Consider the following 55,203-nt stretch of genomic DNA (forward strand, 5'->3'; position numbering starts at 1 on the left):
ACTCCATTGCAAACTGCGCATCAAATACTCCGTCGTGAACCAGCTTCATGTACACGGCGGAAGAATAGACCACGCCGCCCTGGTTGTTTCGCATTGACCCATCATCACTGATGTTGAAAATAACTTGCGCAAAGCTCTGCCCGGAATCTCCGACGCGGAAGAGCGCCAATAGCGAAAGAACCAGGAACCCGGCCCCAAAAATGAGTGCCACTTGTCTGATATTCCTAGGCCGGAGATACAATAGCAGAATCGCAAAAGCCACCATTGAAGCGGGCAAACGCTTACCAAAGTACAAAGGCGTGATGACAAACATCGCGGCAGCGAGAATCAGAACACGCCGCCTGATCACCCCCTCCCCGGAGTAGCAGTAGGCGACCAGAATAAGAATTAGTACATACTCAAACAGAATTGATGAGCCACTTAATTCATAATCATATGATTGCTCAAAGATACTTCCTTGAATGGAACTTGCTGCAATAATCAGGCATATCAACATTGCAATGATGGCTGACCAGAAGACCACAGCACTATTCTTTCGACGGTAGTCCACCACAGTGAATGGTCGCGAACTGCCGAGCGCGAAGAACAGGCAGGCCAGAAACAGACCCTGGACTGAGAAAGCCTGGGCAATGTAGCCAGAGTTGACATTCCAGTAGAGGTAGTGAATGTCCACCCCGAGAAGAACGGAAAAAAGCCAGAATATAGGATATGTGACAGAAAAAAGGAGCAGGAAGGATAGTTCGATCGAGCTCGAAAGATCCCGCAACTTGAATATGTGATAGGCAATCAAGCCGGCTGGCACGACCACACTCACCACCGGACTTTGACTTAGAAAAAGCCCAACAATGAAGAACAGAGCGAAGCCAAGATCGATTAATCTGCGAGCACTCATCCCTGCCCTCCGATAATCCAAGCTCCGACTGCTCCGTAGAGTCCGATAGATATGACGAGCATGTAAGGATTCGTGAGTAGCACGCGATCGTTGAAGAAAATATAGGCAGCAAGCGACAGGCGAAGAATGAAGTAGAAAAGCCCACCAAGGAATGCAAACATCACAAGACTGTCTGCAGTCGCGGCAAGCCACTTCATCCAGACGAACAAACCCATCAGCGACATGGCCAGGATTAATGCCACCCTGGCCCTCCCGTTGATCTGCATGTACTCAAGCACTGGGCCGCATACACTGGAAAGTGCCAGTCCCGCAGACAGAATCAGCACCGCAGCCGGAAAATCCGGTCCGGCCACACCCAGAACCATCGGAATAAAGGGCGAGATGACCGCGATCCCGATCAACGCAGCGCATGACAACAACAGTGTCCGATTCTGCAGCGACCTGATGCGGCCCTGACGGCCCACGTCAGCGGTCAGAGAGAGCAGCAATGGTTCCGACGTCTTGGACATCGCCATCGCCGGGAACATGGCGGTAAGGGCCAGCATGTAGACCAGATCGTACTCGCCGGCAGTCTCCACACCCATTACGGCGTTGATGATCAGGACGTCAACGCGATCGACTGCTGCCAGAAGCGCCACCGGCAATCCGATTACCAGCATCTCAGCGATCACGGATCTACTGCGGGCACGAGGCTTCGCTGGATCAGAGCCACCCTTCAGCGCCAGCCGCACGTGCTTCCACAACTGCAGCAGTGACGTCCCCTGCGCGACGAACATCGCGGCAGATGCAGAGACCGCAGTCGGATGCAGCCAAGCGAACACAATCAGAAGCGGTGCCCGCAGAAGACGTTGATGGAAGTTCAGGTGGATCTGGGCCCTGGCAGGGGATCCCACATGCCTCCAGATCGTGTTGGCGAGGTTGTAACAGATGGTCAGTGGAACAAGCAGTACCCCTAGTGCGAAAACAGGGAATCCCACAGTGCCTGCGAATGCGTAGCGAGCGAGCAGTGGGTAGGCCAGAAGCAGGATGGCGGCACCGACTAAGGAGATCGTCATGACCATCCGCACCGTCCTGGCCACGCCCGCTGAGTCGCCCTTCTGGATCAATCGGCTGATCAGCCGTTCGCCCCCCAAAGCCAGGAAGGGGATCATCAGTGTGGAAAAATTGGCACCTACTCGGAACTCACCGAACTCCGCCGGGCTGATCAATCGCGTCAACCATAGCGTCGCACCCAGCATCAGTGCGTTGCCAAGCAGATTGGATGCCACCCCCCAGTAGATTCCCTTGGCGGTCATTCCGTTGCCACCAGGCCAGCAGGAGCCCGCGCCGTATCACACAGCAATCCTTCGGGCTCAACAACCCGCTCTGCGATGACTGCCGGTGCGACGAGATCAGCGTCAAGCCAATGCCCTTCGATCAGATACCGCATCTTTGCCTCGGCAAAGATCGCCTTGGGATCACACCCATTAACAAGCTCGCGGACCGACCTCCCCTTAACCGAATCTATGGCCCCGATGAGCTCCTCCTCTCGATCCACTCGCACGATGCCTGGAAGATGATCGTAGAACGCGCGCCCCAGCAGAATTGAGGGCACATCGGACATGTAAGCGTCGAAACCGGTCATTGAATTGACCGTGATCACCAGCGACGCACCCGACAGATCGTCCTTCAGTTCAGCACTGGAAAGCGCAACACCCGGGGTCTCCGAGATGAACCTATACATTTCTGCACTGTATTTGCGGCGATACAGCGGGTGCTCGCGAACAAGGACATGCCCGCCAGACTGGCGGACAGCGCGCGTCGCCAGTTCGACGAACTGCGCATCACCAAGACCGAGAGGGTTATGGTGAATATTGTTCGCATCATCCGGGACCTGCAGCGCCACCAGCACATGCGGCGCGCTGTTGGTACCAGCGATCGCCTCTTGCTGCAAACAGGCAGCGTAGCGTCGCTCTGGATATCGGGGCATGGGCAGTGTTTCCCACTCTACCGGCAGACGCGCTACCGCCTTCAACGCACGGGACAGCAGGTGATCCATGGCTCTAAACACCGGATTGCGCTTGAAGCGGGAACGCTTCTGCGGCGCCTCGGCGGAATAGCCCTCCCCCGTCAACGCCGCTACGTCATGACGGAAAGAACAGTTCGCATTGACGCCTTTGCGATCAAGAATCGTCGTGCCGCCCGGCCCCTGCTCGAAGTGGAACTTCGGCACATCAGGCCAGTCGCGGGCCAGGCAGAAGGACAACGCTTCGCAGGCGATCCGTGTGTCGCCCGACATGATGACGCGGTCCGGACGGAACTCGCGCAGGATCTCCGACACGGCGTTGACATACTTCGCCGCTCGTTCGCGGACACGCAGATCGGGCCGCCCTCCCGCTCCGGAAAGGATGTACGAGTGATATGCGCCAATACGATCCAGTTCCGCCTCTTCGACGGCCTCAACTTCCGACGAGGCCTTGGTGGCCTCCCAAGGAAGCAGTCGAACTGCCTTCCGCTCAATGGCCAGGTAAAGATAGGCGCTTGGAAACAGCGCAAGGTGAAGGAACTCCGCCTCGCCGTCCCGCAGCCGGACTTCATCTTCGATAGCAGAGAAGAAGCGGGCAAAAGTATCGTAGTAGACGACGGTGAGGTACTTCATGCTAGGTAGCTTGTATTGGAGGAGCGTTCGAACGGAGGGGCGGCGTGACGCGTCACTGGGCCGCCCCGGCTATTTTCCAAGAACGCGCAGTACCCAATTCCTGGCAGAAAGTCCAACACGAACTGATTCATCGTGGGGGACGCCCTCACGCAGAATGAACTCGCGAGTCACTTTCGGCGCACGTCGGTCGATCAGGTACATGCCTTTCTGCGAGTAGACCTCGTAGTTGACGATGTCTTCGTTCGTGGTCACCAGCAACCGCTGTGCCCCGATCGCCTCGATCGTCCGCATCGTCAGACCCAGCTGACCAGGCCTGTTCACGTCGATCACGGAGCGACTCTCCGCGATGCGATCAACCACTTCGGACAGCGGCATTCCCTTGAAATCGATGTACTTCCTGGCGAAGCGACGGAAGCCGCCATCGAACAGCGCGCGCAAGCGGAAGAGCATGCGGGATGGGTAATAGCAGTAGACGAACACCTTCATCCCGTCCTTCTCAAGCTGATCGATGATCTGTTCGAGAACCTTGTAGCGGTCGGTATGGATGGTTCCGATGAAGCACGCGTCGTACTTGAACTCTCCTCTCCAGTTGGCGGCGCGCTCAAACTCCCTGCCATAGAACAATGGCAGGAACTGCATCTGAGGATTGGCATCAACATCGGCACGATCAAAGGAGAGAACGGCGTCGAACTTGCCCAACACCTTGCGTGCATTCGGGTTGTAATGCATCGAATCCCAGAGGTACAGCACGAACTTCGCGCGCGAATGCATGCTGCGCAGCCGATCAAGAATGCTGCCGGACACAGCCTCGGCACGGATGATCAGCACGAGATCGTAGTCGCGATCGCGGGTCTGTTCGATGATGTCCCCGTAGTAGCGCTCGATCTTCCTTGCGAGGAAGCGCCGGTCCACCCGGATGAGGGCCTTGGTCAGGAAGTCCGCTCCCGGCCTGTCGCTGAAGTAATCGACGACCGCTCCCAGCTGTTCAAGCTCACCCTTGATCAACTTCTCATAGCCGAAGAACATCGGCGCGATGAAAAGCACGCGCTTGCCGGCGAGTGACTCGCTCATACTGCACGCCCCGGCTGTACTGCGGAATTCACTTCAGCAGTCCCTTCGCGCGCATTTCGTCCACCGACCGCTGGTAACCGGAGTCTTCGATCTGTTGTGTCAGAACCCATGCGGCAAAGCGCTTCACGCCCTCTGCGAAAGTGACACGCGGACGGTAGCCCAAGGCCGCCTCAGCGCGGCTGAGATCGGCGAAGTTATGCCGGATATCCCCGATACGGTAGTTGCCGGAGATCCTGATCTCTCCGCCCTTGCCGTACGCATTCTTCAACGCGCTGGCAACGGTGATGACGTCGGTTGCCTCGCCGGTGCCGACATTGAACGCCTGACCGCTGGCATCCGCATCGATTGCCGCAACGGTGGCCGCGACCACATCGTCGATGAAAACGAAATCACGGGTTTCCTTGCCGTCTTCGAAGATGTTCACATCCTTGCCCTGCAGCAGCAGAGTGGAAAAGATCGAGAGGATGCCCGTGTACGGATTCTTCAAGGACTGGCCTGGCCCATAGACGTTCTGGTAACGCAGGGCGATACCCTGGATGCCGATGGCGGACGCGCCAACCAGGACCAGCTGTTCCTGAACCTGCTTGGTGATGCCATAGATCGAGCTGGGGTGGATGCGCGAGTCCTCGTCCGTGGGCAGCGGCGCCACCAGATCACCCGTCTGTGGATCACGGCATTCGAACACGCCATCACGCAGATCGGCATCGACACGTGCCCCGGGGAAGACCGGGCCGTTGGCTCCCTGGTAGCGGCCTTCGCCGTAGATCGAGCGGGAGGATGCCACCACCACGCGCTTGACCGACTCGCAGCCCTGCACCTTGTTGCCGATCAGATCGAGGAACAGCGAGGTACCACGAACGTTGACGTCGACATAGCGGTCGATCTCGTACATGGACTGCCCGGTACCCGTTTCGGCGGCCAGATGAACCACTACGTCCTGGCCCGGCAGGACCTGCAGCCAGTCCTCGCGCCTGCGCACATCTCCCCTGACCACCGTGACTTCGGCAGGCAGAGAGGCCAGCAGTGCAGAGTCCTGCGGATTCTCGCCGTGGATCTGTGGCGAAAGATTGTCCAGGACCGTGACCTGGTCTCCCCGCGCAACCAGCGCGCGCGCCAATGCACTGCCGATGAATCCTGCGCCACCCGTGATCAGTACTTTCATGCCTATCTCCGCTGTATCTCGATTGCGTCGCGGGCCTGCAGGTCGCAGTTGCCGTGACTTCCCTGTCGGCGAGGATGCGTGGTCGCACCCTGCCCGCCTCCCGTTTATCGGGTCGACTTGTATTCGTAGTAGCCGTAGCTGTAGTAGCCGGTTGCACGGCGCTCGACCGCGTTGAAGATGGCGCCCTTCAGCTGAACGTTGTTCTGCTCGAAGCGCTTGCGGGCAAGTGCCAACTCCTTGGGCTGGTTCAGGCCGAAACGCGCGACCAGCAGGCAGGTGCCGGCGTGATGAGCGATGATCGCCGCATCAGTGACCGCCAGGATCGGCGGCGTATCGATGATCACCAGATCAAAACGCTTTTCGACCTGCTCGAGCAACTCCGTGAAGTTGCGGTGCATCAGCAGTTCCGACGGATTCGGCGGTACGTCGCCGCGGGAAATGAAGCTCAGGTTGTCCAGGCCCTGGACCGTACGGATGGCGGTATCCAGCGGTGCTTTGCCGACGAGTACGTCCGACAGGCCCGGCGTCTGGGAGGCACCCAATGCCTTGTGCAGCGTGCCCTTACGCATGTCAGCGTCGATGATCAGCACGCGCTGGCCGGCTTGGGCAATCACCGCAGCCAGGTTGGAGGAAACGAACGTCTTGCCTGCATTCGGGCTCGAACCCGAGATCAGGACGATATTGTTCTTTGCCTCCAGCCGCGCGAAGTGCAGGCTGGTACGCAGGCTGCGCACCGCCTCCACCGCGAGGTCGGCCGGATCCTTTACCGCCAGCAGGTGCAGCTTGCCGTCGGCGCGGAACTTGCCACGCACCGAGTCGGACTGCTGGCCAGGACTGACCGGAATCGACGCGTAGACCGGCAGGCCGATCTCCTCGATCTGGGAGGGGTCTTCAACACCACGGTTGAGCAGCTGCCTCAGCAGTACCAGACCGATGGAAAGGAACGCACCCAGCAGGGTGCCCACCAGTACGACCAGTCCCTTGCGCGGCTTGACCGGCTCGGTAGCGTCGACTTCGGCAGCATCGACGATGCGCACGTTGCCGACCGTGCCGGCACGCGCCACGTCCAACTGCTGAGCCTGGTTCAGCATCGCGGTGTACATCTCGTTGCTGACCTGCAGATCACGGGTCAAACGCAGCAGTTCCTGCTGGGCTTCCGGAAGCTGCTTCACCTGCCCCTGGAACCCACTCTTGCGGGACTCCAGGTCCCCGATCTGACGCATCAACGCCTGGTAGGCCGGGTGATCGCGGGTGAACTTGCGGTCCATCTCAGCCTGCTGCAGGCGCAGCTGCTGGATGCTGGTCTCGACAGCGACCTCCTGATCCAGCAGGCCCTTGGTCTGGAGCGTCAGGTCGACCGAATTGGCACGCATCTGGTAGGCGCTCAGAGACTTCTGTGCTGCGTCAACCTGGTTGCGCACGTTCGGCAGCTGTTCCTTGACGAACGTCAGCTGCGCCGAGGCCTCGGCCGAGTTGCGCTCAACGTTCTGCCTCACGTACGCCTGCGCGACCTGCTGCAGGAAGTTCTGCGCCAGATCGGGATCTGCGCTCTGGTAGGCCAGCGTCAGGATGCCGGAATCCTTGCCCGACTCGCTGACGGACACCTCCTTCTGGAGCTCGTTGACGACCGTCAGGTGACGCTGGCGGGTCACTTCGAAACGCATCCCCGGGTGCGCGCGCATTTCGGCGACCTGCAGGGTGACGCCATTCCCGGCCGCAACCTTGCCGACACTCCCCTTTACCAGCAGGTCGTCATCTTCATCGAACAGCTCGTAGCTGCTGTTCTCACCAACGACCAGCGTCAACGGGCGCGCCAGCAGGTGGCGCGGCACGTCAAGCTGGAAGATGTCCAGCCTTTCGCCGCCCCAGCCGAAACGGGCCAGGCCGAAACGAACATCCGCCAAGGTATCCGGCGCGCTCCGCTCGGCACGGCGCGCAAAGTACCCACCCAGCACCGGAAAGCGATTCGGCTCGACATCGATGTCAAGCTTCAGCGCGTTGACCGCACTACCCACGACTGCGCGAGAGGTGATCAACGCGATCTCGGTCGTCGCCTCGGGGGACCCCGCGCTCATTCCCAGCGACTGACTGATGTCAGCCAGGCCCGGCAGGCTGGGCACCTTCGATTCGACCTGTACGATCGCATCGGCGCGATAGATCGGCGTCGCCAACAGAGCGTATGCCACTGATGCGATGAAGAAGGCTCCGGTGATTCCCGCAATCCACCATTTGTGGTCAATCAGCGTGCCAAGCAGCTGACGCAGATCGATTTCATCATTTTCGTCCTGCGCCGGATTACGGGTATTGGTTGTCATCTGTGAGAGCTCTTCAAATCAGGTATGCGGGATGTCGGAGGGTGGATGCGGCGGGCACTACATGTGCCGCGCCCAGCTCTCGACACCCTCGGCCATCAATGTATAGACATGCTCGAATGCCGGTCGTTGCTGGCGGTACGGGTCAGGGATTTCCCGGTCCTGTTGCCACTTGCCCAGCAGGAAGGTTTTTCCGGAGGCCTGCGGCGCGATCTCGGCGATCCGGCGCACATGCTTGCGCTCCATCGTGAGCACGAGATCAGCCGTCGCCAGAATGGCGTCGTCAATCTGACGGGCGCGATGCGAGTCGCCGGTGAGGCCATGTTCGATCAACAGTTCCTGCGCCGTGGCATCGATGCCATGGCCTACAAGTGCCCCCAGGCCGGCGGAGGACACCTGGATATCTTTGCCCTGCAGCGCCTGACGAAGCATGACTTCGGCGGACGGACTGCGGCAGATGTTGCCAACGCAAACAAAAAGAACGTTCTTGAACACTGACTCGAATCCTGTGGCATTCCGTGCGGCACCAGCCCATCAAGGGTGGTGACAGCCTTACAGGATACCTTACACGGCGATGACGAGGGATGAAAACGTCAGGAAATTCATCACATTACGGCAGATGTCTACAGCAGAAGGCGTCAATAAGCCGACTTCTGCCCGAGAACCTTCAGCGCCGTCAAGGCAATGATCCGAACATCCAGGGTCGGGCTCCAGCGACGGATGTAGTCGATGTCGTACTGCACGCGCTTCTTCATCGACCGCAGTTCCGGCGTCTCGCCCCGCAGCCCGTGCACCTGCGCCCAGCCGGTGATGCCCGGCTTGACGTAATGGCGGTGCATGTAGCGTTCGATCACCCGTTCATAGTGATTGTTGTGCTGGATCGCATGCGGACGGGGGCCCACCACCGACATGCTGCCGCCCAGCACGTTGAAGAACTGGGGCAGCTCATCCAGGCTGCTGCGCCGCAGAAAGGCACCGAACCGGGTCACCCGCGGGTCGCCCCGGGTCGCCTGCGTGATCTGCCCCGTCCCTTCCTCATGCACGCGCATGGAGCGGAACTTCAGCATCCAGAACTCCTTCCCGCCCAGGCCGTGGCGGCGCTGGCGGAACAGGATCGGGCCAGGTGAACTGAGCTTCACGCCGATCGCCAGCACCACGAACAGCGGCGCCAGCAGGATGACCGCCACGCCGGCCACGAGGATGTCCTCGATGCGCTTGAACAGGCGGAAATTGTGGTCCACCAGGCCCTGGCGCACGCCGATCATCGGCACATCGCCCACCTGGTGCACGCCCGGGTTCAGTGCTCCCAGGCCCGTGGTATCGGGAATCAGGCGGATCGGCACCGGGAACCGCTCGATCTGCTTGAGCATGTCACGGATGGGTGCGGTATCTCCCAGCGGCAGGGACACCCAGACCTGGTCGAACTCCCCCCGGTGCGCATCCAGGTAGCGCGGCACATCATCCAGTGCGCCCAGGCGCTGCGGGGCATCGCCGCCACGCCGGGTGGCAATGTCGCCCTTGCTGGTGAAGTAGCCGATCACTTCCTTGCCCATCTCCGGCTTGCCGCGCAGCAGGCGATGCAGCCTGAGCGCCGGCGCCCGGAGGCCGACCAGCAGGATCCGCTCGTGATCCAGTCCACGCGAACGCAACCGATGCAGCTGGACACGCAGCAGTACGCGCAGGCCGACCATCGAGGCCAGACCGCCGATGTACCAGCCCACCAGCCAGCGCGACGGAACGGCATCGGCCAGCCCCACCAGCACGGCATACAGGGAGAACAGGGCGAAGCTTCCGGACCAGGCCAACAGCAGCAGCCAGAGGTCGGCCAGCAGGCCACGCAGGCGCCAGTTGCGGTAGACCGGTGCGATGGAGAAGCAGACGATGGCGCTGAGAATCACCGCACCGAAGACGATGCGCTGGGACTGGTTGGGCGCCGCCGTCCCGTAGCACACGACGTGGGCCAAGGCAGCCATGCCGGGCAGGAGCAACAGGTCTCCGAGGCGAAGCCCCAGTTCCAGGGCCGCCCGGGCTTCGACCCGGCGGCGGCCGGCATCGGCACGCTCTGCGGGGAGGTCATCTACCGATCCATGTAGCACTGCACTTCTCCAAGCTGTGTTCCGATCCAGCACTACAATGTGATGGCTGTCGCATACCAGGCCTCCCCAAGCCGGTGCGAACAGACGGAATTGCGTCAATAAGTCGAACGTGATTGTGAATGATGTGAAAGGCAATTGGTAGGAAGCGGCAGCCCGTCGGGCGCCCATTCACCCGCCCGACCCACCCTAAGTCATTAGAACTATTCCTATTTTTTAATATTTCAAAATGCGTCAAAATGATTCGTACTACGTCCAGTAGCGTCCAGAAATTGACGTTTGTTGCACGGAATCATCCCATCACGCTCCGAAGGATCAACCCGATTGGCGCCGCCGGGACGTCCCGTCCCAGCACGTCCGCCAGGCCTGGCACCCTGCACTGCACCAAGGCCGCTCATCGCCCTCTGCTACCATCGGCGGTTCTGTTCATCGCCCCCCACCCGCCCGCGATGACGCCAAACAACGTAACGAAACACAGGAGTCTGCATGTCTTCCGAGCTGCTCAAGTCCCTTGGCCTGGACGCGATCAACGCTGGCACGTACCTGGGCAACGGGGAGTGGTCGAGCGCTGCCAGCGGTGAGCTGATCACCCCGGTCAACCCGACCACGGGCGAGCCGATCGCACAGGTGCGTGCGACCACCGAGACTGAATACGAAACGGTGATCACCCGCGCCCAGGAAGCGTTCAAGCAGTGGCGCACCACCCCTGCCCCGCGCCGTGGCGAAGCCGTGCGCCTGTGCGGCGAGGCGCTGCGCAGGCACAAGGACGCGCTGGGCTCGCTGGTTGCCCTGGAGATGGGCAAGAGCAAGCCGGAAGGCGATGGCGAGGTGCAGGAGATGATCGACATCGCCGACTTCGCCGTCGGCCAGAGCCGCATGCTGTATGGCTACACGATGCACTCGGAGCGCCCCGGCCACCGCATGTACGAGCAGTACCACCCGCTGGGCCTGGTCGGCATCATTTCGGCCTTCAACTTCCCGGTCGCGGTGTGGAGCTGGAATGCATTCCTGGCGGCGATCTGCGGCGACGTGTGCATCTGGAAGCCGTCCAACAAGACGCCGCTGACCGCCATCGCCTCGATGAAGATCTGCAACGACGCGCTGCGCGAAGCCGGCTTCCCGGACATCTTCTACCTGGTCAACGATGCCGGCACCGCACTGTCGGAAAAGCTGGTTGATGATCGTCGCGTGCCGCTGATCAGCTTCACCGGCTCCACCCAGGTCGGCCGCACCGTCAATGAAAAGGTGGCGCGCCGCCTGGGCCGCTGCCTGCTGGAACTGGGTGGCAACAATGCCATCATCCTCGACGAGACCGCCGACCTGAAGCTGGCTGTGCCGGGGATCGTGTTCGGCGCCGTCGGTACGGCCGGCCAGCGCTGCACCACCACCCGCCGCCTGATCGTGCACCGCTCGATCTACGCCGACGTGCTGGCCACGCTGGTCAAGGCGTACAAGCAGGTGGAAGGCAAGATCGGCGATCCGACCGATGCCGCCAACCTGATGGGTCCGCTGAACAGCGAGGGTGCCGTGCAGCAGTTCCTCGATGCAATTGCCCAGGCCAAGGCCGCCGGCGGCACCATCGAGACCGGTGGCACCCGCATCGACCGCGCCGGCAACTTCGTGCTGCCGGCCATTGTCAGCGGCCTGAAGAACAGCGATGCCGTGGTCCAGCACGAGACCTTCGCGCCGATCCTGTACGTGATGCCCTACGACAGCATCGACGAAGCCATCGACATGCAGAACGGGGTACCGCAGGGCCTGTCCTCGTCGATCTTCACCCAGAATCTGAAGACCGCCGAACGCTTCCTGTCGGCTGCGGGCTCGGATTGCGGCATCGCCAACATCAACATCGGCACCTCCGGTGCGGAGATCGGTGGCGCGTTCGGTGGCGAGAAGGACACCGGTGGTGGCCGCGAGTCGGGCTCGGACGCATGGAAGGTCTACATGCGCCGGCAGACCAACACCATCAACTACTCCGATTCGCTGCCGCTGGCCCAGGGCATCAAGTTCGACCTGTGATGCATCCCGGCACGGACGGCGCCGAGGGTGGGGCCCCCGCGGGGGCTCCAATCCTCGACTTCAGCGGCCGCCGGGTGCTGGTTGCCGGTGGCAGCAAGGGCATCGGCCGTGAGATGGCCCTGGCCTTCGCTGCGGCCGGCGCCCATGTCTCGGTCTGCGCACGAGGACAGGCGGGGCTCGACGCCCTGCTGGCCGACGCAGCGGCCCAGGGGGCATCACTGCACGCCTTTGCCGCCGACCTGGCCGACCCCGGCCAGATCGACGCCTGGCTGCATGCGGCCGCAGCGTCCCTGGGCGGCATCGACGTGCTGGTCAACAATGCCACGGGATACGGCATGGCCGACGATGAAGACGGCTGGGCCGCCAGCCTGCAGGTCGACCTGATGGCCGCGGTGCGGGCCTCGCGGCTCGCCCTGCCCTGGCTGCGCGAATCGAGCGACGCCTGCATCCTCAATCTCTCCTCGATCGCCGCGCAGCAACCCCGGCCGGGGGGCGCTCCCTATGCGGCTGCCAAGGCCGCTCTTTCGCACTACACCACGTCGCAGGCGCTGGCACTGGCGCCGGACCGGATCCGGGTCAACGCCATCGCCCCGGGCTCCATCGAGTTTGCCGACGGTCTGTGGGACCGGCGCAAAACCAGCGACCCGGCGCTGTATCACGGCACCCTGGCAAGAATTCCGTTCGGCCGCTTCGGCCAGCCACGCGAGATTGCCGATGCCGCGCTGTTCCTGTGCTCGCCGCTGGCGCGCTGGATCACCGGTCACGTGCTGAACGTCGATGGTGGCCAGGTACTGATGGGCTGAACCGCTCGGGCCGGGCACTGCCCATGGGATTGCCCGGACGGAGGCACTATCATGTGCGTACTGCAAGGAGGACCCGATGAGCGTGGCACCCCGACAGACAAGCGCCCTGGCCGTGGTCAGCCTGGTCATGGGCATTGCCGCCTGGACTGTCCTGCCCTTCGTGGCCAGCATCGTCGCCATCGTCACCGGCCACATGGCCCGCGCCGAGATCCGCCGCCGCCCGCATGAACTTGAGGGCGATGGCCTGGCCGTCACCGGGCTGGTGCTGGGCTGGGTGATGGTGGCAGCCGCCCTGGCGGCAGTCCTGGCCTTCATCCTCTTCTTCGGTGGCCTGGCTTGGCTCGCCGCACTGTCGAACTGACCGCCATGACCTCCTCCGACAGCACCGAACGCTTCAGCAGCCGCGTCGCCGATTATGTCCGTTATCGGCCTGACTACCCGCCGGCGTTGATGGAATGGCTGCATGGACCGATGGGCGTCGACCACGATGCACGGGTGGCCGACATCGGCGCCGGTACCGGCATTTCCAGCCGTCTGTTCCTCGACACCGGCCATCCTGTGGTCGCGGTCGAACCCAACGCCGCCATGCGCGCCGCCGCCGAAGGCTGGCTGGCTGCATATCCGTTGTTCCAGGCCGTCGATGGGCGTGCCGAGGCCACCGGCCTGTCAGAGCACAGCGTCGATCTGGTCAGTGCCGCGCAGGCCTTCCACTGGTTCGACACCGACGCCGTCCGTGTTGAATGGCAGCGCATCCTGCGCCCCGGCGGACTGGCGCTGATCTACTGGAACTCACGCCTGCTCGATGCCAGCCCGTTCCTGGTCGGCTATGAGCAGCTGCTGCTCGATTACGGCACGGACTATTCCGCCGTGGCCGAACGCTACCAGGATGACGCCACGATGCAGGCATGGTTTGGTGCCGGGTTGCGCGGCCAGGTGGAACTGCCGAACGTGCAGCATCTGGATCTGGACGCCCTGCGCGGCCGCCTGCTGTCGTCCTCCTATGCGCCACAGCCCGGGCATCCGCGCCATGCGCCGATGCTGGCGGCACTGCAGGATCTGTTCGCGGCCCACGCGGTCAACGGCCAGGTCGCCTTTGAATATCGAACCCGAGCCTTCCTCGGCACGCTGGACTGAACCGACGCATGTATTCGCTTGCCCGCCCCTTCCTGTTCTCGCTCGACGCCGAGCGCGCCCACGGCCTCGGCCTGTCCGCATTGGACGTGGCCTACCGCACCGGCACCACGCCGCTGCTGGCCGCACGCATCGCGCCGCTGCCGAGCACCGTGTTCGGGCTGACATTCCCCAATCCGGTCGGCCTGGCGGCCGGCCTGGACAAGAATGGCGAGCACATCGATGCGCTGTTCGCGCTGGGTTTCGGCTTCGTCGAGATCGGCACGATCACGCCGCGGCCACAGGCGGGCAACCCGACGCCGCGGCTGTTCCGGCTGCCGGCGCACAACGCCATCATCAATCGCATGGGCTTCAACAACTCCGGCGTGGATGCACTGGTGCGCAATGTCGAGCGCGCGCGCAACCGTCGCGGCCTGCTCGGCATCAACATCGGCAAGAACAAGGACACCCCCAACGAGCAGGCCGTCGACGACTATGTGGCCTGCCTCGACAAGGTGTACCCGCTGGCTGACTACATCACCGTCAACATCTCCTCGCCCAACACCGCCGGCCTGCGCGAGCTGCAGGAGGAAACCGCACTGCGCCAGCTGGTCAGCCAGCTGCGTGACCGCCAGGAAGACCTGGCCGCGCGGCACGGCCGGCGCGTACCGATGCTGGTGAAGGTGGCGCCTGACCTCAGCGAGCGCGACATCGACGCTGCTGCGCGCGTGCTCGGCGAGCTGCAGGTGGACGGCGTGATCGCGACCAACACCACGATCGACCACAGCAAGGTGGCCGGCGATCCGCTGGCGAACGAAGCCGGCGGTCTGTCCGGTGCCCCGGTCCTGGAACAGTCCACCCTGGTCCTGCGGCGGCTGCGCTCGCGCCTGCCCGAGTCGGTGCCGCTGGTCGGTGTCGGCGGCATCCTGTCCGGCGCCGACGCAGTGGCCAAGATGGCGGCGGGCGCCTCGCTGGTGCAGTGCTACAGCGGCCTGATCTTCCGCGGGCCGGCGCTGGTATCGGAATGCGTGGAGGCGATCCGCCGCCGCCGCGAAGCGCCAAGCCGTGGCGCGGTGGCGCCGCTGTGAGCGCCCCCATGGATGGACTCGACACCGCCGCGCCGCTGCGCTGGACATTGACCCGGAACGCGCCGCTGCAGGCGCTGAACACCTTCCACGTGCGTGCCAATGCCGCGCAGCTGCTGGAGCTGCATGACGCATCGCTGCTGCCGGAAGTGCTGGCGCTACCGGAGGTTTCCGCCGGACCGCTGCTGGTACTGGGCAGCGGCAGCAATGTGCTGATCGCCGACGATCTGCCTGGCACCGTGCTGGTGTTCGGCAACCGCGACATCAGTTTCCTGGAGCATCGCGCCGATCATGCGGTGATCCGCGCCGGTGCCGGCGTGCCCTGGCACGGCCTGGTGATGTGGTCGCTGCAGGAAGGCCTGTCCGGGTTGGAGAACCTGGCCCTGATTCCAGGCACGGCCGGTGCAGCGCCGATCCAGAACATCGGCGCCTATGGCGCACAGGTCGGCGAGTTCATCCAGGCAGTGGAAGCCTGGGACTGCCACGAGCAGGCCTGGGTGCGGCTGGACAATGAACAGTGTGGCTTCGCCTACCGCGACAGCGTGTTCAAGCAGCAGGCAGACCGCTACCTGATCACCGCCATCGAGCTGAAGCTGCCCTTGCTGCACGACCTGCGCATGGACTATGCCGGCATCCGCGAAGAACTCCAGGCGCAGGGCGTGGAGCTGCCCAGTGCCGTAGACGTGGCCAACGCAGTCATCGCGATCCGCCGCCGCAAGCTGCCCGATCCGGAGGTGCTGGGCAATGCCGGCAGCTTCTTCAAGAACCCGGTCCTGCCCCTGGAGCAGGTCGACGTGCTGCTGCAGCATTTCCCGGACCTGCCGGTGTTCCCGGCCGATCGTGAGGACCGGCGCAAGGTCTCCGCAGCGTGGATGATCGAGGCCTGCGGCTGGAAGGGCTTCCGTGAGGGCGATGCAGGCGTTGCTGCCAGCCATGCGCTGGTCCTGGTCAACCATGGCAACGCCACCGGGGCCGAGCTGCTTGCGCTGGCGCGGCGCATTTCCGCGTCAGTGCTGGAGAAATTCGGCGTACCGATCGAACCGGAGCCGCGCCTGCTCGGCGCACAGTGGTGAACACCCCCGCCCTTTCCACCGGCGCCACCCCGCTGCGGGCGGCGCTGCTGATGCTCGGCAGCACCCTGGCGTTCGGCATGATGGCGGTGGCGATCCGTTACGCCACCCGTTACGTACCGACCCAGGAGGTCGCCTTCTTCCGCAACGCGTTCGGCCTGCTGGCACTGCTGCCGATGCTGCTGCGGCCGGGCCATGCGCCGCTGAAGACCCAGCAGCTGCCACGCTACTTCGTGCGTAGTGCGATCGGCCTGGGTTCGATGCTGTGCGCGTTCTGGGCGTTGGGCCATCTGCCACTGGCGCAGGCGGTATCGCTCTCGTACTCCACACCATTGTTCGTCACCATCGCCGCCGTGCTGTGGTTGGGCGAAACCGTGCGTGTGCGCCGCTGGGCCGCAGTGGTGGTCGGTTTCATCGGTGTGCTGGTGATCGTGCGGCCGGGCACCACCGGCTTCACCGCTGGCAGCCTGGTCGCCGTCGCCGCTGCGGTGCTGAGTTCACTGGTGGCCATCCAGATCAAGCAGCTCACCCGCGTGGACAGCGCCGATACCGTGGTGCTCTATACCTACGTCTTCTGGGTGCCGCTTTCGCTGGTTCCGGCAGTGTTTGTCTGGGTCTGGCCCAGTGGCGTGGCCTGGCTGTGGCTGCTGCTCACCGGCGTGATGGGCACGGTCGGCCAGCTGCTGTGGACGCGTGCGCTGCGCCTGGGAGAAGTGTCGGCGCTGACGCCGATCAGCTTCCTGCAGCTGCCGCTGGTGACCCTGTGCGGGTGGCTGCTGTTCAACGAGACCGTGGACCGCTGGACCATCATCGGTGCGGGCATCATTCTGGCCGCCAACGCTTACATCGCCCACCGCGAGGCCGTGCTGTCGCGGCGGGCGGCGACGGCGGCGGCGTCAGCGGCGGCCAAGCCCGCCGAATGATCCACCGTCAACGCTGCAGCGGCGACGCATCCAGCGCGCGATACGCGCGTTCGGCTGCGTCGAACACATTGCCCGGCGCGAACTGTTCGCCCAGGTAGTGCAGCGACTGACGGCGCAGCTGCGGCGAGCGCTCCAGCGCGTCGCCCCCCAGCAGCACCTGTTCGAACTCGATCAGGTCCTGCAGGATCCGCCAGTGCCGGTACCAGGCGATCCAGCGTGGGTCCCCCAGGTCCGGGCCATACCCTTCCACGAAACCGAGCGGACGTTCGCGCCCCCAGCGTCCACCCACCGCCGCGCCGGGGAACATCAGATCCCGCTCGCGCGGCGCCAGGGACAGGCCATCCCAATCAATCAGGTGCAGGTTGCCCTCGTTACCCATCAGCAGGTTTCCCGCATGCAGGTCGGTATGGCACAACCGCAGCGGCGGCCGTTCGTCGCGCAGTTCATCGTGCAGTTCCGACGCGCGGCGGTGGACCTCGGCAATGCGTTCGCGGCGCAGCTCCCAGACGGCCAGGAACGCGCTGCCCAACCGATCCTGCGCGACCGGCAAGGCATCGCCCGGCTGCAGCCAGCGCCCAACGGTGGTCAACGCATCCGCTTCAAGGCGCAGGGTCGGCAGCGCGCGTTGCAGCGATTCGGGCACCTCAGCGTCATGCAGCCGGCGCAGCACGTTGCCCAGGCGCAGCCACTGCGCATGGCTGAGCGGCGCCTCGAAACCGGACTGGCCCTCGATGTAGGGAAACAGCGTGAACTGCAGGCCCCAGCGCTGGACCGACGCGCCGCCGGTCAATGCCGGCCAGGGCGCCACGATCTCCTCGATGCCCAGGGTGCCCCGCAGCCAATGCAGCGTGTCCCAGACCGCCGGTTGCACCTGGTAGGTGCGGCATTTCAACCACCACTGACCGCGTCGCGCGTCGATGCGGTAAACGCTGGCATTGGCGTCTGCGCCAACCGGGCGAGGCACCACGGCGGCGGTGGTGATGCCATAGGACTGTTGCAGGACTTCGCCGATATGGCGCGCCGAAGCGGATGACATGGAAGCAATCGTGCATTGATACCCGACGTCACTATCGCAGATGGCGCATCGACGGCACAGACATGTCCGTCACAGCACTGTGCTTGCGGGCCGGGCGAGCCATGCCGACGCGGTTGCCACGGCATCAGCGCGCGTAGTGGCCCAGGAACATGGCGACCGCCGATGCCGCCACCCGCGCGCGCTCGTCGGCCCCCAGCGGCGCCTGCCCCATCGTTACCTGCGGCCAGAAGGCGAAACTCTTCACCAGTCCATGCAGCTGATGGGCGGCGAATTCGGGATCGACCGCACGCAGCCGGCCATCGGCGATCGCCGCACGGATCCAGGCGCTTTCCCCGCTCTCCTTCTCGCCCATGCGGCAGACGATTGCCTGCGCACGTTCGGGTGAATGGATGATCTCCGCCATGGCAACGCGGGCCAGGTCGATGAAATTGGCATCACCCAGCAGTTCCAGCTTCTGCTCCAGCAACGCGAGCAGTTGCGGCTCCAGCGGCTGCTCCGCACGGTAGGGCAGCTCGACGCCGGCCATGCTGCGTTCCCAGAGTTCCTCCAGAATCAGCGAGAACAGTTCTTCCTTGCTGGGGAAGTGGTTGTAGACCGTGCGTTTGGATACACCGGCCGCTGCCGCGATCCGGTCCATGCTGGTGGCCTCATAGCCGGCCGTGCGGAATTCCTCCACCGCCGCGCGCACGATGGCCTCGCGTTTGCGGTCGGTCAGGCGCTGCGGCGGACGGGACATGGCGACACCAGATAGCTGAACGGATACCCCCATTTTACACCGATCAGTGTACTTTTCCGCAGCAGGAAACTACACTGTGCAGTGTACCCTGCGGACGTCACCCATGAAGCGCCTGCTCCTTGTCCTCCTGCTTGGAATCCTCGCCGTGACCGCCTACACCTTCTGCAAGTCCTGGTCCCTCCCCGACTTCCCCGACTCCCCGCAATACCGCGAGGGCAAGTTCCACAACGTACTGCCGCGGCCGGCGATGGGCCTGCGCAACGGGCTGGAGATCTGGTGGACCTTCCTGTTCAACAAGCCGAAGGGGACCGTACCCGCGGGCGCCATACCGGTGCAGGCGCTGGATCGTGCCGCGCTGGAAGCCGCGCCGGATCGCAGCCTGTTCCGGCTGGGGCATTCGACGATCCTGCTGAAGCTGCGCGGCCAGTATTGGCTGACCGACCCGGTCTTCTCCGAACGGGCGTCACCGGTGCAGTGGATGGGCCCTGCGCGCTTCCACGCCCCGCCGATCAGCATCGAACAGCTGCCGCCGATCGCCGGCGTGATCCTCTCGCACAACCATTACGACCATCTGGATCACGCTGCGGTGATGCAGCTGGCGGGCAAGACCACGCGCTTCATCGCGCCGCTGGGTGTGGGTGATCAGTTGATCGCCTGGGGCGTGGACGCGGACAAGGTCGAACAGCTGGACTGGTGGCAATCGACCGAAGCCGATGGCCTGCGCCTGACCGCCACACCCGGCCAGCACTTCTCCGGCCGCGGCCTGGGCGACAGCGACCGCAGCCTGTGGGCCTCGTGGGTCATCCAGGACGGCGACTTCCGCATCTTCTTCAGTGGTGACACCGGCTACTTCGATGGCTTCAAGGCCATCGGCGAGAAGTACGGCCCGTTCGATCTGACCATGATCGAAACCGGCGCATACGATCCGCGCTGGGCATTCGTGCACATGCAGCCGGAGCAGACGCTGCAGGCCCACCTGGACCTGCGCGGCAAGTGGCTGCTGCCGATCCACAACGGCACCTTTGACCTGGCCCTGCATGACTGGCAACAGCCCTTCGAGCGCATCACCGCGCTGGCAGCCGCGCACGATGTGCCGATCGCCACGCCGATGATGGGCGAGGCGCTGGACATGCAGGCGCCGCAGGCAGGCACGCGCTGGTGGGAACAGGTGGCGCTGCGCTGAGCTTGCCTGGGCGCTGCTGTCACGGGGCGCCGGTTCGTGCAGGCAGTGACCTTGCGGACGATGGCTGTCGCGACGCCGTGCAGGGCGTCGCGCCACGCGTCCGCCCTCTGCCCTATTGCAGCGCGTCATGTAAACGATTACACCCCCTGCTAGCGTAGCGCCTGCCCGATCCTGGCCGAACCTCCAAGGCTGTCGACATGACGCTGCGTGCTGATCGCTTCCGCCCTTCCTGGGCCTGCCTGCGCTACGTCGCGCGCGCTCTGCTGCCGCTGGCCGTGATGGCCTCCGCCGCTCAAGCGCAGACACTGCCACCGCGCAGCCAGTGGCAGGCCAGCAGCTCATCACAGCAGGTCCCGGCGATGGCCATCGGCCATCTGATCGACAACGACCCGAAGACGGTCACCGGCGGCGCCTTCAGCCCCGGACACTGGTTCCAGATCGATCTGGGCGCGCCTGCCCTGCTCGGGGGCGCGCGCCTGACCTGGGATGTCTCCAATCCCGAGGGCTACACGCTGCAGACCTCGATGGACGGCCGGCAGTGGCAGACCGCATACACCATGGCCGACTCGCTGGGCGATGTGGAGACGCTGTACTTCGAACCGCGCCAGGCGCGCTATCTGAGGCTGGCCAGTCCCCAGCGCACGTCGGACTGGGGGGTCTCCATCTTCGAGATGGAACCCTTGGACGCCACGCTCAGTGCACGCGTGCACGGACTCGACAGCGCACAGGCAGCCGCGTTGTGGCAAGGCGGTAGCGGCGTCGCCCTCCCTACCGATGGCAAGGGCAGCCATGTGCTTGAAATCACCCTGCCGCGCGCTCAGCCGGGCACCGGCCTGGCGGTGGAGTGGGCGGGCCAGCGTGGCGCCGCACGCCTGCAGGCCCAGGATGCGCAGGGGCGCTGGCAGCCGCTGGCGCAGGACACGCAGGCCGCCAGCCATGCCCAGAGTTGGTTGGCCAGCGATACGGTGCACGATGTGCGTGCCCTGCGGCTCATCGTCGACGGGCCCTCGCCACAGGTCACGCGCCTGCGCCTGCTCGGCCCGAAGGCCGTGATGACGCCGATGAAGCAGTACCAGATCGCCGCCAGCGGCGCGCAGCGTGGCTTGTTCCCGGCGTCGTTGCAGATGCAGCAGACGTACTGGACGGCCGTGGGCGTGCATGCCGGACGGCAGAAGTCGATCTTCGACGAATACGGCAACATCGAGGCATTCAAGGGCGCACCGCTGGTGCAGCCGATCTGGCGCAATGCCGATGGGCGTGCCGCCGGTGCCGCGGAACAGGCCGTGCAGCATGCCCTGCGCGACGGCTGGAAGCCGATGCCCTCGGCCGCCTGGTCGCCGCAACCCGGTCTGGAACTGCGCAGCGAAGCGTTCGCGATCGAGCGCGACGGCCAGCCCGTCACCTTCCTCCGGCATCGACTGCGCAATACCGGTACCACGCCGGTCGAGGGCACGCTGAGCCTGGTGGTGCGGCCGATGCAGATGAACCCGCCGTGGCAGAACGGTGGCCTGTCGCCGATCCGCGACGTGGCCATCGACGGCCAGAGCGTGCGCGTCAATGGTCGTACCCTGCTGTACTCGCTGTCGGCGGTCAGCGCCTCCGGCGCGGCACCGTTCGGCCCGAACGGCGAAACCGAGATCACCTCCGCCATCGCTTCGGGCCGGTTGCCCGGCGCACGCCAGGCCACCGATGCGCGTGGGCTGGCGGCGGCGGCGCTGGCCTACCGGATCACACTGGCGCCCGGCGCCAGCCAATCCGTGGTCGTCGCCTTCCCGCTGGGTACGGCGGCGGCCGACGCCAAGGGTGTACTTCCGGAGCCACCGGCACTGGACCTCGCGCGCCTGCCAGGCGATGCCGATGCCGGCTTCGAGACGCTGGCCGCCGAAGCCTCTGCGGACTGGCAGGCACGATTGGGCCAGGTCGGCCTGCGCCTGCCCGATCCGTCGCTGGTCGACATGCTGCGTGCCCAGGCCGCGTACATGCTGATCAACCAGACCGGCCCGGCCATGCAACCCGGCCCACGCAACTACAACCGCTCCTTCATCCGCGACGGCATGGCCACCTCGGCGGTACTGCTGCGGATGGGCGAAGCCAAGGTCGCGCGCGACTACCTTGCGTGGTACAGCGAACACGGGGTACATGCCAACGGCCTGGTGTCGCCGATCCTCAATGACGATGGCAGCGTCAACACCGGCTTCGGATCGGACATCGAGTACGACAGCCAGGGGCAGTACGTCGCGTTGGTGGCCGATGTCGCGCGCCTCGACGGTGGCCCTGAGTCCGTGCGTGCGTACCTGCCGAAAGTGAAGGCCGCGCTGCGCTTCCTGCAGGAACTGCGTGAGCGCACGCTGGTACCCGGTTACAAGGCCGATCAACCGGCGCCGGAACGCTTTGCCGGCATCCTGGCACCGTCGATCAGCCACGAGGGCTATCCCTCTCCCACCCACAGCTACTGGGACGACTACTGGGGCCTGAAGGGCTGGCATGACGGCGCATGGCTGGCTGAATCACTCGGCGACCACGCCACCGCCACCTGGGCACGCGGGCAGTACAAGGCGCTGTATGACGCACTGCACGCTTCGATCCGCGCGACGATGGCGTGGAAGGGCATCGATTTCATTCCCTCCTCCGCCGATCTTGGCGATGGAGACCCGACCGGCGTCTCCATCGCGCTGGATCCCACCGGCGCGCAGAGCGTGCTGCCGGCTGATGCGCTGCGCACCACCTTTGCCCGCTATCTTGACGACGTCCGCAAGCGCAACCAGCCCGGTGCGCTGTATGCGTACACCCCTTATGAAATCCGCAACGTCCTGAGCTATGTGCATCTGGGCCAGCCCGCAGCGGCCGACGAGCTGCTGCAGGGCCTGCTGCGCGACCGTCGCCCGCTGCAATGGCAGGTGCTGGCCGAAGTCGTGCACTCACGGCTGCGTTTTCCGCGCTACCTGGGCGACATGCCGCATACCTGGATCGGTGCCGAATACGGCCGCACCCTGTTCGGGATGCTGATGCGCGAGGACGACGATGCCCTGTCACTGCTGCCGGGCACGCCGCCCTCCTGGCTGGCCGGCGATGGCCTTGCGGTGGAGCGCCTGCCGACGGCGTACGGCACGCTGCGGATGCAGGCACAGCAACGCGACGGTACGCTGACCGTGACGCTCGGCGAAGGGCTGCGCAGCGCCACGGCCGTCAAGGTCTGGTGGCCCGCGCGCACGGCACCGAAGCAGGTGCGCGTGGACGGCCATAGCGTTTCCGACTTCGATGCCGAGGGTGTGCGGTTGGCGAAGCCGTTCAGGACGCTGGAGGCGCGTTGGTAGAGCAGCCGAGCATGGCTCGGCTCTACAGAAGCAGCCTTGGTGCCGGGGCATGCCCGGCGTCAGAGATCCGGCAAGCCCGGCGGGTTGGTCTGCGACTGCGGCACGGCTTCCTCGGTCACGTTCCAGCGCGCCAGTGCCTGTGCGTAGGTGCCGCTGCCGATCTGGGTATTGAGCGCCTGGGTCACCGCATCGGCCAGGCCGCTGCCCTTGCGCGTGGTGACCGAGATCGCAGCAGCGTTCGGCCAACCGCCCGGAAACAGGCCAACGCGCCGCACCTTGCCATCGCGCGCGGAGTACGCGCCGGTGGCGTTGGGTTCGAACGACACATCGGCCCGGCCGGTGATCACGGCCAGGCGGCCGACCACCGAATCATCGAAGTACTGGTATTGCACCGGCTCCAGCCCGGCCGCGATGTTCTGTGCATCCCACTGCCGCAGGATCTGGTCCTGGTTGGTGCTGGCACCGACCACCACCTTCAGGCCAGCGACATCGGCCGGCTTCTCGATCTTCTGGATGGGCCCGTCGGTGCGCGTATAGATGCCGAGCAGGTCATAACGGTAGCTGGAGAAGTCGAACTTCTTCTTGCGCTCTTCGGTCACGGTTACGTTGGACAGCACTGCGTCGTACTTGCCCGACTCCAGTCCCAGCGGCCAGTCGGCCCAGGCGACCGGCACCACCACCAACTTCAGGCCCAGCGCATCGGCCACCAGCCGTGCGATATCCGGCTCGATGCCGATCACTTCCTTGCTGTCGGCGCCATAGTCGGCCAGCGGCAACTGACCGGGATGCGTCGCGACCGTCAACGCGCCCGGCGTCACGAAGCGGAAGTCCGCCGGAACCAGCGCCTGCGCTTTCGGATCCACGGTCCCCCGCAGCGCTGGCGCGCCGGCACCGGCCAGGCTGCTGGTCGCTGCGGGCACGGCCTCCGGGGCCTGCCGTGCCCGTGAATAGACGATGCCGGCAATGCCGATGACCAGCACAGCGATGACCAGCAGGGTGCTGCGCGAGGGGCGACGAGACGTTGCAGGGCTCATGGGGGTCACATCCGGATCAGAGGGTCTTGGCGAGAAAATCGGCGGTGCGCTGCTGGCGCGGGTGTTCGAATACGGCCTCGGGCGTGCCCTGCTCGATCACCCGGCCCTGGTCCATCATCACCACGTGGTCGGCAACGCGGCGGGCGAAGCCGAGTTCGTGGGTGACGATCACCAGCGTGGTGCCGGAACGGGCGAGCTCTTCGATCACGCTGAGCACTTCGGCCACCAGTTCCGGGTCCAGCGCCGACGTCGGCTCATCGAACAGCAGCACCTTCGGCTGCAGGGCCAGTGCACGGGCGATGGCGATGCGCTGCTGCTGGCCACCTGACAGCTGGCGCGGGAACGCATCGGCCCTGTCCGCCAGACCGACGCGCTCCAGCAGCACGCGCGCCTGCTGTTCGGCCTGCGTACGCGGCACACCGCGCACCGCCATCGGCGCCTCGATGATGTTCTCCAGCGCGGTCAGGTGCGGGAACAGGTTGAAGCCCTGGAACACCATGCCCACCTCGGCACGACGGCGGCGGATCTCGCGCTCCGGCAGCTCGTACAGGGTGTCGCCGTCACGGCGATAGCCGATCAGCTGGCCACCGACGCTGACGAAGCCGGTGTCGGCGCGCTCCAGGTGGTTGATCAGCCGCAGCAGGGTCGACTTGCCGGCACCGGACGGGCCGATCAGCACCGTTACGCTGCCGCCGCGCAGTTCCAGGGTGATGTCCTCCAGTACCGGCTGCCCGTCGAACGCCTTGCCGACACCGTGCAGCGATATCGGCGCTCCCTGTCCGGCCTCGGCCGCGCTCGCGATGCGCGGCCGCACGGCAACCGGCGATGCCGCACGCGGCGCGGGCGAGGATACCCGCGACACGCTGCGCTCACGCTGCAGCTGGCCACGTGCGAAGCGCTGCTCCACGCGCCGCTGCAGCAGCGACAGCACGGTCAGGATCACCAGGTACCAGACCGTGGCCACCATCAGCAGTGGCACCACCTCCAGGTTGCGGCGGTAGATCACCTGCACGGTGTAGAACAGCTCCGGCAACGCCAGCACGTAGACCACCGACGTGCTCTTGGCCAGGCCGATCACATCGTTGAAGGCGGCCGGCAGGATCGAACGCATCGCCTGCGGCAGGATGATGCGCCGCACCTGGCGGCCGCGCGGCAGGCCCAGCGCGGCCGCTGCTTCATACTGGCCGTGATCGACCGAGAGGATGCCACCGCGGATCACCTCGGCCGAGAACGCCGCCTGGTTCAGTGTCAGGCCCAGCACCGCAGCCGTGAACACACCGATCAGCTGGGTGGTGGGATACGAGAACAGGCTGATGCCGGTGAACGGAATGCCCAGTTCGATCGTGCTGTACAGATAACCCAGATTGTTCAGCAGCAGCAACAGCACCAGCAGTGGAATCGAACGGAACAACCAGACGTAGCCCCACGATACCGCCGACAACAACGGCGAGCCGGATACCCGTGCCAGCGCCAGCAGCGTGCCCAGCGCGAAGCCCAGGCCGGTGCCGAGCGCGGTCAGCAACAGCGTGCGACCCAGCCCTTCCAGCACCGGGCGGGCGAAGAACCACTCGGCGAAGGTGCCCCAGCCCCAACGTGGATTGCCGAGTACCGACTGCAGCCCGATCAGGATCAATGCCAGCGCCAGGACCGTGCCGAACACCTGCAGCGGATGCCGCGCCGGCACGATCTTCAATGCCGGTGCCGGACGCGCGGCCAGACCCTCGATCGCGGTGGACGGCGTACTCATGCGTGGACTCCCTGCACGGCGGCAGTGCTTGATGCCGGCGGACGCGCCGGTGCCCGCAGCTGCTTCTCGAACGGCAGATGGGCGATCGATTCCGGGTCGGCAGACAGATCGAACAGTGCGGTGTAGCCATGGCTCAGGTACAGGCCGACCGCCTCAGGCTGGCGGAAGCCGGTGGTCAGGTACACGCGGCGATAGCCCTGGCGTGCGGCCTGGTCTTCAAGCTCCTGCAGCACCCGCCGGGCGATGCCCTGGCGGCGCAGGCCAGGCAGTGTCCAGATGCGCTTGAACTCGGCCGTATCCGGGTCGCGGTGCGGCATGAACGCGCCGCCGGAAATGGCCACACCCTCACGCAGCAGCAGCACGAACGCTCCCACCGGCGCAGCGAATGCCTGCGCCGGGTAGCGTTGCAACTCCTCGCGCGCACTGCCACCGATGCGTCGCCGCACATCGGCGTAACGACTGTCGTACTCCTGTTCGAGCCCATCGAACAGTGGCCGCGCCAGTGGATCGTCCACCGAGGTGTAGAGGAAGCGCTCCTCGAACGGTGCCGTACTCATGCTGCGTCCTCCACCAGATAGTGTTCGGCCAGCCGCGCCCAGAGGCTGGCGGCAGGGGAGATGGCCGCATCGTTGAACACGTAGCGCGGGCTGTGCAGCGGCGCACTGTCACCGTTGCCGACGAACACGAAGCTTCCGGGCCGGGCCTGCAGCAGGAAGGCGAAGTCCTCGCTGGCGGTGCGCGGCGCGAAGGCATCCAGCACCTGCCCTGCGCCGAATCCCTGCAGAGCCACCTCACGGATATAGGCGGTCTGCTGCGGATGGTTGATCACGCTCGGGAAGCCACGCGGGAACTCGATCTCGGCGCGCGCCCCGAACGCGGCGGCGGTCTGCTCGGCAAGCTCGGTCACGCGACGGCGCAGCGTGTCGCGAACGTCGGGCAGATAGGCGCGTACGGTCAGGGTCAGCTCCACCACATCGGGAATCACGTTGGCCGCCTGCCCACCGTGGATCGAACCGACCGTCACCACGCCCATCTGCCGCGGGTCCACATTGCGCGACACCACACTCTGCAGTGCGGTGACGATGTGCGCGGCGGCGAGGATGGGATCCACGCTTCCCTGTGGTTCCGCACCATGCCCGCCCTTGCCGATCACCCTCAACCGTGCCCAGTCCACCGATGCCATCGCCGGTCCGTCGACGAAGCCGAAGTGCCCCACCGGCACACCCGGCCAGTTGTGCAGTCCGTAGATCGCATCCACCGGAAAGCGCTCGAACAGACCGTCGGCGAGCATCCTTGACGCACCGGAGCCGGTTTCTTCCGCCGGCTGGAACACCAGTTGCAGGGTGCCATCGATGCGCCCGTGCCGGGCCAGGTAATGCGCCGCCGACAGCAGGATCGCAGTGTGGCCATCATGACCGCAGGCATGCATCCGTCCTTCGTTCTGGCTGGCATAAGGCAGCCCGGACGCCTCCTGGATCGGCAGCGCATCGATGTCGGCGCGCAGCCCGAGCCGGCGGCTGCCCTGCCCCCGCTGCAGCGTTCCGACCACGCCGGTTCCGCCGACGCCCGTGGTCACCGTATAGCCCCACTGCAGCAGCAGTTCGGCTACGTGTGCGCTGGTGCGATGCTCCTCGAAGGCGAGCTCCGGGTGTCGATGCAGGTCGCGGCGGATGGCGATAGCCTCATCGGCGCGTGCGGCTATTTCAGGCAGCACGCCCGTCGGCCCGGTGGGCGCCACAGTCAACGATGCCCGGCGCAGTACATTCATCGCCTCACCCCACCTTCCGCGCCGGTTCGGCGGCCGTCGAATGACGGCTGGCCTTGTACGGCAGGCCCAGGTGGTCGCGCAGCGTCTTCCCTTCCAGCTCGCGCTGGTGATACCCGCGCGCTTGGAGGATCGGCAGCACCAGGGTCACGAAATCGTCCAGTCCCTCGCGCTGCGCCGCGAACCCCAGAATGAAGCCATCGCTGGCGCCCGCCTCGAACCAGCGGATCAGCTCGTCGGCCACGTGCTCGGGTGTACCGATGAAGTTGGGCCGCGGGCTCACCGCCTGCAACGCGACCTGGCGCAGGCTCAAGCCCTGCTCGCGGGCATCCTGCTTGATGCGATCGGTGGTGGAGCGGAACGAATTGCTGCCGATCTCGCCCAGCTCGGGGAACGGCGCGTCGGGATCGTACTGGGTGAAATCGTGATGGTCGAAGAAGCGCCCGAGGTAGGCCAGCGCATCGTCCAGGCCCGCGAGTGCGGCAATCGCCTGGTACTTGGCTTCGGCCTCCTCGGCGGTGTGGCCGACAATCGGCCCGATGCCCGGAAAGATCTTCACGTCATTGCCGCTGCGCCCGTGGGCGATGGCCGAATTCTTCACCTTCTGGGTGAAGGCACGGGTTTCTTCCAGCGAGGGCGAGTGGGTGAATACCGCATCGGCATACTTGCCGGCCAGCGCGATGCCGTCGTCGGACGAGCCCGCCTGGAAGATCACCGGCTGGCCCTGCGCCGAGCGCTGGATGTTCAGTGGGCCTTCGACCTGGAAGAAGCGGCCCTTGTGGTCGAGGCGGCGGAACTTGTCGGCGGCGAAGAAGGTGCCCTGTTCGCGGTCGCGGATGAAGGCATCGTCGTCCCATGAATCCCACAGGCCCTGCACCACCTCCAGGTATTCGTCGGCGATCTGGTAGCGCAGCGCATGTTCCGGATGCGGGCGGCCGTAATTGCGGCCCGATCCTTCCAGCGGCGAGGTCACCACGTTCCAGCCGGCGCGCCCACCGCTGATCAGGTCCAGCGAGGCGAACTGCCGGGCCACGGTGAACGGATCGCTGTAGGAGGTGGACAGCGTGCCGGCCAGGCCGATCTTCTTCGTCGCCGTGGCCAGCGCGGACAACAGCGAGATCGGCTCGAAGCGGTTGAGGAAGTGCGGGATCGATTTCTCGTTGATGTACAGCCCATCGGCAACGAAGCCGAACGCGATGCCGTTGTCTTCGGCCGTGCGCGCGATGTCGATGTAGAAGTCCAGGTTCACGCTGGCATCGGCCGGGTTGGACGGATGCTTCCACGCATGCATGTGGCTGCCCGGTCCCTGCAGCATGATGCCGAACGGGATGGGGCGCGGTGTCTTGCTCATGGGTATCGCTCCTGCAGGTCAGGCCACCGCCGCGCGTGGCGCGGGCGACAGCAGTTCAAGGGATGCCAGGCGTGCGTCGAGGTCGGCCACCGGCGCATCGAGGATGAATTCGCCCACGCCGAAGCGGCGGTGCAGTGCGTCCAGTTCCCCGCGCACCTGCTGCGCGTCGCCCGACAGCACGCTGGGCCGCGTCTCTTCGATACGGAAGTCGGTCACGCCGACCTGGCGGGCATACTCGGCCGCGGCGTCCGGGCTGGGCAGGTTCACCGTCTGCCCCGGGCCGAGGTGCAGCTTGTAGACACGCAATGCGCCGACATGGCGCGCCGCCGCTTCGCTGGTGGGCGCCGCGAAAGCGACGGTGGCCAGCAACGGCGGCTGCGTGGATACGGCGCGATAGGCCTCGAACGCCGCTTCGATGTGCTTCGGGTCGCCGTCGAAATGGGCGGCATAGACGAAGCGCCAGCCCAGCTCCGCCGCCTGCCGTGCGCTCTGCGGGCTGGCGCCCAACAGGAAACGCTCGGCCGCCACCTGCGGCACCGGCCGCGCCTGCGCATTGGCATGCGCATGATCTTCGGCCAGCGAGCCGGACAGGAATCCTTCCAGATCGCGCAGCTGCTGATCGAAATCGGCGAAGGCCGGCCGCCCCGCGGCCAGCGCTGCGGTGGACGCCGGCAGGCCACCGGGTGCCTTGCCCACCCCCAGGTCGACGCGTCCGGGCGCCAGCGCCGCCAGCAGGTTGAAGTTCTCGGCCACCTTGTACGGCGCATAGTGGCGCAGCATCACGCCACCGCTGCCGATGCGGATGCGCCGGGTCTGTGCCAGCACCCATGCCGCCAGCACCTCCGGCGCCGGACTGGCCAGGGTCGGTGCCGCGTGATGCTCGGCAAACCAGTAGCGGTGGTAGCCCAGCTGTTCGGCACGCTGGGCCAGCTGCAGGCTGTTGCGCAGCGCCTGCTCGGCGCCTGCGCCTTCGGCCACCGGGCTCTTGTCCAGCACGCTGATGAGGTAGCTCATGTCCGCGTCCTCGCTCAGGGGTGGGCCACAGGAATGCCAAGCAGGCCATTGAGTGCGGCCAGGATCGGCTCGGCACCGGTCACGTACTGCCGGTCCTGGTAGGCACCGTTGGCGTGTTCGCTGCGCACGCCCTGCGGCAGCACCAGCTTCGGCAGCGACTGGTCCTGCTCGCCCACCGCCGCGATCACCTCGCGGCGTGGCCGCGCGAAGCCGATGCGGCGCACGTCCAGCTGTGCATCCAGGCCGTCGATGCTGGACAGCGCGCCTTCCAGCAGCAGGCTGTGCCGGCAGAAGAAGCGCTGGCCCGGCAACTGGCCGTCGACGAACTCGCGATCAAGCAGGAACAGAATGGGTTTGGGGGAGGCAGCTGCAGCCACGGATTCGTCCTCGTCTGGGCCGGCAATGAAGTGCCGTTTCGCTATCGATGCTAGAGAAGCTGTGCGCCGCGCCCGTACCTGCTGGCGACAATCGCCGGTCGGATCCGGCCACGCAGATGCAGGTTGGCAATAAGCAGACTGCTGGCCGTTATGGGCAGCTCAGGCGATGCGGCGCAGGGGCGCCGGCCCGCTGGCGGCATGCGGCAGCAGATGCCCGGCAGCGCGCTCGGCAGCCAACTGGATGCGCGCCTGCAACGCCGCGCTGTTGATCTGCTCGCCATCGAAATCGGCTGGTGTGGCGTACACGCCGATGGGCAACGTATGCGCCTGCAGGAAGCTGAACAAAGGTCGCAGCTGATGGTCGATCACCAGCGCATGCCGCTCGCTGCCCCCGGTGGCCGCCAGCAGCACAGGGGTGTCCACCAGCGCCTCGAGGTCGATGAAGTCCACCAGGTGCTTGAACAATCCCGGGTACGAGCCACGATGGACCGGTGCGGCCACCACCAGCAGCTCGGCATCCTCGAGGGTGGCCAGCGCCTCTTCCACCGCGGGCTCGGCCTCGCTGCGCGACAGCGTCTGCCCCAGCGCGCGTGCAATCGGCGCCAGCTCCACCAGTGTCACGCTGGCATGCAGGCGCTGCTGCAGCGCCTCCAGCAGGTGCCGTACCAGCAACAGCGTGCGCGAATTCGCCGATGCCGTTGGCGAACCGATCAACGCAACAATCTTCAACCCAGATGACATGCCACTCTCCTCGGTAACGCCGGACGCTGCCCGACGACGCCATGCCTGAACCTCAGAACCGGTAATTGACCCGCCCGTACCAGAACGCGCCGATCCTGCTGAGCACGTCACCGCTGTCCCAGGTGGTCTCGATGCTGGCCACGTCGGTGGCGCTGCGCGCGTACTCCGGCACCTTGCGGGTGCGCTTGTCGAACACGTTGTTGATGCCCAGCGCCGCACTCCAGCCCGCGCCCAGCTCCACACCGCCGGACAGGTTGGTCACCAGCACCGGTGGCTGCCTGTACTCCACGCCGTTGTTGAGGCGCTTGATCGACCCGTAGTAGGTAACGTCCACATTCGAGCGCCAGCGTCCGTTCTGCCAGCCCAGTCCGGCCACCTGGGTGTAGCTGGGCGTACGGAAGCGCAACGCGTACTCGCCGGACTTCGTCAGCAGGTTGATGTTGGGCAGCCCCTGCAGCGCCGCAGGAATGGCGCTGACGCTGCGGATCGTGGTGCGTCCGACGTTGGCGGCGTAGCTCCAGCGCAGCTTGCCCCACGATGTGTCCTGGTTCGCCTCCAGCGTCAGCTCCACGCCGCGCGTGCGGGTGTCGCCCACGTTGGTGAAGTAGCTGGCATAGAACGCGTCGCCCGGCAGGATGCTGATGCCGGCCGAACCCAGCAGCGCATCGATCGTGTTCTTCTGCGCGGAGGTCAATACGGTGCCGCTGTTGTCGGTGATGCGCGCCGGATCCTGCGCGTTGTAGCCGATCTGGCTGGACTGGCCGAGCTGGCCGCGGATGTCGATCTGGTAGGCATCCACGGCCAGGTGGAAGGCCGGGCTCGGGTCCCAGGTCACGCCGATGCTGTAGTTGGTGGCCTTCTCCGGTTTCAGCGGGGTGGCACCCAGTGCCACCGCAGCGGGCGAGGACACCTGCGCCACCAGCGTCGTACCGCACGGGCAGCTGCCCGTGGCCTGGTAGAACTGCGCGCCCAGGCTTGGCGCGTGGAAGCCGTTGCTGACCGTCGCACGCACGCCCAGTGCGTCGGTGATGTCGAAGCGGCTGGTCAAGCGTCCGGTCGAGACGCTGCCGAAGTCCGAATGGTCTTCCCAGCGCGCGGCCGCATCCAGGTACCAGCGCGAGGTGACGTTGGTCGCCGCCCCCACGTACACCGCCTTGCTGTTGCGCGTGGCCTTCACCGCGTCGGCGGTGGAGTAGCCGACAAACGCAGCGGCACCGAATCCGGTGTACGACTCCCACTGCCCTGCCCCGCGCTCGTAGCGCTCGTGCTGGTACTCGGCACCGGCACTCACTTCCAGGGGTGAGGCAAAGGCCGCCACCTCAAAGCCCCGGCGCAGGTCCAGGTTGGCAATGCCCTGCTGGTAATCCAGCTTGCCGTCATAGAAGTCGGTGGGCGAGCCCGGGTACGGCAGCGAGTAGTTCACCGAGTTGCGGGTATAGGTGCGCACCGTGCTGCGGTTGCCGGTCAGGCTGGCGTCGTAGTCCCAGCCGGCCAGCTGCCCCTTCACGCCGGCGGTGCCGGTGTACTGCTTCTCCTTGGTCTCCAGCACCGGCAGGAAGCCGTCGGGAAACACGCTCAGCACCCCCGGTGTCCGGTACGTGGTGAAGATCGTGGCCGGCAGGCGGAAGTTCTGGATCGCCTGCGCGGTGCGGTCACTGGCAGTGGCGTTGGCGTAGAACTGCGCGCTCTCACCCAGGCCATGGCCCACGTTCACCGCAAACGCCTTCAGCGCATACGACGGTGAGCTGAGGATGGTGTTGGCTTCGGCATCGCGCGTGGCCTCGGCAGGGTCCGGCGTCGCACCGGCCGGCAGGCGGTTGTTCGGCCGCAGCGCGACCCGGTTGCCATTGGCATCGATCGCCGGATAGCTCAGATAGCCATCGATGTAGCGTCGCGTCCGGATCGCGTGGTGCTGGCGCGTGGTCTCGCCCGAGAGATTGACGAAGCCGTCCTCGCCCCAGGGCAGGCCGACGTTGGCGCGCACGCTGGTACGCGTACCGTCGCCATCGATGCTCTGCCCGCTCTCCACCGACACCTCACCGCCCTGTGCCTGCGATTTCAGGATGACGTTGACCACACCGGTGATCGCGTCCGAGCCGTAGATGGCGGAGGCACCGTCGCGCAGCACTTCCACGTGGTCGATGGCCGACACCGGAATCAGCGCCAGATCCGCCCAGGCGTGGCCAGGAAAGCCGCCGCCATTGGCACCGCTCACATACGCACTGGCGTTGCGGCGCTTGCCGTTGACCAGCACCAGCGTGTAGCCCGGTGAAAGATTGCGCAGCTGATAGCCGCGGATCAGGCTCTCCTGGTCGCTCTGGTAGCCACCGATCTGGCTCAGCGACGGCAGGCTGCGCTGCAGCGCTTCGAGCAGGTTGGCCTGCCCGGTCGCAGCAAGATCCTCGGCGGAGATCACGTCGATGGGCGTGGAGCTGTTCTTGACCGTGCGCGTGCTGGTGCGCGAGCCGGTCACCACCACTGCGTCCAGGGTGGATGCAGCGACGTTGGCGGCAGCCGCTGTGGTTGCCGGCTGCGCATCGGCGTCTGCCGCATGCACGGGGGCCGCTACCAGGGCGGCGGCGATCAACACAGCAAGAGGACTCAGGACAGGGGCGTAGGCGGCAGGCATGGGGGCTCGTGGGGTGGGCCGGAAACACGCTTCCATTCAAGGGCCTGTTCACCCGCCACGACAGGCGTGATCGCGTCACCCAGCCGTAACATCCGGCCACCCACATGACCGCTGGTAATGACGTTAGGCAGCGCACTTGCATGGGGTCGGATCCCTTTCGAAGGAAACGGATCCGACCCCAGCCGCCATATATCCCGCAGGCATCACCTCATGACCGCATGCCACGCGGCGGCATGCACCATCACCGGTAGCATCAGGCCATGCCCATCCACGCTGCCGATCCCACCGCGCCGACCGTCGCCATCGTGGCCTGCCACGGCCAGGGCTTGTTCGAGTTCGGTTGTGCGGTGGGCCTGTTCGCACCGGTGCGTCCGGAACTGGGCGTGGCGTGGTACCGCACGCAGCTGTGCGCGGGCGAACCCGGTGCACTGCGCATGCTCGGCAATACGCAGGTGCAGTTGCCGCATGATCTCAACGCGGTGGACGATGCGGACATCATCGTCATTCCCGGTTGGCGCGAACCCAGTGAACGCCCGCCGCAGGCGTTGCTTGATGCGCTCGTCCGCGCCCACGCGCGCGGCGCCCGCATCGCCTCGATCTGCTCGGGCGCCTTCGTGCTGGCCTGGGCCGGCCTGCTCGATGGCCGTCAGGCCACCACCCACTGGCGGCTCACCGAAACGCTTGCGCAGCAGTTCCCCCGCATCGGCGTGCGCGACGACGTGCTCTACGTCGACGCCGGCAGCATCATCACCTCGGCCGGTTCGGCCACCGGCATGGACATGATGCTGCACATGGTGCGCAAGGATTACGGCGCACGCGTGGCCAACCTCGTTGCCGAGCGCCTGGTGCTGGCGCCCTGGCGTGATGCCGGACGCAGCCAGCGCGTCAGCCGTGCCATTCCCAGCGGCGAGCCGACACGCCTGGCCAAGCTGATGGAATGGATGCGGCGCAACCTGCGCGAACCGCACTCGCTGGGCAGCCTCGCCGAACAGGCCGCGTTGAGCCAGCGCACCCTGCAACGGCAGTTCCTCGACGCCACTGGGCTGTCACCCATCGACTGGCTGATCCGCGAGCGCGTGGCTTTCGCCCGCGAGCTGCTGGAAACCACCGACCGCCCGCTGCACTGGGTCGCCGATCAGGCCGGGTTCGGCTCGCAGGAATCGTTCCGCCGCCATTTCCGCGGGCTGGTCGATGCCAGCCCCACCGAGTACCGCAGCCTGCATCGGCAGGGCATCGCAGCCGATCGACTGGTCGGCTGCTGAACTGCGCCCGCGGCAACGTCCGCCTTTCCACTCCGTCACCGGACCGGCAAGATAACGCCATGTCCCGCAGGCCGATGGAACGGTGATGACTGACCGCCCTTACAGGAACTACCGCTTCGGGATAGGCGTGTCGCTGGTGCTGGCGGCGTTCATCGCCACCCTTTCGCTCATCGCCGTGGCCACCCCCAATCTGGGTTGGGGCGTTGTGGCGCTGGCCACCCTGGCGATCTGGGTGGGCGTACCGTTGCTGCTGGTGCTTGTGCTGGCGTGGCTGCGCTACATGGTACGGGACCGTGGCCAGGTGCCCGGCCGCGTGCACGCCGTGATGTTCGTGCCCACCGCCGCAGCCATGCTCATCGTTCCGCTGTGGCAGTCCCTGCAGAACACCTGGGACAGCCTCGCCGGCGGCTCGCGTGCCGCCATCGCGGAACTGCACGTCAATCTCAGCGGGCAGCCGCTGTGGCTGGACACCTCGCCGTATGCATCCACCGGCTCTGGCGCTGGGCCGGACCTGCCCATGCAGAGCGACACGCCCGAACGTTTCATCGCCTTCCACCGCTACCCCAACGCGCAGTCCGATGCAGACAGGGCATTCCCGTATGAAGGCGGACGCCTGAAGCGCTCGGTGGACCACTACCGCTACGCCACGCCCTCCGGAGATCGTGCCGTCACCGACGTGCCCTTGCTGCGCCCCCCCTATCCGGACCTTGCGCCCTTCAACGCGTCATGGAGGCGCCCGGGCACGCCGGAATTGGTGCACCTCTATTACCACTACCGCGATCATGTGGAGGTTGCGCCCGCGCTCGCACGCCTCAGCGGCACTACCGCAGATGATCTGGAGCGCAGCCGCTTCGAAGGCCTGGTGCTGTTCAAGGTCCACAACTACGGCGGCGCGCCCATCGTGCGGATGGAGGTCAATGGCCTCACGCTGGACATCGGTGACGGCGCCATCGCCAACATCCGGACGCCGCCCGCGGACTGCACCGCCTACGGCTACCCGGACGGCGCCGCGCTGCTTCCGCTCGATCAGCCCTTGCAGGTCCGCTGGCAGACCAGCAGCGAGCCGATGCGCTGGCACAGCGCCCGCGTGCAGGTACCGGCGTTCCGCACGCCGCAGCCCCTGGAGGGCCAGTCAACCCTGCAGCGCGTGCTGCTGTATGTGCTGCCTGATGACGCGCTGGCCGCCGAACGCTACGCGGAAATATTCGACCGCGATACGCGGCGCGGCATCCGCGCTACTGGCCTGCCCGCGGCGGCCGCTGCGGTGGCCACCTGCGGCAGCGCCTACGCCACCTATGGCGAAGACGCGCCGCCACCGCTGGCAGACTGAGCAGCGTCGCCGCAGCGCCTGTTCTCAGCGGCGGCCACGCATCCGCCAGCACTGTGCGATGAAACCGAGCACGAACACCACGAAACACCCCAGCAGGGTCTGCAGCACGACCGGAGCCATCGGCGCGGCCGCAATCGGATGTGCCACCGGGATGCGGGTCAGCGTTTCATTCACGCCCGGCACCAGCGACAGCAGGAAGCTGAACGACAACGCGAAGGTGGACAGATACCGCGCCGCCCGCCCCAGGAAGCGCAGGCGCGCGGCTAGCACGCCGCCGAAAGCAACCAGCAGCACGATCACGCCAAAGGCGTGGCCGGGATTGAGTCCGCCCGTGCTGGACACGGTGAACGAGGTTGCCACCGACAACACCAGGCCCAGCAGGTAGAGCTTGCCGGCACGCGTGGCCGGATCGATCGCGCGGTGGCGGACGAAGCCATAGAGACCGGCCACGATGGGAAGCAGGCTGACGGCAGTGTGGATGACGCCGAGGGCGGACAGCGGGTGTGGCATGGGAGTGCTCCGTTGGATTCAGTGAACCTACTAGTAGGTAGGCTTGATGGACAAAAAGAAGACCCGCGTTGCCGCAGGCCTTCGGCATACAGTTCTCAGGCGGCGCTCACCCGCGCGATCGCCAGCCGCGCCAGGGCCGCGAAGGTGGCCGCATCGCCAAACCCCCGCGCCGCCAGCATCGCACCATGCACGGACGCCATGAACGCCTTGGCTTCGTCGTCCGCCGGGCCCTGCAGGCGCAGCTGCCCCTGCGCAGCGCCCTTCAGCAGGGTACGGGTCAACCACTCGGTCAGGTCCTCGAAGTGGCCACGCACCTCCTCGGCAATCTCCACCGGGATCATCGGTGCTTCCGCGGCCAGCATCGCGCAGATGCAGAACGACGCCGTTCCGCCGGCAATGCAGCTGGACCAGTAATCGACATAGGCGTTGAGCTCCAGCAGCGGATCACCCAGCTGCCGGTCCAGCAGCGCCAGTCCCTCGCGCGCTTCGGCCCGGTACAGCACCACCACCGTGCGCACCAGATCGGCCTTGCTGGGGAAGTGGTGATGGATGCTGGCCTTGCTGATGTTCACCCGCGCGGACACGTCCGCGTAGCTGAAACCGTTGTAACCACCGGCTTCCAGCAGGGAACGGGCCTGCGCCAGGATCTCCAGCGCCTTCGGGGACAGCGACTCTTTCATGGGTGCAAACCTACTAGTAGGTAGATAGGCCTGTCAACGGGCCGACCCGCGCCGTTCAGTGGGAAGACACATACAGCGCACCGGCCGGCGCGGGCGGCACCGCGAAGCTGCGCCGCATCCGCGCCACTTCCGCCGCCGGCGGCAGGCCGAACAGACGCTTGAACTCCCGGTTGAACTGCGACGGGCTGGCATACCCCACCGCCAGCGACGCCGCCTCGGCGGTCATCCCCTGGCGCAGCATCAGCAACCGCGCCTGGTGCAGGCGCGTGGACTTCACGTACTGCATGGGCGAGGTGCCGGTGATGTCACGGAAGTGATCGTGGAAGGTCGCCACGCTCATCCTCGCCTCCGCCGCCAGGCGTGCCACGTCCAGCGCCGTGGCATAGGCCACATGGATCTGCCGCAACGCCCGGCCGATGCTGCCAAAACGGCCGCGCATGGCCAGCGCCTCACGCATCGCAGCGCCCTGCGCGCCGGTCAGCACGCGGAAGTACACCTCGCGCACCAGCGCCGGGCCCAGCACTGCCGCTTCCCGCGTGTCGCCCAGCGCATGCAGCAGCCGTATCACCGTGGCCTGCATCGGCGGGTCCATCGGGCTGGCCATCATGCTGCGCGCGTGTGTCTGCCCCGGCGCCTCATGCGCGTCCAGCGCAAGCAGCAGCTCCGCCGCCAGTTGCAGGTCCAGGTGCAGGTAGATCGCCAGCAACGGCGCCTCCGCCGACGCGTCGGTTTCCATGGTGAACGGCACCGGCACCGACACCGCCAGGTAGTGCTGCGCGTCGTACTGGTAGACCTGCCCGCCCAGGTAGCCGCGCTTGACGCCCTGGCAGACGATCACGATGCCCGGGTCGTACAGCACCGGCGTGCGCGCCAGCGGCCGGTTCGAGCGCAGCAGGCGTACGCCCGGCACGGCGGTGAGCGTGTAGCCCTCCTCCGGCGCCAACGCCTGCAGCAGCCCCACCATGCGCGCCTGCGCATCCTGCTGCACCGGATCATCGCCAGACCGCACCGCACACCTCAGAGGAATAGGCAAGATCGGCCGAAGCTTAGGCCTGTAGGGCATCCCCCACAAGCACTACTGTGCAAGCCCGCTTTCCATGAGGCCATCACCATGTCCCCCTCCCTTCTGCTGCTCATCACCGGCGTCAGCAGCGGCTTCGGCCGCGCCCTCGCCGAACAGGCCCTGCAGGCCGGCCACCGCGTGGTCGGTACCGTGCGCAACGAACCGGCCCGCCAGGCGTTTGAATCCCTCGCCCCCGGCCGCGCGTTCGGCCGCCTGCTGGACGTCACCGACCACGCCTCCATCGACGCGCTGGTCGATGCCATCGAAAGCGGCATCGGCGCCATCGACGTGCTGGTCAACAACGCCGGCTATGGCCACGAAGGCATCCTCGAGGAATCCACGCTGGACGAACTGCGCCACCAGTTCGAGGTCAACGTGTTCGGCCCCGCCGCGCTCATCAAGGCCGTGCTGCCGCATATGCGCGCGCGCCGCCGTGGCCACATTCTCAACATCACCTCGATGGGCGGCTTCATCACCCTGCCCGGCATCGCCTGGTACTGCGGCAGCAAGTTCGCACTGGAAGGCATCAGCGAGGTGCTGGGCCAGGAAGTGGCCGCGTTCGGCATCCACGTCACAGCCGTCGCGCCGGGATCGTTCCGCACCGACTGGGCCGGCCGTTCGATGGTGCGTGCACCGCGCAGCATTGAAGATTACGACGCCTTGTTCGATCCCATCCGCCGTACGCGCGAGGCCAAGAGCGGTCATCAGCTGGGCGATCCGGAAAAAGCGGCGCAGGCCATGCTGAACATCATCGACAGCGACGCACCGCCCAGCCACCTGCTGCTGGGCAGCGATGCCGTGCAACGCGTGCGTGACAAGTTGCAGGCCATGTCCAGCCGCATCGACCAGTGGGAGGCCGTGAGCCGATCCACCGACGGCGGTTGACATGCAGGTATTTACCTGCCTATTCTGTCCACCATGGATGCAGACAAGGTGTTCAAGGCCCTGGCCGACCCCACGCGCAGGACGCTGCTGGACCTGCTCTGCGCTGACAACGGCCAGACGTTGGGCCAGCTGTGCGAACACCTGGACATGGCCCGGCAATCGGTCACCCAGCACCTGGGCCTGCTGGAAGACGCCAACCTCATCAGCACGGTGCGCCGTGGCCGCGAGAAGCTGCACTTCATCAACCCGGTGCCGCTGCATGACGTCTACGAGCGCTGGGTACGCAAGTTCGAGCAGCAGCGCCTGAGCCTGCTGCATGACCTGAAACGAGAACTGGAAGGAGAATGACGATGTCCGCAGCGTCCACCCGCTTCATCCACGTGATCTACATCGCTTCCACGCCACAGAAGGTGTTCGAGGCCATCACCCGGCCCGAGATCGCCCGCCGCTACTGGGGCCACGAGAACGTGTCGGACTGGAAACCCGGCTCGCGCTGGCAGCATGTGCGCGCCAACGAAACGCGCTCGGTCGAGCTGGTCGGCGAAGTGGTGGAAAGCACCCCACCCTCGCGACTGGTCATCACCTGGGCTGCGGCCTCGCAGGCCGACAACCCGGACAGCTACAGCCGCGTCACCTTCGAGATCGTGCCCTACCAGGACATGGTGCGGCTGACAGTCACCCACGACGATCTGGAACCCGGCAGCGGCATGGATACCGGCATCCGCCAGGGCTGGCCAATCGTGCTGTCCAGCCTGAAATCGTTGCTGGAGACCGGCAAGGGCCTGGACGTGTTTGCGAAGCCGAGCTGACCGGTGGTGTGTCTGGCCGCAGTCACTTCAACGCCGGGTCGATGACCGGAAGCAGCCCGAGATCCACCAGGCTCATCTCGACCTGGTTGGCCTGTTGCACGGCATGCGGGTCGGCAAGATCGAGTACGTCGGTGGCGAGGATGAGTGTTCCGTTGCCCCGTCGCTCAAGCTTTGCCGCAGCAGGAACCTGATCACGGGTGAGCGCCTCATCCACATATCCCATCCAGCCCAGGAACTCACGATGGGGAAACGGTGCTCGATGCAGGCTGTAAAGCAGTAGATCAGCACCCACACGCTGTTTCACGTTCGTCTGTATCAAACACACATCGGGCCGCTTGGACATCGCATCCAGAATCGTCCACAGCACGCGCGATGGCCGCTCGAAGACCACCTCCACATCGCTGATGCTGATCCGAATCGAGCCAAAGCTTGGAGAGATCGCCAGCCCAACCCGTCCGCGCGCCCTCCAGCTCGCCTCATCTCCCGCGTTCGTCAACAGCAGGCCGGGAGCGCCGGCATGCCGAAGCTCTGGAAACTCGGCATCGTCCGCTTCCATTCGGGCGATGATCCTCGATCGCTCTACGAATGACACGAAATGGTCCTTCGGCCCTTTCGGCATGCCCCACCATTGCCGGAAATCAGGCGTGAGCTCTCCAAGATTCTCGATCAATGCAGCCGAATAGGCGTATGCCTCTGAGAGAGACAGCCTCTGTGGGACGAACTTCACGGTCAAGGTAACGATCATCTCAAATGGCACCCAGCACGTAAGGGGTATGGCGCGCACTCTCAGTTGGAATCCCGGCTTCAATTCCAGCAATGAAAGCGACGACGTCCATGAAGTGCCACTCAAGCTTCCCTCTAGGCATTGCAGGGGCGACGAGCGCGGATTGCACTCTGTAACTTTTGAGCCAGGACTCAGTTACGGCAAACGTAAATGGCGTTGCATCACGGCCATATTCGTCGAAGAATTTTTCAAAGTTGGCCTTCGCTTCAACCACGGTACACCGATCTCGCCAGAAGCCATCAAACGAGGTACCTCCGTATAGCCATTCAAGGGTGGTGTACTCTCCGCCCTTGCCAAAGAACCCCTTTACGACTTCTACGCCAATGCTCACGATCTGGTCAGCACTATCGCCTCGGCGTACATAGCCAAACCGCTCCGGACCGGCAAACATGTTGGCGATCTGTAGCTGGTAGTCATAGTTGATGCGTGTGCTCAAGGTTATGTATCTCGGCGTCGGCGGCTGCCCCACTCGCCCATTCCCCAGCAAGCACTGATTGCACTCGCTGTGGTCTGGCACATCAGAGCAGTCTGCTTCTCGACTTCGGACGTCTGGCTTGTCCTTGACGGCGTCGTTCGCCGCGGTGGCCGCGGCTGCCGCTGCCGCCGCCGCAGCGGCTCTCTCGGCCAGCTTGCCTATGCCCCAACGAACAGGAACCGCAACCATCACTCCTCTCCCTTCGGCCACCGATGCAAGGCGGCCAAGGCGCCGAGCACATCAGCCGCCTTGGTGCTCGGATGCTCCGCGTGGCGAATCGCGATATCCACTTCAGCATTGCGATGAAGCTCACCACCACTGCCGACATCCGTTTTCGTCCAGGCAACGAGCACCGGAAGGTGGGTGATGCCCAACTCGTAGGCCGCGTAGGCATAACAGCGATCGGTTTCCGCAAGAAGTGCGGCGTCATCCATGCCAAGGACCCGTTCGGGCATGTCACGACGAATCTCGCCAGCAAGCTTGGGGAGGAAATCGAACAGATCAGGCAAGCGTAGCAACGCCTCCTGCCTGGCACTGAACGTCAGCATCAGCTTTTCTCCACAACGTCGCGATCCAGCTGCCACTGCTGCCCCTGCAGCCAGACTGACCACCGGAGGAATGGCGCCATGAACGCTCTCTTCTGTTCACGCGTCATGACGGTCCACACACGATACAAGGCGCGTCCATCCCAGAACCGGAACAGCGCCAAGCCTCCATCTGACAGCCGTACTTCCAGGCGGGCTTGAAGATGCTCGATGACGGCGCCAACCGGCTCGTCACTGGTCACCCAGCACACCCGTCCCGGACGCGCCTCAAGATTCAGCAGCCATCGGCGCACCCATCCATCGCCATTCAACTGGATCAGCCAAGGCCCAACATCGGCGCTGCTGGCTTCAGGCTGATGTTCAAAGAGCGGCCACGCAATGCCCGATGTGGCATAACCCCCCAGAACATTGGCAATCTGCGGGGACGCAGCGGCGTCGACAATGGCGTATTCCATATTCATCTCCGCAGGTAAGCGGCACCGCTCCTTGCCGCCGCCAGAAGGCATTCCCGGCAGACCGGCTCCTTTGGGGTCGAGTGCACCGTGAACTCGTCGGGCGGTGGCGCGGGAGCCGTGGCATCCCCTTCCGACGTGGCAGGTGCCAACGCACCAGCAGCCGCGATGTGGGCCGTCTGCTGGGCGCCCGCCAACAGGCTGCATCCGCAGGCCAGCCGATCGCCGTCGCGCGCAACCGGCTGCCCATCCACAATCCAGGAATCGTCCCCGGTCACGATCGGAAAGATGCCCTGATGCTTGGGGCATGTCGCGCGGTCGGACATACGTGCTACGGCGTGCCCGTTGATATCAGTAAACGCAGAGCCCGTGATAACGCGCCCTCCGCCACTGGTTGCATCCCCGACGACCACAATCAATCGACCCATATCAGTTCCACACGAAGCAGGCACCGACCTTTCCAGCCAGCTGCGCGAAGCTACCGAAGCCGATGACAGGACTTCCAGGCGCGAAACGGCGGCGATCTACCTGCAATCCCGCAAGTGGATGAGCCACAAGGAGAATTCTGGAATCGTGTAAACACAACCACCTCTCACATGCGGCAGAATGCGTCTCCAGTGAAGGGCGAACACGTCACCATGAGCGAGCAGCCGGCCTGATCGACCCAGAACGTCCGCAACAGGGGCCGCCCTAGCTCGCTCCCTCCCCCACCCCGCTCAACGCACACCTCCCCCCCCCATGCACCCGCACCTGGAAAAGATCGGCGACACCACCCTCCTGCGCGTCCATGACCAAGGCCGCGTGCTGGATGCCAACGGCCTGCGCGACCTCGTCGGCGACGCGCTGGGTCACCCTGCCGAGTGGATCGTGGTTCCCGTGCAGCGCCTCTCTCCGGACTTCTTCGAGCTGCGCTCCGGCATGGCCGGGCAATGGCTGCAGATGCTGGTGAACTACCGCCTGCACTTCGCCGTACTGGGCGATGTCAGCACCTACCGCGCACAGAGCGAATCGCTGGATGCGTGGATCACCGAGTGCAATCGCGGCCGCGAGGGCTGTTTCGTGGCCGACTGGGACGCGCTGCTGGCGCGCCTTTCGGCCCCGGCCAGCGTGGGCTGAACGCCGCCCCCACGCTCACTCTCGCCGAACCCGGTTCCGACTGCACTCCGCCGCGCAACACAGCATCACTGGCAGGCTCCCCAGGCGACGTTCGATGCGTGCTTCAGACGCAGATTCCCTGCACAGCAAAGTGGCGGCGGTCACGCTCGGCTTCTGGGTGATGAAGATCGCCGCCACCACCCTCGGCGAGACCGCCGGCGACCTGCTGTCGATGACGCTCAACCTGGGCTACGTGGCCAGCTCGGCCATCCTGCTGACGGTCTTTGCCGGCCTGTTGGCCCTGCAGCTGTCTGCACGGCGCTTTCACCCAGTGCTGTTCTGGTCGGTGGTGCTGGCCACCAGCACCGCAGGAACCACAATGTCCGACCTGCTCGACCGCACCCTGGGGCTGGGCTACGCCACCGGCGCCAGCCTGCTGGCCGGCTGCCTGGCGCTGGTGCTGCTGGCCTGGCGCATGTCAGAGAAGTCGATCTCGGTCAGCAACATCGCATCGCGCCGCGCCGAAGGCTTCTACTGGACCGCCGTGCTGTTCTCCAACACGCTCGGCACCGCGCTGGGCGACTTCCTTGCGGACGATTCCGGGCTGGGCTTCACCGGCGGCGCACTGCTGATCGGCAGCCTCATCGCGCTCACTGCACTGGCCAGCCGCATCAAGGGCATCAACCGGGTCATCCTGTTCTGGATCGCCTTCGTGCTCACCCGCCCGTTCGGCGCCACCTTCGGCGACCTGCTCACCAAGCCGCTGGAAAAGGGTGGGCTGGGCTTCGGAACGGTCGGCTCGTCGCTGGTGCTGTTCACCATCCTCGTTACGCTGGTGGCGCTGCCGATGTTGCAGCGGCGTGCACAGCCGGTCCAGTGACTGGATCGACTGAGTATCCCTGGCCGTTGATTCCCAACTGTCGTCCTCATTGGTGAAATCTGTAAGGGAATCCCCGATTGTGTGCCAAACATAAGACGCACATTGTTGACACTCCATGGAGGAGCGAGAGCAATTGCAGAATGAAGATTGTAGATACGGTACTCAGCTACGCAGGCGACTACCACCCGCAATCCAAAGGCATGTGCCGCCTACGGGTATTCTCCGGGGATGACGGCCCGCGCGTTCTCATCACGGATCTTGGCCCATGCAACAACGGGCGGTCCGTTACCAATGCCATTGAAACGATCGTGGAGCGAATCGAGGACAGCGGGCTGGCCCTCGGTGCGACCGTTTATATCGAACACTATGAGAGACCTGACCCGGAGCAAGACACCTTTGACCAGGTGCGAGTCTCTCCAGGGGTCAACTGGCAGTCGATCTCGAGAGAGGCTGCAATTGCCCTTCTGGGTTGTAGTCCGGAAGAGCTTGAAGACCGTACCGAACACAACAAGCGAATCGTCGGCAGGACCGAAACGCTCAGGCTCTCCACAAGGCGATTTGATGGTTCACCCTGGCCCGAGTCTCCCGAAGTCATCAAGCGCAAGCTGGAGATAGCAGACGGCATGATCTCGCGCTCCTCTGTGCGCGCACTCGTCGAGGCTGGAAGTGGTGAACGCGAGCTCCAACGCTTGCTCAAGAGCGATCTATCGATTGTCGCCGAAGCGTTCACCTCACCAGATGACGAGTACATCTGCTTTTCAGAATTTCCCTTTGGCGACGGCTATGTGGATTTCGCCGTGTTCACCGGTCGCTCGCGCATGGACGTCGTCCTGATCGAGGTCAAGGGAGCCGAATTCAACCTCGTCAACAGCAACCACTATCAGGAATTCAACCACAAGGTACTGGAAGCCGCAGGCCAGCTCCGCAACCGCCTCGGATTGTTCTATCGCAACCCGGAGCCCATCCGCTGCGAGCTGCACCGTATCCGCGCGGAAGCCGAGCGCGGAAGTTCGCTCCACAATGCATTTCTCGGCCCCGAAGCCCCTCTTGAGGTCGATCCCGATAAGGACATCAACATCCGCCCGGTGATCATCGGCGGGAGAACCCAGAATGACCTGGAAGAGAGCCGCAAACGCCACGATTACGAACGCGGAACGTCACCCCAAGTGCGGCTTGAATCGTGGGACACGTGGTTGCGCCGAATCCAGCGGGACTGAACCCACCATCCAGCTGGCAGTCCTATCCCATCCCCGCTTTGATCAGGGTTCCCGCTGCTAGCGCGCGGTCCAGCCCCCATCCACCGGCAACGCTGTGCCGGTGATCTGGGCGGCGGCGTCCGAGGAAAGGAACACCACCATTTCTCCCAGCTGCTCGGGGGTGACGAACTGCAACGAGGGCTGCTTTTCGGCCAGCAGCGCACGCGCGGCAGACTCCTGATCGATGCCCTCGCGCTCGGCCAACGCGGTGATCTGCTGCTCCACCAGCGCCGTGCGCACCCACCCCGGGCAGAGGGCATTGGCGGTGATGCCGGTGCCGGCATTCTCCAGCGCGGTCACCTTGGTGAAGCCCACCACGCCATGCTTGGCCGCCACATAGGCCGACTTGTTCACCGAGCCCACCAGCCCATGCGCCGAGGCGATGTTGATGATGCGGCCGGCGCCCTGCTGCTTCATGTAGGGCAAGGCCGCCGCCGTGGCATGGAACACCGCCGAGAGATTCAGCGCCAGGATCGCGTCCCACTTCTCGACAGGAAATTCCTCGATCGACGCGGTGTGCTGGATGCCCGCGTTGTTCACCAGGATGTCGATACGCCCCATCCTCGCGACGGCGTTGGCGATCATGTTCCGTACGGCCTCGCCCCGGGACAGATCGGCGCCGTCATGCGCCACCCGCACACCGAACTCCGCTTCGAGGTTGGCACGGAGGCTCTCGATCTGCGCCGCATCGCCGAAGCCGTTCAGCACGATGTCGGCGCCCTGTCGCGCCAGCGCCGTGGCGATGCCAAGACCGATACCGCTGGTGGAGCCGGTAACCACTGCGACCTTTCCGTTCAACATGGGCAAGCTTCCATCACGTGCAGGGGGCCAGTGTAGCTCCGCAACTGCACGCCACGCGTGGATGCGCCCCTCTCGGCAGGAATTCATATTGGCTCTATAGTCGGCGCCATCCACCCAAGGATGGCTCGATGAACCCCAGCAAGGCCCTGCTGCCGGCGGCCCTCGCCGCACTGCTCGCTCCTGCCCTCAGCCAAGCCGCATCGCCCGAGCAGCTGGCAACGCCGCTCACCACTGGCAGTGTGCGCCTGGATATCGCCAGTGGCCGCGTGGAGGGCGATGCATGCCTGTCCAATCGCCCCGCCGACGCACAGGGCCACTTCGTGCTCAATGCCGGTCTGAACGTCGCACGGGTCACCGATGACGAGGGCAAGCCGGTCGGGTTCGATGGCTGGTACGACCCGGGCGTGGATGGCGAGGCGCGCGTCTACACTCTGGCCGAGCCCACGGCCACGCTCTGCGTGCAGTACGTGGGCGCGTTCCCGCTGTACCCGAAGCACGATGCCATGGGCGACTTCAAAGGCATGATGGCCTTCAACGGCGACAGCGCCCGTTTTACCGAGCAGTCTGCATGGCTGCCTCAGGCGTTCGACCCCAAGGCCCGCGTGCGCGGCAGCGAAAGCCGCTACGACCTGCAGGTGGACTGCCGCGGCTGCCGCTTCCTGTACCTCAATGGCAGCCCCGCCATCGAAGGCACGCAGGGCCGCTTTCGCAGCGACAACGCGCGGCCCATCCTGCTGTTCGGTGGCAGCGGCCCGATCACCCACACCGCGCAGGTCACCCTCCTCAACGAGAGCCTGCCCACGCCCAAGGTCGACGCGCTGTCCCGCGTCGTGCAGCAGGTGGCCGACGTGCACGCGCGCTACATGGGCGTGCCGCTGGCCGACCGCCCCACCTTCCTGCGCATGGTCACGCTCAACCAGGCCGAGCGCGACCGCGACGGCAGCGAATGGGGCTTTGCCACCTGGCCGACCATCGCCATGAGCGGCAGCATCGGCAACGTGGCCGATTCGCTGCTGGCCGGCGGTGAACAGGCCGAACGGCGCGTGCAGTACATCGCGCACGAAATGGGCCACTACTACTTCGGCACGCTCAACCGGCCGCAGGGGCCGTACTACTGGGTGCTGCTGGAATCCAGCGCCGAATTCCTGTCGATCAAGGCGCTGCGTCAGATCAGTGGTGACGCTGCGGCGGACCACTATGTTGCAAGGTTGCAGGCCACCGTCGATGCGCTCGATACGCCGCTGCCGGCGCTTGATGCCGTCGATGGCCACTCGGACCTGGGCGAGATGTATCGCTACGTCTATGGTCCGTTGCTGCTACTTTCGCTGGAAAAGCAGGTGGGTGAGGCGAAGATGCAGGCCTTCATGCGCGGGCTGCTGGCCGCGCCTTCACCGAAAGACTGGGCGGAGCTGCAGGCCATTGCACTGAAGGCCAGTATCGATGCCGAGGCCTGGCAGCACTGGCAGGCCAGCTGTGTGGCAGGGGGCAGGCCGAGGTGTCGGGGCTGATGCCGGGACGGGCAATCATCGCCTGATCGCATCACCAACAAGGGCGCCCATTGGCGCCCTTGTTGATTGCAGGGGAATCAAGGCCGAAATGTCGCTTACGCCCCACTGGCATGGGTAGAATTGGCCAAACCCTGTCGTATAAGGCCATGCCATGGAACACCCTCTTGTCGAGGTTCGGGGCGCTGCCCAAGCGCTCAGGGAGTTCGCCGAAGCCCGTGACTGGGCCCAGTTTCACTCCCCCAAGAATCTTGTCATGGCCCTTTCCGGCGAAGTTGGAGAGCTGAACGAGATCTTCCAGTGGATGACAGAGGCCGACTCGTTCAAGGCGGCGACTTCGGAAACCACCGCCAAGGCCGTACGCGATGAAGTTGCCGATGTAGCCCTGTACCTCATCCGGCTGTCGGACGTGCTCGGCATCGATCTGAACGAAGCCGTCAGCAGCAAGCTGGCCACCAATGCCGCCAAGTACCCGGTGGACCTCTCGCGGGGCGTCAGCACCAAGTACAACAAGCTGTCGCAGCCATGATCGTCTACCAGGCAGACAAGGCGTCCTTCCTTCGCCAATGCAACGACGAGGAGATCGAGGAGGTCATCCGCGCCAGCTTCAAGGCGGCGACGAAGGGCGACGTAGGCGAGTCCGAGATCCGTTCCTGGCGCGAGTCGCTTCGGTACGTCGCGCGTGCACTCACCCATCACTCCATTCCCGATGACATCGGTGTGGCCGTGGAGTTCATTCTTCCCCAGTCGAAGAAGCGCATCGACGTCGTCCTGACCGGTCGCTCCGAGGACGGCTCGCCCCACGTCATCATCGTCGAGCTCAAGCAATGGTCCGCCATCAAGCCGACCAAACGCGACGCCATCGTGGAGCTTCGCGAAGGGCAGTCTCTCGTTCACCCCAGCTATCAGGCGTGGTCCTATGCTGCGTTCCTGGAAGGCTTCAACGAAGCGGTCCATGAAGGAAAACTCCAGCTCCACCCCTGCGCCTACCTGCACAACTATGTGCCGGACGGTGTGATCGATTCGCCCCACTATCAGCCCTACATCGAACGTGCCCCGCTCTTCCTGAAGAGCACCTGGGACCTCGAAAAGCTGCGTGGCTTCATCAGTCAGCACACCAGCAAAGGCGATGGCGCGTCCGTGCTTGCCGAGCTGGAGAATGGGCGAATCCGCCCTTCCAAGGCGCTCGCCGACGATGTGCATCGGCTGTTGAGGGGAAATAGTGCCTTTGCGCTGCTTGATGAGCAGAAGCAGGTATTTGAAGCCGCCAAGGCCGCGTGTGCCCAAGCGCACGCCAGCGGAAAGCCCCGTGTCGTCATTGTTGAGGGTGGCCCGGGCACGGGCAAGTCGATTGTCGCGGTGAATCTTCTTGCCGCGCTTCGCGATGGGTTGACCGTCAAGTACATCTCCAAGAATGCGGCACCTCGCGCCGTCTACAGCAACACGCTCATCCAGAAGCCCGAGAACGCCCATCTGGTGCATCTTTTCGGCGGGTCCGGCTCCTTTACCGAGTCGGCACAGAACGCGTATGACGTGTTGGTCGTGGACGAGGCACACCGCCTTACCGAGAAGAGCGGGTTCTATGGGAACCTGGGCACGCACCAGATCCAGGAACTGATAAATGCCGCACTATGCAGTGTGTTCTTCATCGATGAAGACCAGCGCGTCACGCTGAAGGATGTCGGCACCAAAGAGGCCATCCGGGACTTCGCGATTGCCCGTGGAGCGACGGTGGAGGAATACGTACTGTCTTCGCAGTTCCGTTGCGCGGGTTCAGACGGCTATCTGGCGTGGCTGGACGATGTACTGCAGATCCGGCCCACCGCAAACACAACGCTGGACGAGAACAGCTACGACTTCCAGGTATTCGATGATCCGTCCGCGCTGCATGCCGCCATCGAAGCGAGGAACACCGTCAACCGTGCGCGCGTTGTGGCCGGCTACTGCTGGCCTTGGAACAGCAAGAAGAACAGCAAGGAGATGGACATTGTCATCGGCAGCTACCAGCGCCAATGGAACCTCAATGACGACGGAAGCCTCTGGATCATCTCGCCGGACTCGATCGACCAGGTGGGATGCATCCATACCTGCCAGGGTCTGGAAGTGGACTACATCGGGGTGATCATCGGGCCGGACCTCGTCATGCAGGACGGCGTGCTCAAGACCGTGCCGCGCGCGCGGGACCGGCACGACAAAACCATGAAGGGTTTCGTGAAGCTGTCAAAGGCTCATCCCGCCCACGCCGCTGAACTCGCGGACACCATCATCAAGAACACCTACCGCACCTTGATGACCCGAGGGATGAAGGGCTGCTACGTCTACGCGACCGATCCGCAGGTTGCCGCCTACTTCAGGGCCCGACTGCAGTCCGTCGCCAGCGTTGAGCACGCTGTAGAGGTGGAGGCCTGAGCGCCTCCACCTGACAGGCCATCAGCGGTAGATTCACGCGGGGCGAAGATGCTCCCCCTCAACCCATCACTTCCAGTGACCCGGCCCCAGAAACGGCAGGCTCAACACAAACACCGGAACCGCCACAGGAATCAAAGCGGCGCCCAGCACCTTGCCCGCCGCTGACCCCACGCCCGGCCCGTCCTCCCGCTCCGGCAGGATACGCTCGGCGCGCGCGTTGATCGGCTGCGCCAGCGCCGCCTTCTCCGCCAGCACCGCAGCGTCCGGCAGCTGCACGCGTTCGCCATCGCCCTCGAACAAGGCGCTGTAATAGCTGCCACCCTTCTTTGAAAGAGCGCAGGCACGATCAAAAGCCAGCGAGTAACGGCTCCGCTCCAGCGGCAGGTAGTAGCGCGCGCGCTCATCGACCACCTTGGCTTCGCGCGGTGTGACGTCAATCCGTTCCAGCCTGAACTGCGCTGCGTGTTGCGGCGTCACCTGCTCCGGCCGCAGCAGCAGCGCGTAGCTGCCATGCACCTTGGCCTTGTTGGCCGGGTCGCGCCAATCCTCGTGGAAGTACATCTGCGCGCACACCACCGCCTCGCGCAGCGGGCTGTCCATCAGGGCGCGGTAGTCACGGAACGGCGCCGCATCGAAGCGCATCGGTTCGTCGTAGCGCGGCAGCAGGTACAGCTGGCCATCGTCGGCCACGAAGGCACCGGTGATTTCACGGATCGAGGTATGCTGCTCCGGGCCACTGGCGCACCCGGACAGCAGGCCCAGGCACAGAGCGGAAAGAATGAAGAAGGACGTACGCATGTCGTGTCGAGGGCTTCCCTGGCAAAGGGCCTCGCCAGAACGCGCGAGGCCAATCCGCCATGGTGCCACGCCGGCCATCACGCGCCCAATCCACCGGCTTACTTCAGCCGTTCAAGCAGCCGCTGCCCCACTTCCAGCGCCGAGGCCGGGTTCTGCCCGGTAATCAGCTCGCGGTCCACCACCACATGGCCGGTCCACGGCGTGGTGTTGCTGCTGAACTTCGCACCCGCCCGCTGCAACGCGGTCTGCGGGTAGAACTTCATCTCGCCGCCGCCCAGCAGCGGCTTGGCCTGTTCTTCTTCCTGGTTGCTGATCACCGTCATCCGGTAGCCGCTGTAGATCCACTTCGGCGTGGCCGGCATGGCGCCCGCGTCCAGCTTCGCGACGAAACCTTCTGCATCCGGCAGCGTGGACAGCAGCGTGATCGGCCCGTGGCAGACCAGCGCGGTGGTCTTGCTGCGCTGGTGGAAGTCGGCCAGCAGCCGGCCCAGCGCCGGGCTCTTCAGCAGGTCCTGCATCGGCGCGTGGCCGCCGGGAATGTAGACCGCATCGAAACGGGCGTAACCCTGCTGCTCGATGCGCGCCAGGCTGACCACCGGCGAGGCCGTCGGCGAGGTCAGCGCCAGCTTGTCCAGCAGATCCTTGTGCAGCGTCAGCTGTGCGGCATCGTTGCCGAAGTACGCGGGCGTCACCGAGGACGCATCCACCGTCGGCGCCCGCCCCTGCGGCGTGGCGAAGGTCACCGCGTGGCCCGCGTCCAGCAGCAGCTTGACCGGCTGCATCAGCTCGTTGAGATAGAAGCCGGTGGACAGCACCTTGCCGTCCTTCAGGTCCAGGTGGTTTTCATCGGACAGCACCACCAGCACGTTGGCGGCGTGGGCGCCGCTGGCGGCCAGGGTCAGGGCCAGCGCTGCGGCCAATCGGGTCATCAGGTTCATGGGAAGCTCCTATCGGGGAATGGCCGCCACTTTGTTCATCGCCCCAGCGGCGATAAATTGGCCACATCGCAAAACATCTGTTCCCCGGAGAGCCAAATGAGCCGCAAGTTCGACTATCTGGGCGATGTGGAGGTGTTCCTGGCGGTGGTGGAGCACGGCTCGTTCACGGCGGGCGCGGTGGCGCTGTCCACCACGCCGTCGGTGCTGAGCCGCGCGGTCACCCGTCTGGAAGCGCGGCTGGGCCGGCAGCTGCTGCAGCGGACCACCCGCCGCGTGGGCCTGACCGACGCCGGGCGGCTCTATCGGGAACAGGTGCGCACGGCCTTTGGCCTGCTGGACGACGCCGAGCGCGACGTACAGGGCCAAGACGGCGCGCTGGCAGGCCGCGTGCGCCTGAGCGTGCCGACCACCTATGGCCACTACCGGCTGCCGCCCGTGCTGGCGCGCTTTGCGCAGCAGTACCCGCAGGTGCAGGTGGAACTGAACATCACCAACCGCAATGTGGACCTGGTGGCCGAAGGCTTCGACCTGGCCATCCGGCTGGGCCAGCTGCCGGACAGCGGGCTGGTGGGGCGGAAGCTGGAAGACGCGCCATTGCTGCTGGTGGCCGCGCCGGACTACCTGCAACGCCGTGGCTCGCCGCAGACGCTGGACGACCTGCAGCAGCACCTGTGCCTGCCCTTCGTGATGCCGCGTACCGGGCGGTTGGCGCCGTGGATCTTCCGCGACAGCGGGCGCGACGTGGACTGGCTGCCGCGTTCGTCCATCGAGACCTCCGACGATGTGCTGGGCGTGGTGTCGCTGGCCGAACAGGGCATCGGCATCTGCCAGAGCTACGAGTTCATCGTGCGCGAGCGGTTACAGCGCGGGCAGCTGGTGGAGGTGCTGCCGCAGCTGCGGGGGCGGTCACGGCCGTTCTCGGTGATCTATGCGCCGCATCGGCGGCAGTCCGCGGCGGCGCGGGCGATGATTGAGTTGTTGGTGGGGAATGCGGGCGCGGTTGAGGAAGGTGTTCGTTGAGGAGCGCTGCCTGCTGGCGGTGTCGTGATTGAACCGATTTTTCAGGTGCGCGGGTGATCGGGCAGCGTCGCCAGCGGATTTTGAGCCGAAAGGGGTGTTAAGAAGGCTGTCGCGCTATTCGCTTGTGGCGTGGGCGATTGCGCCAGTTTTATTCGCAATCAGCAGGGTGACTGCGCGAATGCGTCTGGCGATGTCGCGTGCTGCACGAATGGTGCGTGCCACAATAGTTCTTCGCTCTCGATTCCTGCGAATTCTTCGGGAATTTCTATTGGCATTCGGAGCGACGGCGTAAACACCATGGCGCGCCACCGACAACGGGTGGCCGGGCGTCCAAACCCGAGACAGAGAGTTGTTTACGCTTACCCGTCGGCACCGTCTTAAACCGGTGCCGGCGGGTAATCCGTCGGCCTTTATGGCGGGCGGTGCGTGGGGGTCTCCGGACCCGCCGGTCTTCTGACAACTGTCTGTCCCGGTTTGGAACCCGCACCGTCCGCCACCCTCTTCGCGGTGGCGCTGTTAAGTACAGCCAGGGAAGCCGACGCCATGAACGATTCCGAGAACTTCTCCTCGTATACATCCGTTGAGCCCATCAACGACGACACCCCACCGCCCGACCTCAACTCCCTGATCGGCATCCTCAAGCGCATCCGCCGCTGCGAAGGCGCGGACGGGCTGCCCTGGCCGGAGAACGATGTGTTGCCTGGACGGCGAGTCAGCCTCGCGAGGAGTGAGCGCGCGATGGTGGGGGCGCTGACGGTGCTGGAGGTGCTGCACGCCGCGGATCGCTGCCGGGTGGCTGCTGACCCGGAGCGGCATTTGGATGAAGGGGTGGTGGATGGGTTGTTTCTGGCTTGCCGGGGGTTGCTTGAGTGGGCTTGTCGGGAAGTGAGGCCCGAATAAGAGCTCAGTTCGACCACCGTCCCACCGGCCAGGATTTATGGCCTTGGCGGTAACAAACCCCCAATTGCCCTGAGACCATGGCTGAGCATTGCCGGAAAGCCTCGGACTACGGACATGTATTCCTTCTTGTCCCCTCCGAATGTCCTCTCAAAATGCAGACTTCGCATACTCGACTTGAGAACACCCTCAAAATTTTCCAAGGATCTCTTCTTGGCGATCAGTGAGCTCGAGCCCTCAAGCGTCTTTATCAATGCACAACCTTCGTCGTAGAGCCAGGGAAGCGAATTTTTGTAGGTGGCAAGTGCAATACGAATACCTATTGAATAACTTCCCTGACGGTACATCTGATCGACATCATCTGAGAAGTGGCGAAAACTCAGCGGCCGACTGTAACTTTCGACATCACCAAGTGACATCCGCATTGGAAGATCCTGAAACATCACCTTGATCTCCTCAAATAGCTTTGCTGAAGAATTATCAGCTTCAACAGCCCCCTTCTTCTTCTCCGATAGAGGCGAAACTCCGATTCTTCCCATTATTCCGTTCACAGTCGCCCTGAATTTTCCGACTTGAAACTTTATGGTTTCTCGATCGGGCTCGGACCCAGGGATTCTATTCACCAATTGAAACACCAACTTCGTCAGAGACTCCTCATCATCTGCGCAGTTCTGAAACTGAGCAAAGGGACCACTTGAAACAGA

At 64.9% G+C, this 55,203-nt stretch carries 53 protein-coding genes; 22 read left to right on the forward strand and 31 right to left on the reverse strand.

Annotation, left to right across the window (positions count from 1 at the left end; genetic code table 11):
• From QMZ25_RS13830 to QMZ25_RS13865, 8 genes are all read right to left on the reverse strand, one after another.
• Positions 1 to 892, reverse strand: an 892-nt coding sequence (locus QMZ25_RS13830) for a hypothetical protein (protein WP_283219802.1), incomplete at its 3' end; no start/stop codon positions are given.
• Complete coding sequence (locus QMZ25_RS13835; RefSeq protein ID WP_283219803.1) at positions 889 to 2,187, reverse strand: oligosaccharide flippase family protein; 1,299 nt, start codon at positions 2,185 to 2,187, stop codon at positions 889 to 891. The genes QMZ25_RS13835 and QMZ25_RS13830, both read right to left, overlap by 4 nt.
• The gene (locus QMZ25_RS13840) at positions 2,184 to 3,530 is read right to left on the reverse strand and encodes a hypothetical protein (RefSeq protein WP_283219804.1); all 1,347 of its coding nucleotides are present in this window, start codon (positions 3,528 to 3,530) and stop codon (positions 2,184 to 2,186) included. The genes QMZ25_RS13835 and QMZ25_RS13840 overlap by 4 nt, the downstream gene beginning before the upstream one ends.
• Positions 3,531 to 3,599: 69 nt before the next feature.
• Positions 3,600 to 4,601 (reverse strand): hypothetical protein, encoded by a 1,002-nt coding sequence (locus QMZ25_RS13845; protein ID WP_263178018.1) that lies wholly within the window; start codon positions 4,599 to 4,601, stop codon positions 3,600 to 3,602.
• Between the two features lie 28 nt (positions 4,602 to 4,629).
• Positions 4,630 to 5,763 (reverse strand): NAD-dependent epimerase/dehydratase family protein, encoded by a 1,134-nt coding sequence (locus QMZ25_RS13850; RefSeq protein ID WP_283219805.1) that lies wholly within the window; start codon positions 5,761 to 5,763, stop codon positions 4,630 to 4,632.
• A gap of 104 nt (positions 5,764 to 5,867) precedes the next feature.
• Complete coding sequence (locus tag QMZ25_RS13855; protein ID WP_283219806.1) at positions 5,868 to 8,078, reverse strand: polysaccharide biosynthesis tyrosine autokinase; 2,211 nt, start codon at positions 8,076 to 8,078, stop codon at positions 5,868 to 5,870.
• Positions 8,079 to 8,135: 57 nt separating this feature from the next.
• Positions 8,136 to 8,570, reverse strand: coding sequence for a low molecular weight protein-tyrosine-phosphatase (locus tag QMZ25_RS13860; protein ID WP_283219807.1), 435 nt, complete (start codon positions 8,568 to 8,570; stop codon positions 8,136 to 8,138).
• A 143-nt stretch (positions 8,571 to 8,713) separates the two neighbouring features.
• A complete protein-coding gene (locus QMZ25_RS13865) occupies positions 8,714 to 10,171 on the reverse strand; it encodes an undecaprenyl-phosphate glucose phosphotransferase (protein WP_128990430.1) in 1,458 nt (485 codons plus the stop codon).
• A gap of 483 nt (positions 10,172 to 10,654) precedes the next feature.
• Between QMZ25_RS13865 and QMZ25_RS13870 the strand changes: the two genes are divergently transcribed.
• The 7 genes from QMZ25_RS13870 to QMZ25_RS13900 all read left to right on the forward strand — a co-directional run bounded on the left by QMZ25_RS13870 (position 10,655) and on the right by QMZ25_RS13900 (position 17,178).
• Positions 10,655 to 12,187 (forward strand): aldehyde dehydrogenase family protein, encoded by a 1,533-nt coding sequence (locus QMZ25_RS13870; RefSeq protein WP_283219808.1) that lies wholly within the window; start codon positions 10,655 to 10,657, stop codon positions 12,185 to 12,187.
• Positions 12,187 to 12,990 (forward strand): SDR family oxidoreductase, encoded by an 804-nt coding sequence (locus QMZ25_RS13875; RefSeq protein WP_180875937.1) that lies wholly within the window; start codon positions 12,187 to 12,189, stop codon positions 12,988 to 12,990. Before QMZ25_RS13870 ends, QMZ25_RS13875 begins: the two co-directional genes overlap by 1 nt.
• A 76-nt stretch (positions 12,991 to 13,066) precedes the next feature.
• Positions 13,067 to 13,351 (forward strand): DUF4190 domain-containing protein, encoded by a 285-nt coding sequence (locus QMZ25_RS13880; protein WP_053517549.1) that lies wholly within the window; start codon positions 13,067 to 13,069, stop codon positions 13,349 to 13,351.
• Between the two features lie 5 nt (positions 13,352 to 13,356).
• Positions 13,357 to 14,124 carry a class I SAM-dependent methyltransferase gene (locus QMZ25_RS13885; RefSeq protein WP_283219809.1) on the forward strand — a complete coding sequence of 256 codons (768 nt, stop codon included), beginning with the start codon at positions 13,357 to 13,359 and terminating at the stop codon, positions 14,122 to 14,124.
• A gap of 8 nt (positions 14,125 to 14,132) precedes the next feature.
• On the forward strand, positions 14,133 to 15,188 hold the full coding sequence (locus QMZ25_RS13890; protein ID WP_283219810.1) for a quinone-dependent dihydroorotate dehydrogenase: 1,056 nt from the start codon (positions 14,133 to 14,135) through the stop codon (positions 15,186 to 15,188).
• Positions 15,189 to 15,196: 8 nt separating this feature from the next.
• The gene (gene murB / locus QMZ25_RS13895) at positions 15,197 to 16,258 is read left to right on the forward strand and encodes a UDP-N-acetylmuramate dehydrogenase (protein WP_128990422.1); all 1,062 of its coding nucleotides are present in this window, start codon (positions 15,197 to 15,199) and stop codon (positions 16,256 to 16,258) included.
• 32 nt (positions 16,259 to 16,290) lie between these two features.
• Positions 16,291 to 17,178, forward strand: coding sequence for a DMT family transporter (locus QMZ25_RS13900; protein ID WP_283219827.1), 888 nt, complete (start codon positions 16,291 to 16,293; stop codon positions 17,176 to 17,178).
• 7 nt (positions 17,179 to 17,185) lie between these two features.
• On the opposite strand, the gene QMZ25_RS13905 is transcribed toward QMZ25_RS13900, so the two are convergent.
• Both QMZ25_RS13905 and QMZ25_RS13910 read right to left on the reverse strand, forming a co-directional pair.
• Positions 17,186 to 18,214, reverse strand: a complete 1,029-nt coding sequence (locus QMZ25_RS13905) for an aminoglycoside phosphotransferase family protein (protein ID WP_053517554.1) — start codon at positions 18,212 to 18,214, stop codon at positions 17,186 to 17,188.
• 124 nt (positions 18,215 to 18,338) lie between these two features.
• The gene (locus QMZ25_RS13910; protein ID WP_065175563.1) at positions 18,339 to 18,950 is read right to left on the reverse strand and encodes a TetR/AcrR family transcriptional regulator; all 612 of its coding nucleotides are present in this window, start codon (positions 18,948 to 18,950) and stop codon (positions 18,339 to 18,341) included.
• Positions 18,951 to 19,053: 103 nt separating this feature from the next.
• Between QMZ25_RS13910 and QMZ25_RS13915 the strand changes: the two genes are divergently transcribed.
• Complete coding sequence (locus tag QMZ25_RS13915) at positions 19,054 to 20,133, forward strand: MBL fold metallo-hydrolase (RefSeq protein ID WP_065181371.1); 1,080 nt, start codon at positions 19,054 to 19,056, stop codon at positions 20,131 to 20,133.
• A 197-nt stretch (positions 20,134 to 20,330) separates the two neighbouring features.
• Positions 20,331 to 23,447 carry a discoidin domain-containing protein gene (locus QMZ25_RS13920; RefSeq protein WP_283219811.1) on the forward strand — a complete coding sequence of 1,039 codons (3,117 nt, stop codon included), beginning with the start codon at positions 20,331 to 20,333 and terminating at the stop codon, positions 23,445 to 23,447.
• A gap of 59 nt (positions 23,448 to 23,506) precedes the next feature.
• Here QMZ25_RS13920 and QMZ25_RS13925 read toward each other — a convergent pair whose 3' ends face one another.
• The 9 genes from QMZ25_RS13925 to QMZ25_RS13970 all read right to left on the reverse strand — a co-directional run bounded on the left by QMZ25_RS13925 (position 23,507) and on the right by QMZ25_RS13970 (position 34,105).
• Positions 23,507 to 24,481, reverse strand: a complete 975-nt coding sequence (locus QMZ25_RS13925; RefSeq protein WP_197600491.1) for an ABC transporter substrate-binding protein — start codon at positions 24,479 to 24,481, stop codon at positions 23,507 to 23,509.
• A gap of 16 nt (positions 24,482 to 24,497) precedes the next feature.
• Positions 24,498 to 26,228 (reverse strand): amino acid ABC transporter permease/ATP-binding protein, encoded by a 1,731-nt coding sequence (locus QMZ25_RS19215; protein WP_081279752.1) that lies wholly within the window; start codon positions 26,226 to 26,228, stop codon positions 24,498 to 24,500.
• A complete protein-coding gene (locus tag QMZ25_RS13940) occupies positions 26,225 to 26,785 on the reverse strand; it encodes a GNAT family N-acetyltransferase (protein ID WP_065181368.1) in 561 nt (186 codons plus the stop codon). The genes QMZ25_RS19215 and QMZ25_RS13940 overlap by 4 nt, the downstream gene beginning before the upstream one ends.
• Positions 26,782 to 27,996 (reverse strand): M20 aminoacylase family protein, encoded by a 1,215-nt coding sequence (locus tag QMZ25_RS13945; RefSeq protein ID WP_283219812.1) that lies wholly within the window; start codon positions 27,994 to 27,996, stop codon positions 26,782 to 26,784. Before QMZ25_RS13945 ends, QMZ25_RS13940 begins: the two co-directional genes overlap by 4 nt.
• A 4-nt stretch (positions 27,997 to 28,000) precedes the next feature.
• On the reverse strand, positions 28,001 to 29,344 hold the full coding sequence (locus QMZ25_RS13950; protein WP_053517562.1) for an LLM class flavin-dependent oxidoreductase: 1,344 nt from the start codon (positions 29,342 to 29,344) through the stop codon (positions 28,001 to 28,003).
• Positions 29,345 to 29,362: 18 nt separating this feature from the next.
• The gene (locus QMZ25_RS13955) at positions 29,363 to 30,358 is read right to left on the reverse strand and encodes an LLM class flavin-dependent oxidoreductase (RefSeq protein ID WP_053517564.1); all 996 of its coding nucleotides are present in this window, start codon (positions 30,356 to 30,358) and stop codon (positions 29,363 to 29,365) included.
• Positions 30,359 to 30,372: 14 nt separating this feature from the next.
• Positions 30,373 to 30,735, reverse strand: a complete 363-nt coding sequence (locus tag QMZ25_RS13960) for a DUF3088 family protein (RefSeq protein ID WP_053517565.1) — start codon at positions 30,733 to 30,735, stop codon at positions 30,373 to 30,375.
• 159 nt (positions 30,736 to 30,894) lie between these two features.
• Entirely contained in the window at positions 30,895 to 31,476 is a 582-nt protein-coding gene (msuE, locus tag QMZ25_RS13965; protein ID WP_283219813.1) for an FMN reductase, read from the reverse strand.
• A gap of 52 nt (positions 31,477 to 31,528) precedes the next feature.
• On the reverse strand, positions 31,529 to 34,105 hold the full coding sequence (locus tag QMZ25_RS13970) for a TonB-dependent receptor (RefSeq protein WP_180875931.1): 2,577 nt from the start codon (positions 34,103 to 34,105) through the stop codon (positions 31,529 to 31,531).
• Positions 34,106 to 34,365: 260 nt separating this feature from the next.
• Between QMZ25_RS13970 and QMZ25_RS13975 the strand changes: the two genes are divergently transcribed.
• Entirely contained in the window at positions 34,366 to 35,367 is a 1,002-nt protein-coding gene (locus tag QMZ25_RS13975) for a helix-turn-helix domain-containing protein (protein ID WP_065181364.1), read from the forward strand.
• 85 nt (positions 35,368 to 35,452) lie between these two features.
• Positions 35,453 to 36,697: a hypothetical protein gene (locus QMZ25_RS13980; RefSeq protein WP_283219814.1), complete on the forward strand. Its 1,245-nt coding sequence runs from the start codon at positions 35,453 to 35,455 to the stop codon at positions 36,695 to 36,697.
• A gap of 24 nt (positions 36,698 to 36,721) precedes the next feature.
• Here the strand turns inward: QMZ25_RS13980 and QMZ25_RS13985 are convergent, their stop codons facing one another.
• The 3 genes from QMZ25_RS13985 to QMZ25_RS13995 all read right to left on the reverse strand — a co-directional run bounded on the left by QMZ25_RS13985 (position 36,722) and on the right by QMZ25_RS13995 (position 38,896).
• Positions 36,722 to 37,207 carry a hypothetical protein gene (locus QMZ25_RS13985; protein WP_053517571.1) on the reverse strand — a complete coding sequence of 162 codons (486 nt, stop codon included), beginning with the start codon at positions 37,205 to 37,207 and terminating at the stop codon, positions 36,722 to 36,724.
• A gap of 95 nt (positions 37,208 to 37,302) precedes the next feature.
• Positions 37,303 to 37,887, reverse strand: coding sequence for a TetR/AcrR family transcriptional regulator (locus tag QMZ25_RS13990; RefSeq protein WP_193396291.1), 585 nt, complete (start codon positions 37,885 to 37,887; stop codon positions 37,303 to 37,305).
• A gap of 55 nt (positions 37,888 to 37,942) precedes the next feature.
• On the reverse strand, positions 37,943 to 38,896 hold the full coding sequence (locus QMZ25_RS13995; RefSeq protein ID WP_283219815.1) for an AraC family transcriptional regulator: 954 nt from the start codon (positions 38,894 to 38,896) through the stop codon (positions 37,943 to 37,945).
• A gap of 102 nt (positions 38,897 to 38,998) precedes the next feature.
• On the opposite strand from QMZ25_RS13995, the gene QMZ25_RS14000 reads away from it, so the two are divergent.
• The 3 genes from QMZ25_RS14000 to QMZ25_RS14010 are packed head-to-tail and all read left to right on the forward strand — an operon-like array spanning position 38,999 to position 40,644.
• The gene (locus QMZ25_RS14000) at positions 38,999 to 39,835 is read left to right on the forward strand and encodes an oxidoreductase (RefSeq protein WP_283219816.1); all 837 of its coding nucleotides are present in this window, start codon (positions 38,999 to 39,001) and stop codon (positions 39,833 to 39,835) included.
• 33 nt (positions 39,836 to 39,868) lie between these two features.
• A complete protein-coding gene (locus tag QMZ25_RS14005; RefSeq protein ID WP_053517574.1) occupies positions 39,869 to 40,183 on the forward strand; it encodes a metalloregulator ArsR/SmtB family transcription factor in 315 nt (104 codons plus the stop codon).
• A gap of 2 nt (positions 40,184 to 40,185) precedes the next feature.
• The gene (locus QMZ25_RS14010; RefSeq protein WP_053517575.1) at positions 40,186 to 40,644 is read left to right on the forward strand and encodes an SRPBCC family protein; all 459 of its coding nucleotides are present in this window, start codon (positions 40,186 to 40,188) and stop codon (positions 40,642 to 40,644) included.
• A 22-nt stretch (positions 40,645 to 40,666) separates the two neighbouring features.
• Here QMZ25_RS14010 and QMZ25_RS14015 read toward each other — a convergent pair whose 3' ends face one another.
• The 5 genes from QMZ25_RS14015 to QMZ25_RS14035 are packed head-to-tail and all read right to left on the reverse strand — an operon-like array spanning position 40,667 to position 43,328.
• Complete coding sequence (locus QMZ25_RS14015; RefSeq protein ID WP_180875926.1) at positions 40,667 to 41,377, reverse strand: Imm52 family immunity protein; 711 nt, start codon at positions 41,375 to 41,377, stop codon at positions 40,667 to 40,669.
• Positions 41,378 to 41,390: 13 nt separating this feature from the next.
• Positions 41,391 to 42,092 carry a Tox-REase-5 domain-containing protein gene (locus QMZ25_RS14020; RefSeq protein WP_065181358.1) on the reverse strand — a complete coding sequence of 234 codons (702 nt, stop codon included), beginning with the start codon at positions 42,090 to 42,092 and terminating at the stop codon, positions 41,391 to 41,393.
• The gene (locus QMZ25_RS14025; protein ID WP_053517578.1) at positions 42,092 to 42,451 is read right to left on the reverse strand and encodes a hypothetical protein; all 360 of its coding nucleotides are present in this window, start codon (positions 42,449 to 42,451) and stop codon (positions 42,092 to 42,094) included. The genes QMZ25_RS14020 and QMZ25_RS14025 overlap by 1 nt, the downstream gene beginning before the upstream one ends.
• A complete protein-coding gene (locus QMZ25_RS14030) occupies positions 42,451 to 42,903 on the reverse strand; it encodes a DUF4123 domain-containing protein (RefSeq protein ID WP_053517579.1) in 453 nt (150 codons plus the stop codon). The genes QMZ25_RS14025 and QMZ25_RS14030 overlap by 1 nt, the downstream gene beginning before the upstream one ends.
• Positions 42,904 to 42,905: 2 nt before the next feature.
• Positions 42,906 to 43,328: a PAAR domain-containing protein gene (locus QMZ25_RS14035; RefSeq protein WP_180875923.1), complete on the reverse strand. Its 423-nt coding sequence runs from the start codon at positions 43,326 to 43,328 to the stop codon at positions 42,906 to 42,908.
• A 310-nt stretch (positions 43,329 to 43,638) separates the two neighbouring features.
• On the opposite strand from QMZ25_RS14035, the gene QMZ25_RS14040 reads away from it, so the two are divergent.
• The 3 genes from QMZ25_RS14040 (at position 43,639) to QMZ25_RS14050 (ending at position 46,092) form a co-directional block, all read left to right on the forward strand.
• Positions 43,639 to 44,016: a DUF4180 domain-containing protein gene (locus QMZ25_RS14040; protein ID WP_283219817.1), complete on the forward strand. Its 378-nt coding sequence runs from the start codon at positions 43,639 to 43,641 to the stop codon at positions 44,014 to 44,016.
• Between the two features lie 94 nt (positions 44,017 to 44,110).
• Positions 44,111 to 44,875: a hypothetical protein gene (locus tag QMZ25_RS14045; protein ID WP_164153001.1), complete on the forward strand. Its 765-nt coding sequence runs from the start codon at positions 44,111 to 44,113 to the stop codon at positions 44,873 to 44,875.
• A gap of 140 nt (positions 44,876 to 45,015) precedes the next feature.
• Positions 45,016 to 46,092: a Shedu immune nuclease family protein gene (locus QMZ25_RS14050; RefSeq protein WP_283219818.1), complete on the forward strand. Its 1,077-nt coding sequence runs from the start codon at positions 45,016 to 45,018 to the stop codon at positions 46,090 to 46,092.
• Positions 46,093 to 46,149: 57 nt separating this feature from the next.
• On the opposite strand, the gene QMZ25_RS14055 is transcribed toward QMZ25_RS14050, so the two are convergent.
• Positions 46,150 to 46,932, reverse strand: a complete 783-nt coding sequence (locus QMZ25_RS14055) for a 3-hydroxybutyrate dehydrogenase (RefSeq protein ID WP_283219819.1) — start codon at positions 46,930 to 46,932, stop codon at positions 46,150 to 46,152.
• A gap of 128 nt (positions 46,933 to 47,060) precedes the next feature.
• Here QMZ25_RS14055 and QMZ25_RS14060 point away from each other — a divergent pair, with 128 nt between their 5' ends.
• The 3 genes from QMZ25_RS14060 to QMZ25_RS14070 all read left to right on the forward strand — a co-directional run bounded on the left by QMZ25_RS14060 (position 47,061) and on the right by QMZ25_RS14070 (position 50,846).
• Positions 47,061 to 48,440 (forward strand): hypothetical protein, encoded by a 1,380-nt coding sequence (locus QMZ25_RS14060; protein ID WP_283219820.1) that lies wholly within the window; start codon positions 47,061 to 47,063, stop codon positions 48,438 to 48,440.
• Positions 48,441 to 48,693: 253 nt separating this feature from the next.
• The gene (locus tag QMZ25_RS14065) at positions 48,694 to 48,966 is read left to right on the forward strand and encodes a nucleotide pyrophosphohydrolase (protein WP_227255387.1); all 273 of its coding nucleotides are present in this window, start codon (positions 48,694 to 48,696) and stop codon (positions 48,964 to 48,966) included.
• Positions 48,963 to 50,846 (forward strand): DUF2075 domain-containing protein, encoded by a 1,884-nt coding sequence (locus QMZ25_RS14070; RefSeq protein ID WP_283219821.1) that lies wholly within the window; start codon positions 48,963 to 48,965, stop codon positions 50,844 to 50,846. The genes QMZ25_RS14065 and QMZ25_RS14070 overlap by 4 nt, the downstream gene beginning before the upstream one ends.
• A gap of 66 nt (positions 50,847 to 50,912) precedes the next feature.
• Here the strand turns inward: QMZ25_RS14070 and QMZ25_RS14075 are convergent, their stop codons facing one another.
• A complete protein-coding gene (locus tag QMZ25_RS14075) occupies positions 50,913 to 51,644 on the reverse strand; it encodes a hypothetical protein (RefSeq protein WP_283219822.1) in 732 nt (243 codons plus the stop codon).
• A 98-nt stretch (positions 51,645 to 51,742) separates the two neighbouring features.
• Complete coding sequence (locus QMZ25_RS14080) at positions 51,743 to 52,582, reverse strand: type 1 glutamine amidotransferase domain-containing protein (RefSeq protein WP_283219823.1); 840 nt, start codon at positions 52,580 to 52,582, stop codon at positions 51,743 to 51,745.
• A 96-nt stretch (positions 52,583 to 52,678) separates the two neighbouring features.
• On the opposite strand from QMZ25_RS14080, the gene QMZ25_RS14085 reads away from it, so the two are divergent.
• A complete protein-coding gene (locus QMZ25_RS14085; protein WP_283219824.1) occupies positions 52,679 to 53,602 on the forward strand; it encodes a LysR family transcriptional regulator in 924 nt (307 codons plus the stop codon).
• Between the two features lie 543 nt (positions 53,603 to 54,145).
• Positions 54,146 to 54,502, forward strand: coding sequence for a hypothetical protein (locus tag QMZ25_RS14090; protein WP_283219825.1), 357 nt, complete (start codon positions 54,146 to 54,148; stop codon positions 54,500 to 54,502).
• A 35-nt stretch (positions 54,503 to 54,537) separates the two neighbouring features.
• On the opposite strand, the gene QMZ25_RS14095 is transcribed toward QMZ25_RS14090, so the two are convergent.
• On the reverse strand, positions 54,538 to 55,203 hold a 666-nt coding region (locus tag QMZ25_RS14095), incomplete at its 5' end, for a hypothetical protein (RefSeq protein WP_283219826.1).

Source organism: Stenotrophomonas sp. RS-48 (genome assembly GCF_030053245.1).
Taxonomy (GTDB): Bacteria; Pseudomonadota; Gammaproteobacteria; order Xanthomonadales; family Xanthomonadaceae; genus Stenotrophomonas; species Stenotrophomonas maltophilia_P.

Excerpts from the sequence above, each read along its gene's own strand:
- QMZ25_RS14040 (WP_283219817.1), top strand. The coding sequence starts at position 43,639 with ATGCACCCGCACCTGGAAAAGATCGGCGACACCACCCTCCTGCGCGTC.
- QMZ25_RS13835 (WP_283219803.1), bottom strand. The coding sequence starts at position 2,187 with ATGACCGCCAAGGGAATCTACTGGGGGGTGGCATCCAATCTGCTTGGC.
- QMZ25_RS14065 (WP_227255387.1), top strand. The coding sequence starts at position 48,694 with ATGGCCCTTTCCGGCGAAGTTGGAGAGCTGAACGAGATCTTCCAGTGG.
- QMZ25_RS13970 (WP_180875931.1), bottom strand. The coding sequence starts at position 34,105 with ATGCCTGCCGCCTACGCCCCTGTCCTGAGTCCTCTTGCTGTGTTGATC.
- QMZ25_RS13880 (WP_053517549.1), top strand. The coding sequence starts at position 13,067 with ATGAGCGTGGCACCCCGACAGACAAGCGCCCTGGCCGTGGTCAGCCTG.
- msuE (WP_283219813.1), bottom strand. The coding sequence starts at position 31,476 with ATGTCATCTGGGTTGAAGATTGTTGCGTTGATCGGTTCGCCAACGGCA.
- QMZ25_RS14050 (WP_283219818.1), top strand. The coding sequence starts at position 45,016 with ATGAAGATTGTAGATACGGTACTCAGCTACGCAGGCGACTACCACCCG.
- QMZ25_RS14055 (WP_283219819.1), bottom strand. The coding sequence starts at position 46,932 with ATGTTGAACGGAAAGGTCGCAGTGGTTACCGGCTCCACCAGCGGTATC.
- QMZ25_RS14025 (WP_053517578.1), bottom strand. The coding sequence starts at position 42,451 with ATGCTGACGTTCAGTGCCAGGCAGGAGGCGTTGCTACGCTTGCCTGAT.
- QMZ25_RS13975 (WP_065181364.1), top strand. The coding sequence starts at position 34,366 with ATGCCCATCCACGCTGCCGATCCCACCGCGCCGACCGTCGCCATCGTG.
- murB (WP_128990422.1), top strand. The coding sequence starts at position 15,197 with ATGGATGGACTCGACACCGCCGCGCCGCTGCGCTGGACATTGACCCGG.
- QMZ25_RS13925 (WP_197600491.1), bottom strand. The coding sequence starts at position 24,481 with ATGAGCCCTGCAACGTCTCGTCGCCCCTCGCGCAGCACCCTGCTGGTC.
- QMZ25_RS13945 (WP_283219812.1), bottom strand. The coding sequence starts at position 27,996 with ATGAATGTACTGCGCCGGGCATCGTTGACTGTGGCGCCCACCGGGCCG.
- QMZ25_RS19215 (WP_081279752.1), bottom strand. The coding sequence starts at position 26,228 with ATGAGTACGCCGTCCACCGCGATCGAGGGTCTGGCCGCGCGTCCGGCA.
- QMZ25_RS13890 (WP_283219810.1), top strand. The coding sequence starts at position 14,133 with ATGTATTCGCTTGCCCGCCCCTTCCTGTTCTCGCTCGACGCCGAGCGC.
- QMZ25_RS14090 (WP_283219825.1), top strand. The coding sequence starts at position 54,146 with ATGAACGATTCCGAGAACTTCTCCTCGTATACATCCGTTGAGCCCATC.
- QMZ25_RS13910 (WP_065175563.1), bottom strand. The coding sequence starts at position 18,950 with ATGTCCCGTCCGCCGCAGCGCCTGACCGACCGCAAACGCGAGGCCATC.
- QMZ25_RS13855 (WP_283219806.1), bottom strand. The coding sequence starts at position 8,078 with ATGACAACCAATACCCGTAATCCGGCGCAGGACGAAAATGATGAAATC.
- QMZ25_RS13950 (WP_053517562.1), bottom strand. The coding sequence starts at position 29,344 with ATGAGCAAGACACCGCGCCCCATCCCGTTCGGCATCATGCTGCAGGGA.
- QMZ25_RS13840 (WP_283219804.1), bottom strand. The coding sequence starts at position 3,530 with ATGAAGTACCTCACCGTCGTCTACTACGATACTTTTGCCCGCTTCTTC.
- QMZ25_RS14075 (WP_283219822.1), bottom strand. The coding sequence starts at position 51,644 with ATGCGTACGTCCTTCTTCATTCTTTCCGCTCTGTGCCTGGGCCTGCTG.
- QMZ25_RS14085 (WP_283219824.1), top strand. The coding sequence starts at position 52,679 with ATGAGCCGCAAGTTCGACTATCTGGGCGATGTGGAGGTGTTCCTGGCG.
- QMZ25_RS13955 (WP_053517564.1), bottom strand. The coding sequence starts at position 30,358 with ATGAGCTACCTCATCAGCGTGCTGGACAAGAGCCCGGTGGCCGAAGGC.
- QMZ25_RS14020 (WP_065181358.1), bottom strand. The coding sequence starts at position 42,092 with ATGGTTGCGGTTCCTGTTCGTTGGGGCATAGGCAAGCTGGCCGAGAGA.
- QMZ25_RS13940 (WP_065181368.1), bottom strand. The coding sequence starts at position 26,785 with ATGAGTACGGCACCGTTCGAGGAGCGCTTCCTCTACACCTCGGTGGAC.
- QMZ25_RS13870 (WP_283219808.1), top strand. The coding sequence starts at position 10,655 with ATGTCTTCCGAGCTGCTCAAGTCCCTTGGCCTGGACGCGATCAACGCT.
- QMZ25_RS14070 (WP_283219821.1), top strand. The coding sequence starts at position 48,963 with ATGATCGTCTACCAGGCAGACAAGGCGTCCTTCCTTCGCCAATGCAAC.
- QMZ25_RS13885 (WP_283219809.1), top strand. The coding sequence starts at position 13,357 with ATGACCTCCTCCGACAGCACCGAACGCTTCAGCAGCCGCGTCGCCGAT.
- QMZ25_RS14010 (WP_053517575.1), top strand. The coding sequence starts at position 40,186 with ATGTCCGCAGCGTCCACCCGCTTCATCCACGTGATCTACATCGCTTCC.
- QMZ25_RS13915 (WP_065181371.1), top strand. The coding sequence starts at position 19,054 with ATGAAGCGCCTGCTCCTTGTCCTCCTGCTTGGAATCCTCGCCGTGACC.
- QMZ25_RS14060 (WP_283219820.1), top strand. The coding sequence starts at position 47,061 with ATGAACCCCAGCAAGGCCCTGCTGCCGGCGGCCCTCGCCGCACTGCTC.
- QMZ25_RS14045 (WP_164153001.1), top strand. The coding sequence starts at position 44,111 with ATGCGTGCTTCAGACGCAGATTCCCTGCACAGCAAAGTGGCGGCGGTC.
- QMZ25_RS14035 (WP_180875923.1), bottom strand. The coding sequence starts at position 43,328 with ATGGGTCGATTGATTGTGGTCGTCGGGGATGCAACCAGTGGCGGAGGG.
- QMZ25_RS13850 (WP_283219805.1), bottom strand. The coding sequence starts at position 5,763 with ATGAAAGTACTGATCACGGGTGGCGCAGGATTCATCGGCAGTGCATTG.
- QMZ25_RS14080 (WP_283219823.1), bottom strand. The coding sequence starts at position 52,582 with ATGAACCTGATGACCCGATTGGCCGCAGCGCTGGCCCTGACCCTGGCC.
- QMZ25_RS13920 (WP_283219811.1), top strand. The coding sequence starts at position 20,331 with ATGACGCTGCGTGCTGATCGCTTCCGCCCTTCCTGGGCCTGCCTGCGC.
- QMZ25_RS14005 (WP_053517574.1), top strand. The coding sequence starts at position 39,869 with ATGGATGCAGACAAGGTGTTCAAGGCCCTGGCCGACCCCACGCGCAGG.
- QMZ25_RS13990 (WP_193396291.1), bottom strand. The coding sequence starts at position 37,887 with ATGAAAGAGTCGCTGTCCCCGAAGGCGCTGGAGATCCTGGCGCAGGCC.
- QMZ25_RS13845 (WP_263178018.1), bottom strand. The coding sequence starts at position 4,601 with ATGAGCGAGTCACTCGCCGGCAAGCGCGTGCTTTTCATCGCGCCGATG.
- QMZ25_RS13875 (WP_180875937.1), top strand. The coding sequence starts at position 12,187 with ATGCATCCCGGCACGGACGGCGCCGAGGGTGGGGCCCCCGCGGGGGCT.
- QMZ25_RS14030 (WP_053517579.1), bottom strand. The coding sequence starts at position 42,903 with ATGGAATACGCCATTGTCGACGCCGCTGCGTCCCCGCAGATTGCCAAT.
- QMZ25_RS14000 (WP_283219816.1), top strand. The coding sequence starts at position 38,999 with ATGTCCCCCTCCCTTCTGCTGCTCATCACCGGCGTCAGCAGCGGCTTC.
- QMZ25_RS13985 (WP_053517571.1), bottom strand. The coding sequence starts at position 37,207 with ATGCCACACCCGCTGTCCGCCCTCGGCGTCATCCACACTGCCGTCAGC.
- QMZ25_RS13905 (WP_053517554.1), bottom strand. The coding sequence starts at position 18,214 with ATGTCATCCGCTTCGGCGCGCCATATCGGCGAAGTCCTGCAACAGTCC.
- QMZ25_RS13980 (WP_283219814.1), top strand. The coding sequence starts at position 35,453 with ATGACTGACCGCCCTTACAGGAACTACCGCTTCGGGATAGGCGTGTCG.